The following is a 54,844-nucleotide window of genomic DNA, read 5'->3' as shown; positions in this document are numbered from 1 at the left end:
CGTGGTGTCGTACCCCTGGTCGGCGTTCCACAGCTTGGTGGTGATGAACAGGTCGTCGCGGGCGATGCCGGAGGCGGCGAGGGCCTTGCCGACTCCGGCCTCGTTGCCGTAGATCGCGGCGGTGTCGATGGAGCGGTAGCCGGCCTCCAGAGCGGCCGAGACGGCTGCGGTCGTCTCGGCGTCGGGGACCTGGAAGACACCGAAGCCGAGCTGGGGAATCTCGACGCCGTTGTTGAGCGTGACAGTGGGGACGAAGGCGTTCATGCGTACACGTTCCTTGCGTAGTGACGGGTGGTGCCGACAGGGCTCTTCGCGGTGCGGGGCCAGAGTGTGCCCTGGACTGCCGCGGTGCGTACCCCCGGCGTTCTCGGTCGGTGGCCGGGCACTGTCCGGCGGGCCGGCGGCGATGTGCTCAGGCGAGGGTGCCGAGTGCCGTGGCGGCGAAGCCGTGGTCCTGCTCGGGGGTGCCGCCGCCGGCCCCGATGGCACCGATGAGGCGGCCGTCGCGGTGGACGGGCAGGCCGCCGGCGATGAACAGCAGCGGCCGGTCGAGGGCGGTGGGCAGGGTGTGGAACGGGCCGTCGGGCTTGACCAGGTCGACGAGGTCGGCGGTCGGGGCGTTCAGTTGGAGCGCGGTGTACGCCTTGCGGGTGCTGGTCTCACCGGAGATCAGCACGGCACGGTCGTCACGGCGGAAGGCGAGGAGGTGACCGCCGGCGTCGAGGACGGTGACGCTGACGTCGACTCCGGCGGCCTCCGCGGCACGACGGGCGGCGTTGATCAGGACCTCGGCGTCCTGGATGGTCAGAGGAGCGGTGACGGGGCTGCTCATGGGTGTGGTGCTCTTTTCGTACGTGGTGTCGGGGCCGGTCCGGCCGGGTGCGCCGGGAGTCAGTGGCCGATCGGGGCGCCGGTGCGCTGCGCCCTCGGGTGCGGGGAGCCGGCCACGACGTTGCCGGGCGCCCGGCGCGTGCGGCGGTCCAGGAACGCGGCGAGGAAGGACAGCAGCAGGGCGGTGCCGGACAGCAGGGTGCCGACCCAGTTCGGTGCGGTGTATCCGAGTCCGGCCGCGATCACCACACCGCCGAGCCAGGCGGCCAGCGCGTTGCCGAGGTTGAAGGCGCCGATGTTGGCGGCCGAGGCCAGGGTCGGGGCGGCCGAGGCCTGGTCGAGGACCCACTTCTGCAGCGGCGGCACCGTGGCGAAGCCGAGTGCGCCGATCAGGGTGAGGGTGATCGCCGCCAGTGCCTTGTTGTGGGCGGTCGCGGTGAACAGCAGCAGAGCGGCGGTCAACGCTGCCAGAGCGGTGAACAGCATGGGCATCAGGGCGCGGTCGGCGAACCTGCCGCCCAGCAGGTTGCCGAGGAACATGCCGACGCCGAACAGGACCAGCAACCAGGTGACCGCGGCCTCGGTGTACCCGGCGACCTCGGTCATCATCGGCGTGATGTAGGTGATGGCCGCGAACACACCGCCGTAGCCGAGCACGGTCATCGCCATGGCGAGCCAGACCTGGACGTTCTTGAAGGCGGCGAATTCCCTGCGGACGTTCGCGGTCTCGGCCCTGCCCTGCTCGGGGACGAGCTTGGCGACGCCGAGCAGGCCGACGACGCCGAGCGCGGCGACGAGGGTGAAGGTGATCCGCCAGCCTGCCGCCTGGCCGACGTAGGTGCCGCCAGGGACGCCGACGATGTTGGCGACGGTCAGGCCCATGAACATCAGCGAGATGGCGGACGCCTTCTTCTTGGGGGCCACCAGGTCGGCGGCGACCACGGACCCGATACCGAAGAACGCGCCGTGGGCGAGCGAGGCGATGACCCGGCCGATGAGCATGACACCGAAGCCGGGGGCGAAGGCCGAGAGGGCGTTGCCCACGATGAACAGGCCCATGAGGAACATGAGCATCTTCTTGCGGGACACCTTGGTGCCGAGCACGGTGAGCAGTGGGGCACCGACGACGACGCCGAGCGCGTAGCCGGACACCAGCCAGCCGGCGGTGGGGATGCTGACACCGAAGTCGTCCGCGACCTGGGGCAGCACACCCATGATCACGAATTCGGTGGTGCCGATCCCGAAAGCCCCGATGGCCAGGGCCAGGAGCGCGAGAGGCATGAGAGAGCCCTTCCAAAAAGACTGCGTTAGGCGATTACACTCGATGACAATAATTGCAGACGCGGGCTACATGCAAACGCGCACTACCCGTGATCGATTTTGCCATCGCGTGCAAGTATTAAGTGCGGGACTGGCCCGCCGACGAAGGAGGCCCCTGTGACCGCCACCACCCCAGCGTTCTCCGCCCTGGCTCATGGCTGGTGTGCCCTCTCCTTGCTGCACGGCAGGATCGAGGCACACCTCGAACGCGTCCTGGGGACCGATCACGGCCTGAGCCCCCGCGAGTACTCCCTGCTTGACGTGCTCAGCCGGCAGCATGATGGCGATGGTGGGCACCTGCAGATGAAGCAGGTCGCCCACGCCGTCGTCCTCAGCCAGAGCGCCACCACCCGCCTGGTCACCCGACTCGAGGACCGAGGGCTGCTGTCCCGCTACCTGTGCCCCACCGACCGCCGCGGGATCTACACCGACGTCACCGAGGCAGGCAGGGAACTGCTGGAAGCGGCCCGCCCCGCTCACGACGCCGCTCTGCGGGCGGCACTCGCGCAGGCGGCTCAGGACCCCCGGCTCGAACCGCTGGTCCGGGTGTTGCAGCCGTCGTCCGCCCCGGTCGCCGCCACCGTCTGACAACGGCGCGGGACGCCACCGCGCAGATCGCCCGGGCCCTGGCCACGGCGCTGCGCGAGTCGGCGCCGGTGTACCTCAGCGTCCCGGTCGATGTGGCCGCCGCGCGGGTGGACGGCTCGGCGCTCGCCGACCCGCTCCCCGTTCACTCCCTACCGTCGCCGGCCGTGACGGCGGCGTTCGCCGAGCGGGTCCGGTGGATGCTCGCCCGGGCCGACTCGGTGGGGCTTCTCGCCGGGCACCTCGCCGTCCGGGCGGGCCTGGCGGGCGACATCGCCGATCTCGCCGAGACGACCGGAATCCCGGTGGCCGCGCTGGTGTCCGTCAAGGACATCGTCGACGAAAGCCACCCGCTGTCGGCCAGCGTCTACTGGGGCGCGCACGGCGACAAGTCCGCGCGCATCGCCGTGGAGGACAGCGACCTGCTGGTGCTCGTGGGCGCGATGCTGGCCGACACCACCACCGGCCGGTTCAGCCACCGCATCTATCAGACTCGTACCATCAGCCTCGGCCTGCGGTACGCGGATATCGCCGGGGAGCAGTTCGATGGCATACCGCTGCGGCAGGCGCTGGCCGTCGTACGGGACATGGCCGCCGCCGAGGCCGAGCGGAGGTCCGCGCCGCTGGGCCGGCGCCCCGAACCGCGCTCTGGCAGGGCTCCCGCGCGGGCTTGGGACGCAAGGTCGCCGATCACCCAGGAACTGCTGTGGCACCTGCTGCCGCAGTGGCTGGAGCCGCACCACACTCTGACCGCGGAGACCGGGACGGCCTACTGGGGCGCCGTCGAGAGCCGGCTCCCCGACGACACCGTGTTCATCGGGCAGCCCCTGTGGTGCTCCATCGGCTACACGCTCCCGGCCGCCCTCGGGGCCGCGCTCGCCGACCGCTCCCGTCGCCCGGTGCTGGTCATCGGTGACGGCGCCTTGCAGATGACCGTGCAGGAGCTGGCCACCATCGCCGCCCAGGGACTGGACGCGGTGGTCGTCGTCCTCGACAACGCCGGCTACACGATCGAACACGGCGTACCCGTTCCGCTGCGGTCCGACGGCCGCGTCGACCTTGGGGCCATGGCCCGGGCGGTGACCGCGCGCACCCGTGCGGTACTGCTGGTGAGCCCCACCAACCCCACCGGCACGGTGCTCCACCGGGAGGAACTCGACTGTTTCCTCACCGATGTCCCGAGCGACGTCCTCGTCGTCCTGGACGAGGCCTACCGGGAGTTCGTCCGGGACCCCGGGGCCGCCGACGGACTGGACGCGCAGCGCGCGCACCCCAACGTCTGCGTGCTGCGCACCTTCTCCAAGGCGTACGGGCTGTCCGGTCTGTGCGTCGGCTACGCCGTGGCACACGAGCAGGTCGCCCGGGCGGTCGGCCGCGCGGCCGTACCGGGCCTGCTCAGCGCGGTGGCCCAGGCTGCGGCGCTCGCCTCACTGGCCGCCGCCGACGAACTGCGGGCCCGCATCGACACCATCGTCTCGGAACGCGAGCGCCTGCGCCAAGAGCTGGCGAGGCAAGGCTGGTCACCGTCCCCGTCCGAGGCGAACTTCGTCTGGTTCGCGCTGGGCGAGGACACACCGCGCTTCGCCACGGCATGCGAGGAGGCGGGCCTGGCCGTCCGCGCCTTCCCCGGCGAGGGGGTCCGCGTGACGGTCGGCGAGCGCGAGGCCAGTGACCTGCTCCTCGCGGTGGCCCGCGGCCTCGTCGACGAGAGGACGGGCATGACCGGTCAGCCGCCCTCCATGCCGGGGACGCGGTAGCGCCGGCCCTCCCATGATCGCCATCAGCGTGAGCCTCTTCGGGCAGCCCCGGTCGGACCGCTTCTCGGCCCTCATGACGCACCTAGCCACACGGCCGTCCGGCACCGTCGGGGACGTGACGATCAGGTCGGGGCAGTCCGGCTCGCCGGTTGCCCGTCCGCCGGGCCCTCTGCCGCACGCGACCGGCGTTCGCGGCGGGGTCCGGGCGGCAGGACGGGCAGCCGACGGGCACCCCGGCCAGGGAACGGCGATCGGCCTGGCTGACCGCACCGGCCCCCGTACGCGATACGTGAAGCGCCTGGTGAGCCACCGGTACATGCCTCGTTGGCCCGCCGGGTTACCTTCTGTGCCCGGGGCGCGGCAGGGGTCAGCGCAGGGCAGCCTTGTCGGCCGTACCGTAGCCGAGCGGGGTGAGTATCCGGATCTCCGGGGCGCCGGTGAGCAGTTCGCCGGCCCGGCCGAATGCCTCGGCGAGCCAGGGCGCCGCGTTGTGGCCGTCGAGGTCCTGCTGCGAGGCCCACTTCTCGATGACGACCAGGGTCAGCGGATCGCCCGCGAACTCGTGGACTGCGTAGGTCAGGCAGCCGGGCTCCTGGTGGGTGCGTTCCACCACCGAGGCGATGACCTTCCGGGCCTCGTCCGCCCGGTCGGCCCGCAGACGCAGCGTGCCGATCACGCTCACAGGTTCCACTTGTTGTTCTCCTTGCTGTGCACGCCGGTCCTTCCGGCACGCGGCCAGCAAACCACCCGACCCGCTGTTGCGGAAGGCCCGATCAGGCATGGCCCCATGTCGTACAGGCATGGGGAACATCGTGCTCCGGCAGGCAACTCGATCGGCGGGGTCACCTGGTTCACCTGGTTCACCTGGTGTGGAAAATTCCAGAACTGCACAGGCACGATGGCGGGAGCCTTGTCCGGCACGACAGACGACGACACCGGTGCGCGGGACTTCAAGGAGTTCGTCGAGGCGTACAACCCGCGCCTGCTGCGTGTGGCATGGCTGTTGACCGGTGACGCGCACCTGGCCGACGACCTGCTGCAGACGGCGCTGGCCCAGGTGCGGCCGAAGTGGCCCCGGATCGCGCGGGGCACCCGGAGGCCTATGTCCGCCGCACGCTCGTCACCACCCAGGCCTCGCGGTGTCAGCACCGCTGGCGCGGCGAGGTGCCCCATGGTGAGGTGCCCGACCGGCCCGAGGGCGGCAGCCCCTTCACCGCCGTCGACCCGGAGTAGGCGCTGGCGGGCACCGTACGGCGTCTGCCGCCGCGGCAGCGCGCGGTGCTCGTACTGCGATTCCGAGGACCTGTCCGTCGAGGAGACCGCGGACGTCCTCGGTTGCCGGCCGGGCACGGTCAAAAGTCAGGCCGCCAAGGCCCTGCGCACCCTGAGGGGACTCCTCGACGCCCCCTCCCCCGCCCCGGCTGGCGGTCCCCGGCCACCGGAGCGCGGGCCGCACGCCCTGACCGCGGAGGGAGGACGGTCACGTGCCTGCTGACGACGGGCTGCCCCCCGTGCGCGAACCGGCCGAGGTGCGGGCGCTGCTGGAGCGTGCCGTGCCGCGGGTGCCGGCTCCCGCGAACCGTATGCGCCGGATCCGGCACCGTGTCGGGCGTCGCTGGCACCGGCGGACGGCCGCGGCCGCCGCCGGGACCCTGGGTCGTGCGGTTTTCCGAGGCAGGGACCCTGGCCCTGACGCCGCCGGCCGGCTGGCGGGCGCGGACCGTGCTGAGTACCGACCGCCTGGCCGTGGTCTACGCCGCCACGCAACCCCTTTGCGCAGGCGAGTTGGGGCAGTCCGATGTGGAGGTCGCTCGTACCTCGCAGCGGATCCGCAGGCGGTCGAACTGGTGGCGCAAGGCGAGGCGCGCTCGACGACCCACCTGGATCCATGAGTGGTGCCCTTACGGGCGCTGTTCAGCTGCAGGCTGGAGCACGTTCCGCAACGTTCCGCACTCTCGGAAAAGCTACTGTGTGACGCCCGCGAAAAGCCCTTTAGTATCCCGTACGAGACGCCAGCCTCATTATCCATCCATTCGCCGCCCGTGGCCAAAAGGGTGCGCTGACCAGGCGGGCATCGGAGTGCGGATCTCGATTCGGCGGACCGTGCCGCAAAGCGGCCTCAACGAAGAAGGAGTCGTGGTTGTGTTCAGGAAGACAGCGAGGGTAGTTGCGAGCGGAGCCCTAGCGATGGGAGCAGTGGTTGCGCTCGGAGGAAACGCGAACGCCGGCTCCAACCAGTGTCCTGTCGGTGAATTCTGCATCTGGGAGCACAGCAGTTACCAGGGGCGGTTCGCTTATTCCAGTGAACCTCAGCCGAATGTCGGAGCGTACATGAATGACCGGATGACCTCGTACTGGAACCGCACCAACACCTGGATCAGCACCTACAATCACGAGAATTTCGGTGACTGCATGCTGGTCATTCCTCCGGGAGGTGCGTCCCCTGCGGTGCCCTCCCAGTTCAACGACGACCTGACGTCGTTCAAGCCCGGTCAGTGCTGAGTGCGTCGGCCGGCTTCTCCGCGCGGCCGCGATCCTGAAGGAGAGAACACATGAACCGGTCACGCTTGTCGGCGATCGGCATGGTCTTTGCGGCGACCGTGGCCTTCGGGGCGGTGAGCACGCCGTCCGCGTCGGCTCACTACAGTCAGTGTCCCGCGAACGAACTCTGCATGTGGGAGCACACCGGTTATGAGGGCAGGTTCGCCTACACCAGCGAGCCGAACCGGAACATCGGCGCCGACATGAACGACCGCATCTCGTCCTACTGGAACCGCACGGACCAGTGGTTTTCCTTCTATACGGGTGAGAACTGGGGTGGCAAATACTGCGTCAACGTCGGCCCGGGGTCATCCAGAGCCGCGCTCTACGACCCGATGACCGACTCGATCACCTCGCTGCGGCCGGGAAAGTGCACAACTTCCACGACTCCGCATCTCTTGTGGGAAGCACTGTGATCCGCCGACAGGCTCCTCGGCGAACCGTCTGACGAGAACGGCCCACCGGTTACCGGTGGGCCGTTCCGTTCTCCCGTCACTCGTAGACTTTCATGGGGCGTTGACAGATTCCTGGCTTCAGGGAGGTCACTTCGTCGTTATCCGCGTCCCAGTGCCCGTTGGGCAGGGCGATCCTGGAGGAATCCGGGCCGACAGCGATGCACCATCCGTCGTAGTTTTCGTGTTCGTACAGCGAGAACCACTGGTTCGTGCGGTTCCAGTAGGACGAGATGCGGTCGTTCATGTCGGCGCCGACATTGGGACTCGGCTCGCTCGTGTAGGCAAATCTTCCCTCGTACCCGGTGTGCTCCCATACACAGAGTTCGTTCGCGGGACACTGACTGTAGTGAGCCGACGCCGGTGCCGTGTTCGCTGCTGCGAGTATCGCGGCGGACACGAGCACCGCTCCGACGCTGGGCAGACGTGACCAGTTCATATGGACATTCCCTTTTCTGCGGCAGGGTGCACTCACGCACATACAACGCGGCATTGCAATGGAGCCTCCTGCAGAGGGTAAGGCCGTGTACGTGACGTGTACTGTGAACGGAACTGGACACGATATTAGTTGACGAATTCGCTGTGCGTGTGCGGGCATTTGCCATATTGCGCGGATTCTCTCATCGTGCTGCCGGATGCCGCGCGATGCGCGACGACAGCACGGCGGCCCCTCACTTCGGGCCAGCACTCGTGAGTAGTTCCGTGTCACCACCGGCTTGAGTGTCACCCGGCGCGGCGCGATGCGCGGAAAGGCGGACCTCCTGTCGGTACTGCGTGGGCGAACACCCGAACTGACGACGGAACGCGGTCGCGAAATGCCCGGCATTCTTGTACCCGCAGCGCCGGCCGATCACGGCCACCGGCTCGTTGCTGCGGTCCAGCCACCGGCGCGCCCGGTCCATGCGCAGGTCCGTCAGGAACCGATAGGGCGAACTCCCGGTGGCCGCGGTGAACAGCCGGATAAAGTGGAAACGACTCAGCCCGGCCTGCTGGGCGAGCTCGTCCAGGGTGATCGACTCTGCGAGGTGCTCGTTCATGTAGTCCGTCACCGCGGCCAGCCGCCGCGACCCCATTGCCGCCCCATGGGCCGCAGGCACCACCCTCCGCGGTTCCGACATCACCAAGTGCGCGGCGAGATACTGCGCGGCCGAACTCGCGTAGAGATCGTGCGCTCCCGCGAGCCGGGCGCGCAGCAGAGCGCCCGTCATCGACGCGATGACCGGATCCGGCTTCGGCATGGCTCCCAACTCCTGCACACTACGTCGCCGTCCGTCCAACTCCTCCTCCGCGAAACGAGTGATCAGGCCGACCGGCAAAGCGAGCTGCGCCATTCCCACCGGCCCGGGAGCCAGAGCAGTCCAGCTCAACGTCAGCGTGCGCCCCGGGGGCGTCTTACAGGCCGCTCCCGTCACCGCATTGGTCACCCAGCTCCGCTTCTCACCGCCCGAGCCCCTCAGCCGCACCGCCCCCGCCGTCACGACCGCGATACGGAACGCGTCCGAAGCCGGCTGCCTCCACCGTTCCATGTCCCTGGGCATGGAACGCTGCTCCAATGACAGTGCGCTCCAGGACGGTGCTCCGTTGACGTCTGACACCTTTTACTGCCTCCGGTCGTCGAATTGAATGACCAACGGAAAGTCGCAGACGGACGTGTCCGGCTCATGTCCGGCCGGAAACAGGCCCGGCCTTCCACCACTCAGAGGAGGTGCGGCCGATCGTTCGCCCCGCCGGGCTCCACATCGCAGGCCGAACGCGGCTGCGTGCTCGACGACGAAGTGCTTGCGGTAGCCGCCGTCGACCCCAGACCTTGCGGACGGTGAGCTGGTCGGCGGTGGCTTGGCCGAGGAGGCGGGTATCGGCCACGGAGTCCTGAACGCTGGCTGCGGTGACCAGCACCGCCAGAATAAACCCGAGTGTGTCGGTGACGATGCTGCGTTTCCTGCCCACGATCTCCCTTGCCCGCGTCCGTACTCCGGAGGACGATCGCTATGTCCAGTCCGAACTGTCCGGAACTGTGTGGAGCACTCATTGTCGCGAGCGCACTGGCCGGCCCTGGACGCCAGTCGCAACACCACCGGTGAGCAGACGGCCGCGGCCCTGGGACTGAACGAGGCCGCCGCTCAGGACCTGCTGGCCCGGTTCGGCCGCCTGAGCCGTTTCCACTGAGCACCCGACTCGCCTCGGCCGAGCGTCTCTCGCACGCCACCGGTTCGAGCCCGGCGGTCGGCCGCAAGGCAGGCAGGGCTCCAACTCTCAGGCGGAACGCAGGACCTTCGGTCAATGAGCCCTCCTGTTTCCCAAGGCGGTTTCGTTTGGATCAGTCAGTCGTTGGTCCGGGGGTGCCGTTGACTGATGCGCAGTGAGCGCGGATCGAGCCGTTGCTCCCGGACCGGACGCCGAAGCGGGGTGGCCGCTGGCGGGATCATCGTGAGGTGATGGACGCGATCGCCTTCGAATGTCAGACCGGTACCCCGTGGGTGCACCCGCCGGAAAAGTGCGGCAACTGGGGGGCGTCTACAATCGGCTGCGGATGTGGGCCGTCGACGGCACGTGGGAGCGGGTGTTCGCCGCCTTGGTGTCCCAGGCCGACGCGGGCGAAGATCTCAACTGCGCCGTCTCGGTGGACTCCACGCTCGTGCAGGCTCACCAGCATGCGGCCGGGGCCCGCAAAAAGTGCCCCTATGGTTTTCGTCAAGCGGTGTTGATCTTGGGGGGTTCGTAGAAGGTGCCGTCGCGGAGCATGGCGAAGAGGACGTCGATGCGGCGTCGGGCCAGGCAGACGATCGCGGCGACGTGGTGTTTACCCTCGCGGCGTTTTTTGTCGTAGTAGGCGCGGGAGTCGGGCTGGGACAGTGAGGCGAAGGCGGCGAGGTAGAAGGCTCGCTTGAGCTGTTTGTTGCCTCGTCGGGCTGGGTGTTCGCCGCGGATGGAGGAGCCGGACCAGCGGGTGGCTGGTGCCAGGCCGGCGTAGGCGGCGAGGTGGCCTGCGGTGGCGAAGCCGCTGCCGTCACCGACGTCGATCAGGATGCGGGCTGTGGTCCTGACCCCGATGCCGGGCATCGAGGTCAGGACCTGGGAAAGAGGGTGTGCCTCCAGCAGTTCCTCGATCCTTGCGGCGAGGAGCTGGCGCTGGTCGAGCACGACGGTGAGCGAGGCGGCCAGGCTGGGGACGATCAGCGCCGCAGCGTCGGTGCCGGGCACGACGACGGTCTGCTCGTCGAGCGCGTCGAAGATGTCTGCGACGAGCCGATCCGCCATGCGCGGTGCCTTGGGCCGCAGCATGGATATCAGCCGTCGTCTGCCGGCTTTCCGTAACTGTGCCGGTGAGCCGTAGCGTTCGAGCAGGAACCGGACTGCCGGGTGATCCAGGCGGGGACCCAGGACCCGCTCGAGCGAAGGATGGATCTGGGTCAGCAGTCCGCGCAGACGGTTCTTGGTGCGGGTGACTTCGCCGGCCAGGTCGTCGTCGAAGCCCACGATCATGTTCAGCTCGGCGACGGTCTCGTCGTCCGGCGCCAGGTCCCGCAGCGTGTGCGGCATGGTGCGGGCGGCATCGGCGATGACCGCAGCGTCCCGGGCGTCGGTCTTGGCCTCACCGGGGTAGAGGTCGGCGATCCGCCGCATCGTCAGTCCCGGCAGATAGGCGACACGACAGCCCGCATCCCGCGCGACGGCCAGCGGCAGAGCACCGATCGAGGCCGGCTGGTCCACCACGAACAGCACCGTTCCATGCCTGGTCTGGAGCTTTTCGAACAGCTCACGCAGCCGCGGTTCACTGTTGGGCAGCGGCTTGTCGAACACCTTCTTGCCCGTCGGAGTCAAGGCGGTGCCGTGATGCTCGCCCTTGCCGACGTCCAGACCGAGGTAGGCATCGATCACGTCCTCGTCGCTCACTCACCCTCCCCAGCAGACACCCTTCCCGGCCTCCGCTTGTGGCATCAGCGTGCCGGCATCCACGTTACGAAGGCCTGCTTCACCTCGACGAGCGGCGAGCGGTCATGCCCCTGATCAGCGGTCTGCCAATGCCTCCCGGCCCGGTGACACCACTTTTTCGACCATGATCGACAAGGGGCGCAAGTCATGCCGGACCCGGAGACCGGGAGCCCCATTGCGGGGCCACGAAAAAGGTAACGGGGCCCCGGCAGGCGAGCCGGACGATCACGCCATCGGCCGGTTCCGCGGCGGACTGACCATAAAGATCCACCTCGCTGCCGACGGCCGGTGCTGGCCGCTGGTGTTCGTGCTCACCGCCGGCCAGGCCGGAGATGCACCAGCCTTCACAGGTTATAGCCCGTCTGCGCGTTCCTCGTCGGCGAGGACGGCCCCGCACCAGGCCGGACCTGGTTCTGGCCGATAAGGCCTACTCGTCCCGCGCGATCCGCGACGACCTCCGCAGACGCGGCATCCGCGCGGTGATCCCGGAACGGGCCAGTTATCCGCCCGCCGCCACGTTCTCGTCGTGGAGCGCCCCCGCCCCGACGGCGGTCCGGGCCGCAGTGATGCCTTGCGGGGTCAGTGGATGCTGCTCTCGCGTGAAGCGGGGCCGAGTTTAGGATCGAAGGTAGGGATGGCATCGGGGCGGCGGGTGTGGCCGGGACGGGGCGGGCGGTGTGGGCCGGGGGCGAGTGCTTGGTCATGTGCGGTCTATTCCGAGGTGTTCGTGGGCGGCTGGGTGCCGGGGCGCCTCCCCGGCACCCAGCACTCCCCGCCGCGGGCTGTTCAGGGAAGTGCCCTTTCGGCATGCCCCCATGCCTCGATGGCATGGCAGTGGACCAGACGTCGCCGCGTCAGCCATCTACGGCCAGGGCGGTGACCGGGCTGATGCGGGCCGCGCGGCGGGCGGGGAGGGCGCCGGCGAGGCCGGTGAGGGCGGCCAGGACGAGGACGACGCCGACGAGTTGGAGCACGGGGAACTCGGTCGGTACGTTGGCCCCGGTGGCGTTGACGAGGAGCCAGGAGTAGGGGACGGCGAGCAGCAGGCCCATGGCCGAGCCGATGATGCCGTACAACGTGGCTTCCAGGGTCAGGGCGGTGGTCAGACCGCGGCGGGAGAGACCGACCGCCCTCAACAGTCCTGCCTCGCGGACACGTTCGACGACTGACAGTGCCGTGGTGGAGCCGACGCCGGTCACGGCGATCAGCACGGTGAGGGCGATGAGGGCGAGGACACCGCCCACCGCGATGCCGAGGTCGGCGGTCTCGCTGTCTCGCCCATCGGCGATGACCTCGATGTACACCTCGTCCTGCGGACCCACGACGGACCTCAGCGCCTTGAGGGCGTCCGCGCGGCCCTGCTCGCCAGCAACAGCAGCGTCGGCGACCAGACCAGTGGGTCCGCTGGGCAGACCAAGGCGGTCCAGCTCCGCCGGATCGGTGAGAACGCCGGCGTTGAGCGGAGCCCCTTCGACAACGGCCACCACCTCGACGTCGGTCGTCCGGGCGCCGCGGGTGAGGGTGACGGTGTCACCGACGTCCAGACCCGCGTCCCGCGCTGTGGGTCCGAGCAGCGCCACTCGTCCCGGTCCGAGGGCGTCCAGCGAACCGCGGTGGGCACGGTACTTGCCCCAGGTCGAGAGTTTTCGCAGATTGAGGTCGACAGCCTGGGTCTCCTCGCGCAGGTCGCCGATCCGCACCAGCGCACTGCGCTGGGGAAGTACCCGGGTCAGGGTCTCGGCCCGGCGCACCTCGGCCACCAGCTTCGGCGGAAGCGGATCGAAGGCGGCGGAGTTCAGCCAGAAGTCGCTCGGTGCAGTGGCGGTGATGTTGCGCTCTGCCATGACCTTCATGGAAGCCGCGCCCACCAGCACCACCCCGGTCATGGTCACGCCGAGTGCCACGACGACGCTCACCGCGGCGGCCCGCCGCGTTGCGGCGCCGACGCCTTCGACAGCGAGCCTGCCCAGCGGACCGGCCTTCCGCAGCGGCCGGCCCACCAGGTTCAACAGCGGGCGGACCAGGACCGGGCCGAGCACCACAAGCGCGAAGTACGCCAGCGCGCCTGAGAACACGATCAGTAGCAGCACGAGTTGGGCGTGGTAATCCTCGTGCCCGGGCCGGGGAAGCTGCCGCGCGGCGACTACTGCCAGCACGACCGCCACTGCGGCCAGAGCGCAGCCGAAGACCGCGCGGGCCCGTCCGATGCCCTGGCGTGCGGCACTGGTCGCGGCGGTGCGCAGCGCCTCTAGCGGGGAGACCCGGGCGGCGCTCGCGGCGGGAGAGAGGGCTGCCGCCGCCGCCATGGCCACCGCTCCCAATATCACGGCGGCTGCCGGGGCCGGGGGGACGCCTGGGGCGGAGAACCGGACGCCGAAGAGCGTCAGCGCGCCCGGCAGGAGGTTACCGGCCAGCGCTGCGGCGCCCACACCGACCAAACCGGCGACGGCTCCGGTCAGGGCTCCTTCCACGGCCAGCGCCCGGGCCAGAGGCTCACGGTCGGCGCCGACCGCGCGCAACAGGGCCAGCAAGCGCAGCCGTTGGGCGAAGACGATCCGGAAGGTGGAGGTGGAGATAAGGGTTGCCGCCAGCACCGCGACCGTCAGGAAGACCGAGACGAGGGAGAAGAGGTTGCCGTAGCTGTTGATGATGTCCCTCTTCTCCTGCTCGCGGATCTGTTCGGCTGGGACGACGGCGGCCTGTTCCCCCGGTCCTTCGGCGAAGGCAGCCGACTCCAGGCGTGCGCGAATGTGTGGCGCGTCGGCGCTGTCCGTGAGGCGTACCTCTATCTGGCCGAGGTAGCTGTCCGGTTCACTCAGCCCGGTCACGGTGGTGTCGGGGGCGAAGGCCTGCTCACCGCCTAGGCCTCGCATGGTGGGCGTGTCGACTGTGGCGACGGCGAGCCCAGTGATCCGCAAGGTGACGAGGCGATGGGATCCAGTCCTCACGGTGACGGTGTCGCCGGTGCCGAGTTCGAGCCGTAAGGCGGAGCGCCGTGTGAGGGCGATCTCGTCGGGTGCGGCCGGGTAGCGGCCTTCCAGCAGGCGCACCTGGGAGAGCAGGCCGGCTCCGGGATCGGCGGTGACGCTGAGGTTGGCGGCGGCGGGTCGGCGCAGCTCGAGGAAAGCGGTCGTCCGTGCTTGGGCCTCGGCGACTCCCGGCACCCTGCGGATGCACGGCAGCGCGGAGGTGCGCACGGGCGCGTCGAGGGTGCCGACGACGTAATCGGCCGCTGAAGGCGTGCCGCGGTGAGTGTCGAGGATGGTGCGTTCGATTGTGCGGTGCGCGAGGACGGTGGCGAAGACGACGAACGCGGCGACGGCGACGGCCAGGCCGGTCAGCAGCAGCCGCCCGGGGCGCTGCACGGCGCCTGAGAGCTGGATACGCGTGAGGGTCATCGGCCGGCCGCCAACTGGCGCAGGGCGTCGGTGACGGAGGCGGGCTCGGGCCGGTCGATCTCGCCGGCGAGCCGGCCGTCGGCGAGTAGGATCACGCGGTCGGCGTGGGACGCGGCGCCCGGGTCGTGGGTCACCATGATCACGGTCTGCCCGTATTCGCCCGCTGCCTCGCGCAGCATGGCCAGCACCTGTGCGCCGGAGCGGGAGTCGAGGTTGCCAGTCGGCTCGTCGGCGAAGACGACCTCGGGCCGGGACATGAGGGCGCGGGCGAGGGCGACGCGCTGCTGCTGCCCGCCGGACAGCTCGGCGGGGCGGTGGCCGAGCCGGTCGGCCAGGCCTAGGGATGTGGTGAGGCGGTCCAGCAGCTCCGGATCGGGCCGACAGCCGGCGAGGTCCAACGGGAGAGTGATGTTCTGTTCAGCAGTGAGCTGCGGTAGCAGGTTGAACGACTGGAAGACGAAGCCGATCCGTTCTCGCCGGACCTGGGTGAGGATCCGCTCGGGCTGGGTGGTCAGGTCGGTGTCCGCGAGCAGTGCCTGCCCTGATGTGGCCCGGTCCAGCCCGGCCAGACAGTGCATGAGGGTGGACTTGCCTGAGCCGGAGGGGCCCATGATGGCGGTGAAACGGGCGGGGGCGAAGGCGACGCTCACGCCGTCGAGGGCGCGGACGCGCGTCTCGCCGGTGCCGTAGACCTTGACCAGGTCGACAGCAGTGACGGCGGCGGCCGTCGAGGGTCCGGCCCATTGGGTGGTGGCACGGTGTGTGTGAGCGGGAGGAGGGAAGGACATCGCGGAGCTGCTCCTGGGGGTACGGCCAGGCCGGCATCGGAGGGGTGCCTGGACAGCCTCGCCGCGGGGCAGGGGCCGGTACATCCGCCGTGGGACAGATCTTCGGCGTCACCCGGGACCCATAGCATCTGACTTTCGGCTGATCCGGTGGCACCACTCCGGCGGCTGTCGTGACGCCGACATGGAGGCCCTTGCCAACGTCCGGAACGACGCGGAGGCCGTCCACCTGCCTGCTGCAGGTGCACGTCCGGCTGACGCGGGCCTACTCCCCGTCCATGGCCGATGACAGGGTCGCCGCCGTCGGCACGGCGGGCGGCAGCCTCGGCTCCGGGTTCGGTTTGGTCGCGATGCTCGAGCGGGTTCTCATAACTGGTGGCTGCATCATCGCCGTTCAGGAGAGGATGAGGGCTGGGTCGTCGACGCCGTGCTTCCCCTGGCCGACGACGGGGACGGGCCATGATGCAGTGGACCTGGCTGCCTTCCCGGGAGACCGAGGTCGTCCGGGCGCCTGCACATTAGACCTGGTCGGCTAACGCCACCGATTCCCGTGACGGGGCGGCAAAAGCCGCTCGCCAGGGAGGTCTGCATCGGGATCGTCTGCCAATCACGGCGCCCGGGTCTGCGGGAACACCTGCTTGTGGGAAGCGGTCGTCATCTGCCGATGAGTCCGCCGTCGCGGGACGCATCGGCGATGACTTGACCCCCACCTATGAGAGTGGTTGATTACTTGTATGAATACCGCGAGGACAAGACAACGCTCCACGGCCGAGGAGCGGCGGGCCACCGTGATGAGCACGGCGATCAAGACATTCGCCGTGCGTGGCTACTACGGCACCTCGACCATGGATGTCGCCAAGGCCGCCGGGATTTCGCAGGGCTACCTCTACCGGCTCTTCCCCGACAAGGAGAGCCTGTTCGCCGCACTGATCGACCACTGCTCACACCTGCTGCGGGAAGCCGCCGCCACCGCAGTGGCCAAGGTTCATACCACCGACCCGGAGGCCGTCCTCGCCGCTCTCAGCTCCTCCTATGAGGAGGTCATCGCCGACCGGAACGTGCTGATGATCTTGATGCACGGCAATTGTGCGGCCGGTGAGCCTGTCATCGGCGAGGCCGTCCGCACCTGCTACGCCAAACAGATCGAGTACATCCGGGCCGTCTCCGGAGCCTCCGACGATCAGCTGCGCCGCTACTTCGCCGACGCCCTGCTCGGCAACGTGGTGCTAGCCGTCGGCGCCGACACGGTGGACGCTCCCTGGGCACGCACTCTGCGCGGCTGATCCTCACCACCTCCGTGCCGCTTCGGCGGCCATTTCTCTGACCGGGGAAATAATCGGTCAACCGCTTATATAGTTGGGATCTTCACGCTGTATCTCCAGACCGTGCACCAGTACAGCGCCATGGCCACCGGCGTGGCCTTCCTGCCGTCCGCGCTGACCGGCATGGCGGGCACGAAGGTCAGCGAAAGCTCCTCGGGCGCGTCGGCACCCGCACGACTTTGGTGACCGGGCTGGTGCTGGGCGCCGCTGGCATGGCCGCGCCGGCCTTGGCCCTGTCACCCGCCAGTCACTACCCGCGCTGCTGCCGGGCAGCATCCTGCTCCCGACCCCGCTCTCTCTCCCTGACGCGGACGACGGCCGCTCCCCCGAACCAGGAGCGGCCGTCAGGCCGTTGCTCCGACGGAACGCGATCGCAGCCAGTAAATTTTGGTGAGTCGAGCATCAAGCCGTCAGGCGACCGAGCTGAAGAGCCGGAATGACGCAGGTCCCGCTCACCTACGCGTGAGCAGGACCTGCCGGCAGGAATGAGAACCGCAGAGCGCTGGTCACCGACCGAAGGCGGAGACCATGTCCTCAGCGCCTCCTCCCAGAGCCTTGATGGCGATCAGCGGGTTCCAGAAGTCCACGTAACGACTGATCTTCCCATCGACAGTCTCGACGACGGAGATGTAGGTCTGGTTGTAGGGTCGGCCGGTCGCGCGCGCGGTGCCGACGCTCTTGAACTCGGCGATGACCAGCGACGGGTCGACGGTCTCGTGGAAGCGGAGGTCGGTGAACTCGACCTCGAAGTGCTCGGGGAAGTTCTTCATGTAGGCGAGCAGTTCCTCCTTGCCGGCGACGCGCGTCGGGTAGCCGTCCGGCCCGTAGGGGAACTCGAGCACGCCCTCCTCGGTGAACAAGTCCACCCATTCCGGGATGCGGCCGGCCGACAGTCGGTCCAGGTGACTGCGGAAGGTTTCCTGCGCGGCTGCGCGGACCGAGTCAACGCTTTCGACGGCGGTGGTGTCGGTCATGGGGACCCCAACCTTTCTTGCCCTATAGATAAGCGGTCGTTCACTTACTCGATGTGACGAGCGAACGCAGCTGGACTACGAGACGGGGTGCAGGTGCACCGGCCACATCCGAGTCCCGTCACATGTAAGTAATTAACCACTCGCATATCTCCGTGTCAACCATGAAGTCCACCTCGCTGCCGGCGGACCGGGGGCGGGCATTCGCCTTCAACCGCGAAGGCCGCTGTCCCCAGAGCGGCGCGATGGCTCGACACCACCATGTGGGTCCTCACGGTGTGCCGCGGACATGGGACGGAATGGAAGGCGAAAGGTGAAGACGGAACCTTCCCCGAGGACGCTGGACGCTGTGACGTCGCCGCCGTGGGCGCGAACGAGCTGGCGGACGATGGACAGGCCGAGGCCACTGCCTCCGGTGCGCCGGGTGCGGGACTTGTCTGCACGCCAGAAGCGATCGAAGACCTTCGGAAGGTCATCGGGGGCGATGCCGCTGCCGGTGTCGGTGACTGTGACGATGACGTCCTGGCCGCGCTGGTGGGCGTGGGCGGTCACCGCTCCCCCTTCGGCCGTGTGGCGGACGGCGTTGGAGATCAGATTGCCGACAGCTTGGCGCAGACGGACGGGATCGGCGGTCAGGACCGGGTCCCCGTTGGTGTGGGCGGTGAGAGTGACGCCCGCGGCCTCGGCACCGGCGCGATGAGCGGCGATGGCTTGGCTGAGAATGTCGGCGACGTGGCAATGCTCTCGGTGCAGGCGCAGACGGCCGGCGTCGGCGGCGGCAAGGTCGTGAAGGTCGTCGATGATGTGCTGGAGCAGCAGGGCCTCGTCGAGCAGCGAGGTGATCGCTTGGGCCAGACGATCTTCCAGTGCCTCGGGGGGAGATTGCTCTTCCCAGGCCGAGGGCGAAGTGCACGACCGCCCATGCGGTCCAGGCCGCCTGGCGGTCGTCCATACCACTGTCGAGCAGGGTGCCGATGAACGTGTCGGCGAAGCGCAGGGTGTGCATCGCCACCCAGCCGGAGTTCAATCGGTCCCTGGCCGAACGCCTAACCGGACTGGCCGTCAACTACCCCTGGCCGACCCTTCGGCCCACCCGCTCACCGGCACCCGCGCCCCCGACCTCGCCTTCGCCTCCGCCGGTACGGCAGCCGAGCCCGGTGCCTCCTCCCTGTTCGCGTTGCTGCGCGCCGACCGATACGTCCTGCTCGACCTGACCGGGAGCGCCAACGGACCCCTGCGGGCCCTGGCACGGCCGGGGCTCGCCGTGCACGCCCGGTCGCTCGCCGCACGCCCCGACGGGTGGTCCGAGGTGCGGGCGGTCCTGCTCCGCCCGGACGGCCACCTCGTCTGGGCCGGGACCGCCCCGGACGACGCCGACCTGGCCGCAGCCGCGGACCAGGCGCTCACCGCCCTGCGGCGGGTGACTTCACCCTGACGCTGCTCGTCCTGCCCCTCGCCGCCGACCACCAACATAGACCGCTACGATCACGCCGAGCGCCTGCATCCGCGGCACCGGTCGTGCAGGTCAGCAGACGGTTTCACCGTTCTGAGATCCGGTGGTCGGTGAGCATGATCCTGCGGGCAACCAGGAATGTCACGGGCACGGCCACCGCTGCCGCCGCCAGCGAGGCGATGCGGCTATCAACGTGAGCTTCGCGGACCAGGAGGTAAAGGCCCCCGGTACTCACACAGAGATTGACAAGGACCGACAGAGGAAACCGCAGGAACTTCCGCCAGCTGACCGCCGTCCGGTAGGTGAAGCGAGCGTTGAGGAAGAACGATGACACGGTGGCCAGAGCGAAGGCCGACACATGCGCCGCCGTATAGGGCAGGAAAGTCAGGAGCAGCAGATAGAGCGCGTAGTACACAGCCGTGTTCACCGCACCGACGAGGGCGAAGCGCGGCAGCTGCGCGTTCATCGCCGTCCCTCGGAACCGGCGGAGGAGGTGAGGGCCGGAGCCGGACGGGCCGACAGGTGATCCTCTTTGAGGATGTAGTGCGGCCGTCGCTTCACCTCGTGGTAAATGCGTCCGACGTACTCCCCCACCACGGCGATCATGACCATGTGCACGCCCGCCAGCGCGGTGACGGCCGCCAGTAGCGTCGCGTAGCCGGGCGTGTCGACGCCGCCCACCACCACTGCGGCGATGATCCACACCGCGTACAGGCCGGCGCCCAGCGTCAGGGTCGAACCGAGGTGGAGCGCCGCGCGCAGAGGCCTGGTGTTGAAGGAGAGCACCCCGTCCACGCCGTAGTCGAAAAGACCGGTAAGACTCCACTTGCTGCTGCCGTGCTCCCGCACGGCGTTCTCATAGGCGAGGGTGGTGCTGGGGAAGCCGATCCAGGCAAAGAGACCTTTGGAGAAGCGGTTGGACTCGGACAATGTGAGGACCGCCCTGACCGCCCGGCCGGACAGGAGCCGGAAATCGCCGACACCGTCGACGAGTTCGACGTCCATGAAGCGGTTGACGAGCCGGTAGTACAGGCGTGCTGTAGCGGTGCGCAGTGCTCCGTCACCGGTCCGCGTCCGCTGGGCGATCACCTGGTCGAAGCCCTGCCGGTGCAGGCTCACCATGCGCGACAGCAGCTCCGGCGGGTGCTGGAGGTCGGCGTCCATGAGCACGACGGCGTCCCCGGTGGCTTCGCGCAGTCCGGCCAGCATGGCCGCCTCTTTGCCGAAGTTGCGGCTGAACGAGAGGTACCGCACCCGTGCGTCGGTCTCGGCGAACCACCGCAGCGCAGGCAGTGTGCCGTCGGTACTGCCGTCGTCGACGAAGAGGAGTTCGTAGGTGTGCTCGGCGGTGGCGATGTGGTCAGCCACGCGCCGGTAGAAGTGTTCGATGACGGCCTGCTCGTTGTAGCAGGGCACGACGAGGGAGATCAGCACGGCTTGTCCAAAGAGGTTGTTCGGCCGCGCAGGAAGCGCAGACCAGCGAAGGTGCACAGGGCGAGAAGGGCGATCAGCGAGACACAAGTGCCGGCGCGCAGGCCCGGAGGGCGGAACTCACAACGGAGTTCGGTGGCCCGGCCGTCGAGCGGGACGGCGATCAGACCGAGTCGGTGCTCGGCTGGGCGCGGCGAGTCGTCCCCCGTGGCGCAACGCCAGCCGGGGATGCGGGGGGCCGCGAGTACCGCGACCCCGGTGGACCCGGAAGGCAGCGTCGCGCGGACGGAGTGGCCGTCCACGTGGACCGCTCGTGCGCCTGTGGCCCTGAGGCGCTCGGCGGCGGCGCGCAGCCGGTCGGTGTGCAGGCAGCCGACGGCATCGGTGGGCAGAAATCCGCCGTGTTCCGGATCAAGCCGGATCGTGAAGCGGCCCGACGCGGGCACGGTTCCGAGGAACTGGACGGCTGCCGACTTGGTGACGGGGGCCTGGTCGGCCCGGAACCGGCCGGTGGGCAGCGACTCTCGGCCGTGCGCCTGCCTGGCGGTCCCGGAGTAGCGCGGGGCCCATAGGTGCAGGCCGGTCCCTGCGGGACATGTCCCGCTAATCCGCCAGCCATCACTGCGGCCAGGGACGGCGTGGCGGCCGTCCTCGGGGCGGACGGGAGAGCCCGCGCGGGCGAACGTCAGCCGGGGCAGCGTGTACACCGTTTCCCCCAGCATCAGCTCCTGGTTGCGGAAGGCCGAGTAACCGAACTCGCGCCGGACGGTGGCCGGGTGCACGGTCACCAGGGGCGGGACCGGCCGGCGCACCACGTCGACGGTGTTGGCCGCGTCCGGATACCAGTTCTGGTGCGGGTCGGGTGGGGTGCGCAGGCGCGCGCCCACGGCGAACACGACGTCCACGACCGGGTTGTCCACACTCTGCACCGACCGGCCCCGCGAGGTGTAGCCCCCGCCCAGGGCCGTGAGTGTACGAGCCAGGACGTCGGAGGTGACACTGCTGTAGTACGCGCCTCCCTGTCCGCCGACGACCAGCGGGTCGTTGCCGACGGTCTGCTCCCGGCCGGGGTCGGTGCGGTAGCGGGGCCACGCGTCCACGCGGGCGATCGCCGCGCGCTGGGTCTCCTGCCGTTCGCCCCAGGGCGCGTAGTCGTCCTTGCGGGCGACCCGCAGCCGTTCGGTGTATGCAGTCGTCGCCACGGACTGCCCGATTAGGGCACAGCACAGCAGGACCAGACACCAGGACGCCGTTCGAGATGAGCGTCCTAGGGTCCCCGGCGGGCGCGCCAGGTACCACAGGGCGACGCCGGCGAGCGTCGTGCCAGCCACCGTGGCGGGCAGCGTCCACGCGCTGGCGACGTCGCTTGCGAGCGCGGCGAAGGCCGCAGTGAGCGCGAGGGCTGCCAGGAGCGGCCGTCCCTGCGGCGGTCCGTAAGCGAAGGACGTCCACGCCGCGACCACCAGCAGGCCGCAGACGATGAAGGCCGCCCGGTAAGGGCTCCCGTTGGGCGTGGCGAAGCCGTTCCACATGAGGTTGGTGGGAGCCCACTGCAAGGAGGCGGCCGCCACGAGGACGAGAACGCTCAGCGCTGCGCGCACGCGCCGGGGAACCGCCCGGTTGAACGGCAGGCTCAGCGCAAGCAGCAGGGCGACGGCGTCGACGTACAGCGCCGGGCTGGAGAAGCTGTAGGTGGCGGGCAGCAACCGCGTCAGCAGGTCATCGGCCGCGATCGGTGTGAAGGACCCGGTGCGTCCCGGGTACGCGTATCGCGTGCCGAAGTACACGGTGAACACCACGGGCGCGGCCAGGCCCACGCCCAGAACCCCGGCGAACGCGGCACGCAGCAGCACCGCTCCTCGTGCGCGCCAGGGCAGCGGCGCCGCCCCCAGGCGGGCCAGCAGCAGGAGGCCGGCGGCCAGGGTAGCCATGTAGGCGGTGTAGAAGTTGGCGACCCAGCACAGCGCCACGACGAGGGCACTCAGCACCGTCCGCCGGCCCGCCAGTGCCCACTCGGTCACCAGGAACAGCAGGGGCAGGGCGATCAGGCCGTCCAGCCACATCGTGTTGTAGACGGCGTCCGCGAGCGCCCAGCCGCATAACCCATAGGAGGCTCCCAGCAACCCGGCGGCCCACCATGCGCCGCGCCGTAGCCGCAGCAGGTAGGCGGCCATCAGGGCTGCGGCCACGGCCATCTTCACCAGGGTGATCACGAAGACGGCGACGTCGATCCGGTCGCGAGGGAAAAAAGCCACCAAGGGCGCGAAGGGACTTGAGAGATACGTTCCGTAGTCAGGCAGGAAGCTGGAGCCGAAGCCGGATTGCCAGTTGAGGAGGAGGTCGCCGTCCGCCTGTCCGTGCAGCAGGTCCCACAGGCGGGTGTGGAAGGGCACGTACTGGTTGCCCAGATCGTTCACGTTGCGCGTACGGTCGCCGAATGGAAAGGCTCCCGCGGTGGCGTTGCCCGCGCAGAGGACCAGCAGCGTGATGGCGGCGGCCACCAGGGACGCGCGCCGCGCGTCCCCCGGCGGCCCGGTGGCCGCTTCGGTTTGAGTGTCGTTGTTGCCTCTCTTCACACTCAGGACCGTCCACCGAGCGGATCGCGTCGCGGTGACCTGTGCCACACGCAGAGGTGAGGGCGAACCGAGGCGGATCCGCGTGATGCGTCCGGTCGGCACCGGAGGACCATCCGCGGCGGTCGCCCGGCGTGACGCACATCATGGAGACGGCCCGCTGGGAGCGGACAGGACGGAGCGTGGATCTTTCTCTACGTGCTCGAATACGAGCCGGTGACACTCAGGCGTTCGCACAGCTCTTCCGGGAGCACGCGCAGGCCGTGCACGACCACGCCGCACGGTGGCTCGGCGATCCCACCACCGCCGAGGACGTCGTCTCGCTGACCTTCCTTGAGGCGTGGCGTCTACGGGAGAAGCTGTTGGACGACGACGGCGCCGCGCGGTCCGGCTACGAGGTGGATGTCGGTGACGGTCTGCGCGCCTGGCTGTTCGGCATCGCCACCAACGTGCTGCGCAACACCCGCCGTGCGGCCCGTCGGCACAGAGCCGCGCTCGACCGGCTCCCAAGGCACCGTTCCGACACTGACTCGGTGCCCGACTTCACTGATGCGCTGGTCGGCCGCATGGAGGACGCCGAGCGTCTCGCCGCCGCGCGGGTGGCACTGGGGGAACTGCGCCCGCGGGAGCGCGAGGTGTTCGCCCTGTGCGTCTGGTCCGAGCTGAGCTACGCCGACGCCGCAGCCGCGCTCGGGGTGCCGGTCAGCACGGTGCGGTCCCGGCTTTCCCGGGCCCGGCAGCGGCTGCGACGCCTGGCCGAGAGCGAACTCGCGCATCGTCCCGGCCGGGCAGCCGCTCGTGACCGGAGCAGAAACGAGACGCCTGTCCACCGGCGGACAGGAACCGGGTGACCGGGCCGACACGGCCTCGTCGACACAGGAGTGACATCGATGAATCCCACCGAACGCGAAGAACTGGCGCGGCTGTTGCCGACCCCGGGTGCCCCCGTGCTGCCGAATGACCGCCTGACCCAGTTGGAGTCCCACCTCATGCAAGAGATCACTCGCGACGCGCCCTCACAAACCACCCGCCCGGCCGGGAAGGGCCGGTCCCCGTCCCGGTCGTTCCGGCGTCTCGCCGCGATCACCGTCCCCCTCGGCGCCGCCGCGGTCGTCGCGACCGTGCTCACCGTCGGCAACGGCGACAGCGGCGAACCGTCCACCGATCCCGAGGCGGTCCGGCTGCTGAACCGCATCGCCACGGTTGCCGCAGCCCAGAACGCCCCGCGGGTCCGCGACGACCAGTACATCTATACCGTGACCCAGGGCACTCAGCAGATTATGGACCAGGGCCGGGACACCTTCCGCCGCTCGGACTGGCAGGCCGTCGACGGCAGGCGCGACGGACTGGCTCGCATCACCGTGCTTGCAGGACCTTCCGGCAAGGGCACCAAGGACATGACGCTGCAAGCCGACCCCAACAGCACCACTTACCGGGAGCTGCAGGCTCTTCCGACAGACCCCGATGCTCTGTACGAGCAGCTCTGGAAGGAGACGGAGGGTCAGGGACCAACCCATGAGGAGGCCGCTCTGGAGATGATCGGCTCCATGCTGCCGGGAGCCTCGCTGCTGCCCGAGGTGGACGCGGCCCTCTACCGCGCTGCAGCTCGGATCCCGGGTGTGACCGTGGTACCCAGTGCGAAGGACGCCGCCGGCCGGGCAGGCGTCGGTCTCGCCTTTGGCGACGGTAAGGACCGCGACGTGTGGGTCTTCGGAGAGAAGGACCTGAACTACCTCGGCTCCGACGAGGTCGCTCTGCTCGACGTCGGCGTCGTCGACGAGCCCGGGCACACCCCGGCCGACTGACAACCGCGGGTAAAGCGAGAGCCGCCCAGGGCTTCTCTCGCCGGTACTTCCGCGGACAGGGCAGCCCAGCTTTGCCGCTCGCGACGGCGAGCTGCCCTGTCCACGGAGGCCGCCATCACGGAAGCAGGCCTCAAGGGTGTCGACGACCGGAGCGGTGGCGGCGAGCGTGCGGCTGTCATCGCACGTGCCCAGGGGTTCTGCGCAGCCGGGTCCGGCCCGCTGCGTCACGCGGCGAGGCCATGGGGGGCGTCCACTGTGCGACGGCGGATCTCTGACTTTCGGCTGATCCGGTGCCCTCCGTACGGCCACTATCGTGTCGTCGATGCTGAACGAACAACCACCAGCCGGCTGGTCCGGGGCGGGCAGGGCGGCCGGTCTTGTCGCTCTGGTTCTGCTGGGATTCGCCGACACAACCTTCAGCGACACGACGACACTGGTGACCTCCTCGGCCAAGGCCGGATCGGCGCTGGCCGCCGCCGCGCTGTGGCTGACAGCCGGATCGCACGCGCGGCACCGGCTGTCGTCGCTCGCCTTGGTTGTGGCTGCTGGTTCGCTCGGTGTCACCGCGCTGCTGATCGCTGCAGAGGCCGATGGCCTGTGGGGGTGGGCGGAGGTTCTCGCGCTGGTGCTGCTCGTGATCACCGTGACCCATCGCGGGAAGGGGTGGGCCACGGCCCCGGCGGTGGTGGCCCTTGGCCTGGCGCTCTGTGTCCAGCCGTACCGGACTGCCGCCCAACATTCCGTGCCCTCGCTCTCCGACCACGCCGGGCTGTTCGGCTCGGTGCAGTGCCTGGCTGCTGCCGTTGCGGTGGGCGTCGGTCTGTACCTGCGCTTCCAGGCGGCCTCGCACGAGCGGCTGCTCGCCACGGTGCGCGCCGAGCAGCGCGCGGAGTTCGCCCGGGACCTGCATGACTTCGTCGCCCACCATGTGACAGGCATCGTCGTCCAGGCGCAAGGCGCCCGTTACGTCGCCGAACTCGCCCCCGAGAGGGCGCTTGACGCCCTTGAGCAGATCGAGTCGGCGGGCACCCGGACGCTGAGCGCGATGCGGCGGATGGTCGGTGTACTGCGCGAGGCGAGCGAGGACGTACCTCTGGCGCCGCCGGTTGGTCTCAGTGAGCTGGCTCCCATGGTGGAGGAGTTCACGGCGGCGGGCGGGCCTCGTGTCGAGCTGTCCGTCGATGACGTGGCGGAGGACCTGCCGGTGGAGGTGGCGTCCACTCTCCACCGGGTCGTGATGGAGGCGCTCACCAACGTGCGCAAGCACGCAGACGCCGCGCGTGTGGTGGAGGTCGACATCCGCTGCACACCCGACCGGTTGTCCGTCCGAGTGGCGGACGACGGGGCGGCGCGGCCCGCCCGATGGTCGCGGTCCGGGTTTGGGCTGGCCGGACTTGCCGAACGGGTCGGCACGATCGGCGGCCGGATCGAGGCCGGGCCGGGAACCGACGGGGGGTGGGTCGTGGCGGCTGTCCTGCCCGTGAAAGGCTGTGGCGTGAGCGATGAGGACGGCGCGGTATGACGATCCGGGTGTTGGTCGCAGACGACCAGGCGATGGTACGGGCTGGCTTCGGGATGATCATCGGGGCGCAGCCGGATATGGAACTGGTCGGTGAGGCCGCGGACGGCGTAGAAGCCGTCGAACTGGCCACGCGGCTGCGGCCCGACGTGGCCCTGATGGACATCCGGATGCCCCGCATGGACGGCTTGCGGGCGCTTGAACTGCTCGCCGGGCCGGACGTCGCCGATCCGGTCAGGGTCGTCATGGCCACCACCTTCGACCGGGACGAGTATGTCCACACCGCTCTGCGACGCGGCGCCTGCGGCTTCCTGTTGAAGGACGCGGGCCCCGCGCTGCTGGTGGAGGCGGTCCGGGCGGCCGTCTCCGGCGAAACCCTGATCAGCCCGGCGATCACCGTGCGCCTGCTACGTTCCCTGACCGTTCCGGTACCGGCCCGGGACACCAATGGGCTGTCCCCCAGGGAGTGCGACGTGATGCGGCTGGTCGCCCGGGGGCGCACCAACGCGGAGATCGCACAGGAGTTGGTCATCACCGTCGGCACGGTCAAGAGCCACCTCAGCAGCATCCAGACCAAGTTGTGCGCCCGCAATCGGGTCGAGATCGCCGCTTGGGCTTGGGAGCGGGGGCTGGTGGGCTGAGGAACCCGGTCCGCGTGTTCGGCGGGTGTGCCGGGCCGGGCGGGCCGGGCGGTGCAGGCCCCGGCTTGAGTGGCCGGGGCCTGGGAGCGCGGCGACGGTCAGCGCAGGGAGGCCTTGTCGGTGGTGCCGTAGCCGAGCGGGGTAAGCACCTGTATCCGCGGTGCGTCGGTGAGCAGTTCGCCGACCCGGCTGAGGGCTTCGGCGAGCCAGGGCGCCGTGTTGTGGTCGTCGAGGTCCTGCTGCGAGGCCCACTTCTCAATGACCACCACGGTCAGTGGGTCGTCCGCCACCTCGTGGGCCGCGTAGGTGAGGCAGCCCGGTTGCTGGTGTGTCTGCTTCACCACCGAGGCGATGACGCCGCGGGCCTCGTCGGCCCGGTCAGCCCGCAGGTGCAGGGTGCCGATCACGATGACAGGTTCCACTGTCCGTTCCTTTGCTGTGCACGCCGGGCGTTCCGGCTGACGGCCAGCGAACCACCTGGTTTGGTGGGTGCGGAAGGTCCGATCCGGCATGCCCCCATGCCGTGCGCGCATGGGGGGGGCGGGCGCCTGTGAGGGCGAGCCGGGCCGGGCCGGTCCGCCGGGGAACCGGTCTTGGAGACGGATGGGAAAAACATTTCGTTGCGGGCAACCGGGCCGGTGGGCCAGAGGGTTTACCCGATGTGGGAGATCCGAGAACGGCACAGGCACGATGGCGGGGACATGTCCGGCGCGACAGACGACAGAACCGGTGCGCGGGACGGCCAGGAGTCCAGCGTGCGAGATTTCGAGGAGTTCGTCGAAGCGTGCGGGCCGCGCCTGTTGCGGATGGCATGGCTGCTGACCGGCGACGCGCACCTGGCCGAGGACCTGTTGCAGACGGCGCTGGCCAAGGTGTGGCCGAAGTGGCCCCATATCGCGCGGGAACACCCGGAGGCGTACGTCCGCAAGACGCTGCTCACCACGCACGCCTCGTGGTGGAGGCGCCGCTGGCGGGGCGAGGTGCCGCATGGCGAAGTCCCCGACCGGCCCGCGGGCGGCGACCCGTTCACCGGCGTGGACCTGGAGCAGGCGCTGTCGGTCACTGTGCGGCAGTTGCCACCGCGGCAGCGCGCGGTGCTCGTACTGCGCTACTTCGAGGACCTTTCCATCGAGGAGACGGCGGACGTCCTGGGGTGCCGGCCGGGCACGGTCAAGAGCCAGGCTGCCAAGGCCCTGCGGACCCTGCGAGGGCTGCTCGACGGCTCCTCCCACGTCCCGGCCGACGGTCACCGGCCACAGGAGCGCGGACCGCGCTCCGCGAGCGGAAGGGGAGGGCGGTCCCGTGCCTGATGCCGAAGACGGACTGACCCCCGTGCGCGAACCGGCCGAAGTGCGGGCGCTGCTGGAGCGTGCGGTGCCGCAGCTGACCGCTCCCGCGGACCGTATGGGCCGGATCCGGCACCGTGTCCGGCGACGCCGACGCAGGCGGACGGCCGCGGCCGCCGCCGTGGCCCTGGTGGCGGCAGCGATCGCCGTGTGGCCCGGCACGGGCTGGCCGCCGGGCCGGGAGCCGGCTTCCGTGCCGCCGGCCGCAACTGCATCCGCGGACACGCACGAGTGGGTCGTACGGTTCCCCGATGCCGGGAACCTGGTCTTGACGCTGCCCGACGGCTGGCAGGCGCGCACAGTGGCGAGAACGGACCGCCCGACTATGGTCTACGCCGCTACGCAGTCGCTCTCCCCCGGCGCCGTCGAACCCGGCTGCGCCGAAGGCGTCGCGCACCGCAGGGATGCCTTCGCCTGCGCGCCGCTGACCGCTCTGGAGCGCGGTGGCGCCATCGTCGCCTTCGCACGGGTCGAGGCCCCGGACACCATCCTGCCCCTGACCGCCACGTTGTCGCCGACGGCCGCACTCGGCGAGGCGTGCAAGGGCCTGGGCGGACGGCTCGAGTACCCCGCCCGGTCCGTGGTTCGGTCCGCGGACGGTGCCTACGCCCTCCAGGTGAGCATCTGTCTGGGCGAGCCCTCGACCCGGCCCTACGCCGCCGACAGCGCAGTCCCATCGATGCCGTCCGCTTCCCCCGGCGGCCGCGGCGGGCGGCCGGACGGCCCCGTGCCCGGCTTCACCGTCGCCCCGTCAGCCGGTTCTCCCGACGCCTGGGCCAGCGTGCTGCAACAGGTGCAGTCGCTCATCAGCACGCTCCGCTACGGCTGACGCGCCGACTTCCTCTTTCCCATCTCCTTCTCGCGAGAGGTTTCTCAGTCATGCCCATACGTCCTGGACGCCCGCTCTCCGCGACCGTCACTCTGAGTGCCGTACTCCTAGTGAGCGGCTGCGTTTCATCCGCCGATGGCACGGAAGCGGCAGCGCCGGCCGCTACCACCCAGGCTGGCGTTGTCGGTCGGCCGGCCATGCCCGATGCGCGGCCCCAGCCGGTACGGAGTGAAGCGCCCTTGCCCGGTGTGGGCTCGGCCATGCTCGACGACATCCCCGCCACCTCCCGTCAGGTACTGCTGGTCACCGGCGACGGCGCGGACGAGAACACCGCCACGGCCGTGTTGTACGAGCGCACCGCCGCCGGCTGGGAACCGGCCGCGGGACCCTGGCCCGCGCACAACGCGCTGAAGGGCTGGACCGACGACCACCGTCTGGGCGATCTGCGCTCACCCATCGGCGTCTTCGGGCTCACCGACGCGGGCGGCCTGCTCCCCGACCCGGGCACGCGTCTGCCCTACGACCATTCCTCGGCGTTCAGCATCTCCGGCATCGGGTTCGAAGGGGAGCCGCTGGCGGGCTCGTTCGACTACGTGGTCGCCATCGACTACAACCGCAAGCCGGGGACCACACCGCTGGACTGGACTCGGCCGCTGGGTGAGGACAAGGGCGGTGGCATCTGGGTGCACGTGGACCACGACGGTCCCACTCAGGGCTGCGTCAGCATCGCCGAAGGGCACATGAAGGAACTGCTGCTCGCCCTTGATCCGGCTCTGGACCCCGTCATCGTCATGGGGGACGCGGCCGCACTGGCCCGCTGAGCACCGATCCGGACCGGCCCGGACCGCGGATCGGTCGCGCCGGATCAGTGGTCCGGGGAGGTGGTCAGTGCGTCGACCAGTTGCCGGGCCCGGGTCTCCTCCCCGAGCAGGAGCGCCACCAGCGAACCGGTGCCTGCGTCGTCAGCGGCGGCGCCCGGACCCGCCACCTGGTCGAAGTACCGCTCGGCGGGCCGCGCGTCGGCCGTCAGGCGGATGCGCCCACCGGTCAGGACAGCATGCGTCAAGGCATAGGTCAGGCCCAGGCCTGCCAGCCGCTCGCCGCCCGCGAAGCGAAGGGCGAAGGCGGAGTCCCCCGCCCCGGTCAGGTGCGGGACTGGCATCGACGCCCAGTTGACCCCGCCGCCGCGGACCAGCCATCGCTTCCAGGGGCGCATGTGCCGGTAGGGGCGGCGACCGAGGAGGGCGTCGCGAGTGGCGTGCAACAGGGAGGTCAGGCCGTCCTCTCGTGGGCTGCCGGCGTCGCCGTCGAGACGGGCCCGTAGTGCCTGTGGTGCGACGCCGCAGGCTGCCAGTGTCTCCACCGCACGGTTGTCGTCCTCCAGCAGACCGCGCAGCAGGTGCACAGCGCCGAACTTCGCCGCGCCATCACGCCGGGCGTGTTCCATCGCGGCGGCCAGCGCCTTGGCCGCGGACCCTGTGAAACGGAGCCGCCGGTCACCGTCGTCCCCGAGGACGTCCGGCGCGGCCACACTCGCGCCGGTGTCGTCGTCACCGCTCCAGGCACCGACGCGGCCCTCCCGGTCCCGCAACACCGCGAGGAGCGCGACCTTGGTCGCGCCCTCGTCCGCGAGTGCTTCGCGTGCGGGCCCCTTGACCGTAGTGAGTCCGGCGAGCAGGTGCTCGGTGCCGATGGGGTCTTCGGCTGTTGCCCGGGCGCCGCGGGCAGCCCCCAGGACTCCCACGGTCCTCCACTCCGGTTCCTTGATCGCTTCCATGCGGTCCTTCCCCTTCTTGTCGTGCGGCCTCGCAGGCCAGGGCTCTCGGCCCGGGCGGGCCGTGCCGCTCACTGTGCCGGGCGCTCGTCGGTACCGGGGTGTACGGGCGAGGGCGCGGCCGGTGCACCGGATCCGTGAGGTGGTTCGGGGCGGGGTCCGGGGCCGTACGGTGTTGTGGCCGTCAGCGCCGGGTACGGACCGGGGGCGTACGCGACGGGTGAGGAGTAGTGCGGCAGGGTCGACAGCGTTGTGGGACGGGCGATAACCGCGGGGATGGCGAGGCGCTGCGGCGGTTTGCGGCGTGCGAGCCATAGCACCGCGGCGGCGTACAGCAGGCTCGTCATGGTGTCGACGGCGGCGATCTGCCAGGGCAGGTCGGCTGCTGTCTCGTCGGAGGCCAACCCGTCGACGGTTGTGGCAGCGAGGCCGAAACCCATCAGGTTGTTCATGACGTGCAGGGCCACAGAGGCCTCCAGCCCTCCGGTGCGTATGGTCAGCCAACCCGCGACCAGGGCGAACACCAGCAGGTCGGCGAAGCCCCACGGGGTGCCCCAGCCATGGGCGGCGGCGAACAGCACCGCCTGTGGCAGCACCGCGCACCACGGCGAACGCAGGAACCCGCCCACCGCCTGCATCATCCAGCCGCGGAACACGTACTCCTCGGCTGCCGCCTGCAACGGTACGAACACCGCCAGCACCGCCATCGAGGTGAGGAACGCCGGCAGACCCACCCACTGGTCCGTAGCAGTGGACCCCTCCTCGGCTGTGGGGAGGAGGAACGAGACCACGGCGAGCAGCGCGACGGCCGGTACCGCGACCGCCGAACAGCGCATCAGCCAGCCCCAGCGCAGCCGCCCGGCCACCGACGAGACGCTGCCAGCTGGTCTGCGCTCCGTCCAGCGTACGGCCAGCAGGACCAGGGGAAGCATGAAGGCGATGTACGACAGCTCCAGCGCGGTGGTGGGGAGCAGGCCGAAGTCGATGGAACCGTCCCGCAGTTCCGGCCGGCCGGCGACCGTGCCGACGGCGTAGGAGACGGTGTCGACCACGATGACCAGCAGCAGCCAGCCACCGGCCAGCAGCGGCACGCCCAGCAGCGGCCGCCACCACCGGTGGCGGCCGGTGAGGCGGGCCAGCCGGTGGTACGGGAGGGACGTCGAAGCAGCAGGTGTTGTCATGTCCAACAGCATCCCGCTCACCTGTGCGCGCGGCGTCCGACGTCGGCAGGAAAGGCATCTCTACCTCAGGTTGCAGATGCGGACCGGTACGCCGGCACCAGCTCACCCCCGACGGGCTCAGTACCCCGCGCGGGCCGGGTCGTCGGATGTGCCGCGGGGACGGACGAGGCCCGACTCATAGGCGAGGATGGTCGCCTGTACCCGGTCACGCAGGCGGAGTTTGCCGAGCAGGGCGTTGACGTGGGACTTGACGGTGCCGGTGGTCACCCCGAGCCGGTCACCGATCTCGGCGTTGGTCAACCCGGAGGCGATCAGCACCAGCACTTCCCGCTCCCGGGGGGTCAGACCGGCTAGCTGCCCGGAGATTTCGGGCGGTACGGGCGCCCCGCGCGCGAACTGCCCGATGAGCCGGCGGGTGACGGCCGGGGCGAGGATGCCGTCCCCCGCGGCGACCACCCGGATGGCGGCGAGGACCTCATCGGGCAGGGCGTCCTTGAGTATGAAGCCGGACGAGCCGGCGCGCAGCGCCTCGTACACGTAGACGTCGAGGTCGAAGGTGGTCAGGACGAGGACCTTCGGTCTGCTCTCCAGGGCGGTGATCAGGCGGGTCGCGGTGAGGCCGTCCATGCCGGGCATGCGGATGTCCATCAACACCACGTCAGGGGCAAGTCGTTCGGCGAGGGCGACCGCTGCCCCGCCGTCACCGGCTTCGCCGACCACGGTCAGGTCGGGTTCGGCGTCGACGACGGCGGCAAACCCGGCGCGCACCACCGCCTGGTCGTCGACGACCATCACGCGTACGGCGATGACGTGACCTCCTGGCTGACGGCCCGGTCCGGTGTGTCACCGGCGGGCAGGGACACGCGCAGCGTACCCGCCCGGTCGACCGTCAGTTCGCCCTCCCCCGCCTCCACCTGGACGCGCAGCCGTTCGGCCACCGGTCCGGCGGCTGCCAGAAGTACCCCGGTGACCGTGAGGTGCACCCGCTCCCGGCGCCGGCGCAGCGTAATCCGTACCGGTCCGCGGTCCCCTGCGCCGAGCGCCGCCTCCACCACCCGGTACACCGTCAGAGACACCGCTGCCGGCAGGCCCTCGGCGGCTCGGGGCAGTCCGTGCGACGTCACCTTCCGCCCGGCGGCGCGCCAGGTACGGCACAGCTCGACGAGGTCGGCCGCGACCGGCTGCGGAGCGTGCCGCGCCTCCTCGGTGCCGCCGCGCAGGCTGCCCAGCAGTTTCCGCATCGCCGCAAGCGCCGCCCTGGCCTCGGTCGCGACGTCGTCAAGGTCCCCGGTACCGGACCGAGCCACCATCCGCTCGGTATGTTCCAGTACCTCCCTGTGCAACTCGGTGGCAATGCGTCGGCGTTCGGCGGCGGCCTCGTCGGCGGCCCGCCGTTCGGTATCGGCGAGCGCGCCGCTCTCCCGCGTCACCACCCGCAGCCGGCGTCTGCGCGCCGCCCGGCCCGTCCCCCAGGAGACGAGCAGCAGCGGGCCCGTGGCGCACAACAGCAGCAACGCCGTCCAGCCGACAGCCACCGGATCGTCCGCCGGCGAGAGCACAAGCACCTCATCGACCACGGCCGTCACTGTCATCGCGGCCACCAGGTTCACGGTGGCGGCCAGGACCGCGCCGAGGCCGCGCACGGTGTGCCAGCCATAGGCGGCGACCGCGTACGCCGCCATCGCCTCGCTCACCACGGCGCCTGGCAGCAGGCTCGCCCAGGCTGGCGGGACCAAGCCGGAGGCGCACGCGGCGGGTAGCGCCCAGACGGTCGCGGCCACCGCGCACAGTGCGGCCCAGGGCGCCTGCCGCCGCCACAGCAGGGGCAGCGCGTGCACGGTCAGCAGCGCCGCCAGTGCGAGCAGGCCGGCCGGGTCGCCGGGCAGCGCCCCTTCCACGATGGCGGAGAGCAGTGCGAAGAGCGGCACCATCACGGCGGTGAACATCAGGCAGGCGTCTGTCAGTCGCTGCTCGCGGCGCGGGGGGTGCCGCCGGGCGGTCTGGTCCGGGCGGACGGGTCCGGTGTGGTCCGGCAGGGTCGCGCGCACCCGCCAGCCACCGTCCGCGGCGGGCGCCGCCGTCAGGTCGCCGCCGACGGCCGCTGCCCGTTCGTGCATGCCGGTAACGCCGTGGCCCGAGCCGAGTCCAGTGGTGGCCCGCAACCGGGCCTGGGTGGCGCGTGGCGCATCATTTTCCACCGTCAGGCCGAGGACGTCGCCGTCACGCCGGATGCGGACGCGCACAGGAGCGCCGGGGGCGTGCCGCAGTGCGTTGGTGAGGGCCTCGCGGACGATGGCGAGGACGGTCTCGGCTGCGGGGCCGGCGAGGTCGTCGGGCAGGTCGGCGTCGACGGGACGGCCGAGCCGGCCGAACGCGGCGATGAGGTCCCGCAGCCGTCCGCTCACCGGCCGCGCTTCGGGCGGCTCAGTGTCGCGTAGGACGGTGGCCAGGCGGCGCAGCGCGGTGCGGGTCTCCTCGCCGGTGCGCACGGCGAACGAGGTGGCCTCAGCGACGAGTTCCGGCCGTCCGGCGCCGAGCCGGCGGGCAGCATCGACCGTGACCACCACGGAGGTGAGGTGGTGGGCACTGACGTCGTGCAGTTCTCTGGCGAGCCGATGGCGCTCGGTGTCGGCGGCCCGCCGACTGTCCTGCTCGGCCCGGGCCAGCCGGCCGGCCGCCGCCCACCGGCCCTCCAGCCACTGCCGCCGTGCTTCGCCCAATCCGGCGCACGCCACGCACAGGGCGGCGGTAATCGCCAAGTCGGTCAGCGACACCGGTACGGAGCCGGAGCGCAGGGCGCCCGGCAGCCAGCCGCATGCGACGGCGGCGGCGGTAGCGGCGGCGGTTACCCGGCCGCCGCAGCGCACCGCCACGGAGTAAAGAGCTGCGAACGCGCCGAGGTTGCTGAAGTGTTCCGGGGCGGTCGTGGTGCCGATGACCGTTCCGGCCAGGGTTCCGGCCAGGGCGCGGAGTGGATCGTGGCGGCGCCGTCCCAGTGCGACGAACTGCAGGACGAGGGCAATCGTCAATCCGGCGGGGGGCAGCACGTTGTGCGGCGGGCTGCCCCACACCAGGACAGCCAAAATCACCGCGTTGGGCAGCGCGAGGGTGGTGGGCAGGAGCCAGTTACGCAAAGGTCCCATGTCAGGTGCGAGCGTAAGCGACGTATCGGGCGCGTACGGCACCGGCGTCCGTCCCCGGCGCGCGGCGTACGGGCGGTATCGGTTCACCTGCAGTTCCTCGCGCCGGACCGGGGTCAGGACAGGGAATCCGGTGTGGCGGGACGGGCGTCCGCCCGGTCGCCGCCGTGTGCGCGGTCGGCGTCGTGTCGGCGCAGCCGGTGGTACGCCGGGGCGAGCAGCGTGGCCACGAGCAGGCCGCACGCCGCCTGGAAGATCCAGCGGAGCCAGCCGTCGGGGGCGTCGTGGATACGGTCCAGTGGGAAGTTGAGGGGGTAGGCCATCACGGCGCCGATCAGCAGCAGCCACCAAGGGCCGGACCAGCGGCCCCTGGCGAACGCGGCGACGCCGAGGGCGAGCGCGATGACCACGGCCGTCACGACGGTGAAGAGGACAGACATGGGGACCACTTCCTGCCCTGCCGGGCCGGTGAGGAACGGATGCGAGGGGCGTGGCTGGAGAGCCGGGCCGCGTCGCGGACGAACGCCGCGCCGTGGCCGGCGGCCTGGCTGCTGCCCTGGCCACCACTGGTGGGTATGACATCAGCATTCCGCCCGCAGAGGGCCCGTTCGTCGTCCAGCGGTACGAAGCCGGTCTATGTCCCAGGGTGGAGACGGCACCCGGCGGGGGTGGAAGCGGTGGTCAGCGTGACACGGCGTCGGCCCGTGACGCTGGGCCCGGCACCGGCGCCACGGATCGGGCTGGACTGCTCGGTGGCGGAAGGTCGGGCCGACCGGCGTGTGTGGCGTGCGCGATGAAGCGGTGCATGTCGGTGGTGGCTCGCTCGCGGACCCAGACCAGGTGGAGCGGCAGCCGGGGGCCGTCCGCCAGCGGGATGCTGACGGTTCCCTCGGGCCGGCCAGCGCCGTTGTCCGGATCCGCGGTGAAGGCCACGGCCTGTCCCAACCGGACGACGGCCAGCATCTGCAGGCCGTCGCTCACTTCCACACCCGGGCGTCCAGGCGGCCCGTCGGGCCACAGGGCGGGGTCACTCAACGAGGCGCTCGCACCCAGCCAGCGGATCACCGGCTCGTCGGCGAGCTCGGCCAGGGTGACCGACCGCCGCTCGGCCAGCCGATGCGCCGAGCCGACCAGCACGTGGCCACGTTCGTGGCGCAGGAGCCGGGCGGCGAGGTCGAGGGCCGTCACCGGGCCCCGCCACAGCGCGATGTCTGCCTGCCCGCAGCGCAGGCGGGTCAGTTGATCGTCGATGGTTCCGACGGAGACTTGCGCCCGGTGCGGGGCACGAGCCTCGTTGAAGGCGCGCACCAGGCGGTCTAGGAGCAGCACGTCACATCCAGGGCCGCTGACTGTCACCACGGAAGTGGCGGCGGCTTCCCGGCGTACCTGGACGGTCGCCCTGGCGGCCTGGGCCAGCAGCGCCTTGCCTTCCTCCAGAAGAGTCCGGCCGGCTGGCGTAAGGGTCACGCCTTGCGGGCTGCGGACCAGCAGCGCGCTGCCCACGGTCCGCTCCAGTGCCTTCACGGCACGGGAAAGGGCCGGCTGGGTCATGGCCAGCCGGGCAGCGGCCCGGGTGAAGTTGGCCTCCTCGGCCACGGCGACAAAGTAATGGACCTGCCGCAGCTCCAGTTCAGGTTCAGCCATGCCCGTCATGCTTCCACGTGCGGATATGCCGGTACGGCATCGGGTCATACGGGCTGCAAGCTTCCACTTCCGTGAGGCTCTGGGCAGGCCAAGATCGCCAAAGCGGCTCGAGGGACTATGACAGACACCGGACACCACAAGCAGCCGGCACCCTGTCGGTCGTGACCACCGCCACCGCCGGCATCCACCTGCTGACCGTGGCCGACGAGATCGACCAGTACACCGTGAGCCCTCTGCGGCAAGCCCTGGACATCACTGGCATCATCCAGCCGCGCATCGTCCTCGACCTGCGCCACGCCACCTTCATGGGCTCCAGCGGCATCAACGCAGCCCGGCCCAGACCGCGCGTGCCGCGACGGCGATAACCCGCGTGCACCACGCGGGTGACGGCACGGAGCGCCAGGCGCAGACGGTTCTGAACGCGACCAGGTGCGGCACCCGGAAGCCTCCAACGCGGTCAGGCTGCCGCCACACCCAACTTGAGCAAGCCATGGAGGATCTGGGCGGAGCCGCTCGTCTACCCGCGGGTAAGTGCTTCGACCGTCCACAGGTAGTCCTGCAGAAGGACGTCCGCGGCACGGTCGATCAGGGCAATAGTCTCGGTCCAGCCGCCTTGTGGCATGTCCGGCTTCGCGACGCCGTAGGGCAGATCCAATTGTGTCCAGCGGGCGAGTATGCGCTGCTCAGCTTCCAGGGCAAGTTGTCCGGGGAAGAGATCCTGCCGTACCAGGGTCCAGCCGGCGCGCATGATCGCTCATCCGGCGACTGCCCTCGTTGCAGATCCCGATCTTCCCTGCTCCCAGGGCGTCGTGGGTGAGCAGATACAGATAGCCGGGGCGGCCCGGTTGGAAGCCGTACTTGGCGCAGTGCCGACAGGGTGCGCGTCTGCGCTGCATCACCTTGTCGAGTGCCGGGGCTACCTCCTTGCCGCAGACGTCGTGCTCTGCGGCCCAGGGAGGCTTGACGTTTCCGGGAAAAGGTACGAGCGGACGGAGCCCGGCGTCCTCCATGATCACGAGAGCGGTCGCGGGATCCGTGGCCCGCTTCGCGCAGAAGCGGCACTTGAACTTCGTTCGGCGGGCGTTGGCCAGGGTCGGATCGATGGTCTTCTTGCACGTCTGGCAGCGGCTACGCCAGTTGGAGTTCAGGCCTGGGTAAGCAACCAGCGGCTCGATGCCGTAGGAGGACATCTCGGTCCGCGCGTCCTCGTCCGGCATCCTCAGGGTGCCCGAGCAGTGTTCACATGGGCCGTTGCCCGCGTAGGCCACGCTGGAGTACCAGACGTCGATCTCCCGTCCGCATCTCGTGCAGCGGCACCGCCACGTGGTCTGTGTGTCAAAGAAGGGCTCCAGCGGCTCGGCGCCGGCAGCACGAACGATCTTCTCCGCGTCGTCAGGCCGGACATGCCGCTTCTCCGCCGCCTTCGCGGAGCTCTTGCGCTGCCCACAGTTGAAGCAGACGCCTTGCCCCTTGGTGACCACACTGGTGTAGGAGGACGTGGTCTCCTGCTTGCAGGTGTGGCAGATACCCTTCCACGGTTTGTCCGCCCCCGGGTACGGCACCTGTGGATCCGTGCCGCAGTCCCGCATCTCCTGTGCCCGAGCGATCGGGTCAATCCGCGCCATGACGTACCCCCGCGCCAAAAATCGTGTCGCTGCCCGGATACGGCCAGGCTCCTGAACATACAACGCGTGGCGTCGTCCAAATGCCTTGGATGGCAGGCGCGTTGCTGGGAGGGGGCTTACATTCCCCTGGGTGCGGGCCTTCCGGTCTGCGGGTCGCTGCCCGGTGGGACGGCCCTCTACTCGTCGATGCGCTGGAGATCGACAGCGCGCCGGTCGCCGGCTGCGGCAAGGCCGTCGACGACGCGGCGCCACTGGCTCAGTGCGGAGGTCTCGAGTGTGGCGGTTTCGCGTAGTTCGGTCAGCCAGTAGGTGACGTACCAGCAGTGATTGGCGAAGGCGTCATAGCGGCCTTCGATGATGCGCTCAAGCCATGTCAGGCCGGTCGTGCACTGCCATGTATAGGAGGTGGTGCGGGCGAACTGCGCTATGGCGTCGGCGGCTTTGGGCTCGCCCCGTGCCAGGACGATCCACCGGTCAGCCAGTTCGTCCAGGGCGTGGGGCCTCAGCCAGTCGCGGCGTGCTCGATTGAGGCTGTCGTCCGGGCTGGGGTCGGCGGTGCGCACTTGCGGGGCCGGTAGGAGAGCAGCGATGGCGTAGTCAGGCCAGTGGCCGTTTCCGTGCAGGCCGGCTCCCGCGTCAAGGGCATCGAGCAGGGTTTTGAGGGCCATCGGCCACACGGCCGGGAGCAGGGTGCGCAGCTGGGCGTCGTAGGTGAACAGGATGGTGAGGTCGCGCAGTAGCTGCTGCAGGGCGTTGGCATTGGCGGCGAACGTTGTCAGGTGTGCGGTGAGGTGTTCAGGGCTGCCCTGGGCGGCGAGGGTGATCAGGGCGCGGGCGACGAGTTCACGCTCGGCGTCGTGGTATCCGCAGTAGCCCTGGGTCATCCAGTGGTCGGTAGCGGTGCGGTGCGCGTCCATCAGCACCGGGAGCAGGGCAGCGCTCTGCGAGGCCAGGCAGGCGATGCCGCGGGCGGCGGCGGTGCAGGCGATCGGCATCGCGAGCCGGCTCACGAGCATGTCGGCGGGAGGGACGGTGGGCAGGGTGGCCGTGTAGGGGGGCGGCAGGAGGAGTGGCTGCCGCCTCTGTGTCTCCACGTTCCAGGGACCGAGGCGGCAGTCGCTGATACCTGCCTGGGTGGCGGCCCACAGGGCCTTGTGCCGTCGGCAAGGGAGGCCGTCGTGCGCTTCGTCGCAGGGCGCCTGCCACATCGGGGCGCAGCCGGTAACGAGAGTGGTGCGAACGGCCTCGGACCGAGTGGCCAGGACGGTGAGAGTCTCTTCGATGCGCCCCGGGTCAGTGCCGAGGTGATCGAACAGGGCGAGCAGCAGAGAGGGCACCGCACGGGTGGCTGAACGGAGGGCGGCCATCGGATACACCGGTACCTCTCCGACCACAGCGCTGGCGGGCGGAGTAGCCGGGGCGGCAAGGAGAGCGTCTGCCGCCCAGCGCAGGTCGTCGTCCGGGACGACGAGGAGCCCGCGCGCGTGGCTGGTAACGGCGGCGGCCGCGACGGCGGCCGGAGCGTCGTGGGGATGCAGAGGACCATAGAAGAGCGACAGATCGTCGGCGGCAAACTGCCGTGCACGCGCGAGGTCGGCCAAGAGCGTGTCCGCCGGCCATCCGTTGGGGTGTCCGTCGTAGTCAGTGTAGGTGTGTTCCAGGCGCAGGGCTTCACTGCCGGCGGCGAACTGAGCAGCAGACGAGACCAGCGCCTCAGCGACCGGGGCGGGAGGCCCGTAGCGGCGGACAACCGAGCCGTCGAGGGCTGGCTGGGCGGGATAATTCTCGGGCCGCAACACCGACGCCCAGCCCTGGACCAGGAGGAGCTGATCGTCGAAGTTGTCACGTGGTTCCGGCTCGGCCTGTGCGTTGGCGACCAGGCGGTCGGCGACCTCAGCAAGCGTGTCGAGCCGCTGCTGGTCCCCGGCTGCCATGGCCCGCCGGATGAGTTCGGTGGCGGCCTGGTGCGGGGTCCACCTGCGCCGCTCTGCGCCGACGACGTCGTCCGGTTCTGCTCCCCGCACATGGAACTGTCCCTCGGCGGGAGCCCGCACGAACTCCAGAGCCCATACGTCCGGCGAGGCCAGCCAGCAGTCGAGGAGATCCCCAGCAGCCTCGAGATGGCGGATGAGCAGGCCGACGACCAGCCCGGGCATGGCGAGATTGTGGCAGCCGCGCAGCAGCAGGTGCACGACTCGCTCAGGGGGGATACCCAGGGCGATGAGGTCGTCGGCGTACCGTTCGACGGCCATGAGTGCGCTCATGCACGCGTAGGGGCCGACGGCCGAGCCGCGATACCAGCCCCACACATGCTCGTCCCCCACATAGTGGCGGGGCCCGAGGACCTGTCTGATAATTGATCTTGTGGTGGGTCGTGGTGAGCTGACGGATGCGGCGTGGGAGCGGATAGCGCCCCTGTTGCCGGGTGTTGACGGGCGGGGTCGGCCGTGGCGGGATCACCGGCAGGTGATCAACGGGGTGTTGTGGCGGTTGCGGACGGGTGCTCCGTGGCGTGACCTGCCGGAACGCTTCGGGCCCTGGCAGACGGTCTATGAGCGGTTCGCCCGCTGGGAGGCGGACGGTACCTGGGCCCGGCTGCTGGAGCAGGTCCAGGTCCGCGACGACTCCGTGGGGGCCGTGGAATGGACGGTCTCGGTCGACTCCACGATCAACCGGGCCCACCAGCACGCCGCCGGCGCCCGTAAAAGGGGGCGGCGGCGGGGGACGAACTGGAAGATCCGGAACGCGCGGCGGCTGGTCAGGCGCTCGGCCGGTCCCGCGGCGGACTGACCACCAAGGTCCACCTCGCCTGCGACGGCCGGGGCCTGCCCCTGGCCGTTCTCGTCACACCCGGCAACGTCAACGACTCCACCGCCTTCGACGCGGTCCTGAACGCGGTGAGAGTGCCCCGGGCCGGCGTCGGGCGGCCGCGCCGCAGACCCGACGCAGTCATCGCCGACAAGGCCTATTCGGCACGGGCGATCCGCCAGACGCTGCGGCGCCGGGGCATCCGGGCGGTGATCCCGGAAAGAGCTGATCAGAAGGCCAACCGGATGCGGCGCGGACAGGCCGGCGGCAGACCACCGGCCTTCGACCGCGACCTCTACAAGGCCCGCAACGTCGTCGAACGCTGCTTCAACCGGCTCAAGCAGTTCCGCGCCATCGCGACCCGCTTCGACAAACTCGCCGACCGCTACCGGGCCGGACTCCACCTCGCAGCACTCATCCTCTGGCTCCGCGAACCCAGCCAAGATCATTTGTCAGACAGGTCCGAGGCCGGGCACGTCGACGTCGGCACCGCCCAGCGTGGTGTCGGGTTCGCCCGGGGCAGCTTTATGCCGTTGCAGCGAACGCATGCGGTTCGCCGCGGCATGGTCGAGCATCCTGTTGATCATGTCGATGGTGTCGAGGGGCAGTTTCCGCAGCAGCCAGAAAAAGGGCCCGAAGTGCCAGGCGGCGAACGGGACCCCGAAGCCGACCTGGTGGCGGTGGTCGCGGATGCCGTCGTGGTGAAGTCCCCCCCTTCCAGCCCTTGGTTGCTGGGTGGTTGATGTAGGGTCCGTCTTCAAACAGATCTTGCCCAGAGCAGGAGCGACGCGAGACTGACCGCTGCCTCGTATGAGGCGGCGGTCTTGTCGTATCTGGTCGCGATCCCGCGGAAGCCTTTGAGCCGGTTGAAGCAGCGCTCGATGGTGGTGCGGCGGCGGTAGGCCTCCCGGTCGAACCCGGGCGGCCTGCCGCCGCGGCGGCCGCGGTTCAGCCGATGGCGCTGCTGGTCGGCCTTCTCCGGGATGGTGTGCGCGATACCGCGTTTGCGCAGGTAGGCGCGGAGGCCGCGAGAGCTGTAGGCCTTGTCGGCGATGATCTGGTCGGGTCTGCAGCGAGGTCGGCCAGGGCCGGTGCGCGGGACGTGGATGCGTTCGAGGAGGGGGCGTGCGCAGATGCTGTCGTGGCGTTGGCCGGGGGTCAGCAGGATGGCGAGGGGCCGTCCGCGGCCGTCGCAGGCGAGGTGGATTTTGGTGGTCAGCCCCCCTCGGGATCGGCCGAGGGCGTGATCGTCCGGTTCGTCCGCCGATGGATCCCCGTTACCTTGTCCGTGGCTCCGCTATTGGGGCTCCGGTCTCCGGGCCCGGTATGACTTGGTCCCCTCGTCGACATGATCGAAAAGGTGGTGTCACCGGGCCGGGAGGCATCGGCAGACCGCTGATCAGGGGCATGACCGCTCACATCCGCACCGTGGATGAGCAGGCCTTCGTAACGTGGATGCCGGCACGCTGATGCCGCGTGCGAGACCGGGAAGAGGCTGCTGGGGAGGGACATGAGCCACGACGGTGAGATCGACATCTACCTCGGTCTGGACGTCGGCAAGGGCGAACATCACGGCACTGCGCTGACTCCGGCGGGCAAGAAGGTGTTCGACAAGCCGATGCCAAATAATGAATCGCGGCTGCGTGAACTGTTCGAGAAGCTGCAGGCCAAGCACGGCAACGTGCTGGTCGTGGTGGACCAGCCGGCCTCGATGGGTGCTCTCCCGCTGGCAGTGGCCCGCGATACGGGGTGCCGGGTTGCCTATCTGCCAGGGCTGACGATGCGGCGCATCGCCGACCTCTACCCGGGCGAGTCGAAGACCGATGCCCGTGATGCAGCGATCATCGCCGATGCCGCCCGCACCATGCCCCACACCCTCCGCGACCTGGCCCCGGACGACGAAACCGTCGCCGAGCTGAACATGCTCGTGGGCTTCGACGACGACCTGGCCGGCGAGGTCACCCGCATCAAGAACCGTCTGCGCGGACTGCTGACCCAGATCCATCCCTCACTCGAGCGGGTCCTGGCCCCTCGACTGGACCACCCGGCGGTGCTGGTCCTTCTCGAACGACACGGCTCACCAGCCCAGTTACGGAAAGCCGGCAGGCGACGGCTGGCGACCCTGCTGCGGCCCAAGGCGCCACGCATGGCAGAACGGCTCGTTGCGGACATCTTCGACGCACTCGACGAACAGACTGTCGTTGTTCCGGGCACCGAGGCCTCCGCGCTGATCGTCCCAAGTCTGGCTGCCTCGCTCTCCGCAGTACTTGACCAGCGCAAAGTCCTTGCCGCAAGGATCGAGGAGCTGCTGGAGGCACACCCTCTTTCCCAGGTCCTGACCTCGATGCCCGGCATTGGGGTCAGGACCGCCGCCCGGATCCTTATCGACGTCGGTGACGGCAGCGGCTTCGCCACCGCAGGGCACCTGGCCGCCTACGCCGGCCTGGCACCCGCCACGCGCAGATCCGGCTCCTCCATCCGCGGCGAACAGCCCTCCCGACGAGGCAATAAACAGCTCAAGCGGGCCTTCTACCTCGCCGCCTTCGCCTCACTGTCCCAGCCGGACTCACGTGCCTACTACGACAGGAAACGAAACGAGGGGAAACACCACGTCGCAGCCATCATCTGCCTGGCCCGACGCCGCATCGACGTCCTCTTCGCCATGCTCCGAGACGGAACCTTCTACCAGCCACCGACTCCGGCCACCGCTTGACGAAAACCATAGGGGCACCTTTTCGGCCCGTGGCGGCGGCGTGCTGGTGAGCACGGACGATGGTGGAGTCAATCTGCACCAGCCAGTCGATGTCCCCGACCGCATCCGCTTCGGCCTGGATCTGCTGGAGAGCCCGGGTGAACACGCCGTCCAGGGCGTAACGGCAGAAGCAGGTAGAGACCGTCTTCCACGGACCGTAGCGTTTTGGCAGGTCACGCCAGGAGATCCCGGTCCGGATCTTGTAGACCATCCCGTTGACGACCTGCCGGTCCGACACCCGCGGCCGACCCGTCGCGGCCCTCGGTATCAACGGAGCGAGCAACTCCCACTCCTGATCGGTGAGTTCATGACGGCGTACCACCCCACCATGATCCACCATCCGATGATCTTTGAAGACGGACCCTAGTCTTCTGAGTCAGGAATTCTATTCAGATAGCTGGCGAGACGTTCGAGGATCTGGTCTGCGGTCTTGGTCCAGACGTAGGGTTTGGGGTCGGTGTTTCATGCGGCGATCCAGGTGCGGATGTCCTTCTCCAGCGCTTGGACGCTTTTGTGCACGCCGCGCCGTATCTGCTTGTTGGTCAGCTCGACGAACCACCGCTCGACCAGGTTGAGCCAGGACGAGCCGGTGGGCGTGAAGTGCAGGTGGAAGCGGGGGTGAGCCAGCAGCCAGGTTTTGATCGCCGGAGTCTTGTGGGTGGCGTAGTTGTCCAGCACCAGGTGCACGTCCAGGTCCGCCGGTATCTCCTGGTCGAGTTTGATCAGGAACTTCTTGAACTCCTCGGCCCGGTGCCGGCGGTGCAGAGAGCCGATCACCTTCCCCGTGGCCACCTCCAGTGCGGCGAACAATGTGGTGGTGCCCGCGCGCACGTAGTCGTGGGTGACCCGCTGCGGGACGCCGGGCATCATCGGCAGCACCGGCTGGGACCGGTCCAGGGCCTGGATCTGCGACTTCTCGTCGACACAGAACACCAAGGCCCGCTCGGGCGGGTCCAGATAGAGGCCGACCACGTCGTGGACCTTGTCGACGAAGTATGGGTCCGTCGACAGCTTGAACGTCCCGGTGCGGTGTGGCTGCAGGCCGAAGGCCCGCCAGATCCGCGACACGGTCGACTGCGACAGGCCCATCTCCTTCGCCATCGCCCGCGTCGACCAGTGCGTGGCGTTCTTCGGCGTTGACTCCAGCGTCCGCTTCACCACCGCGGCGACCTGCTCGTCGGTGACCGTCCGCGGGCCGCCCAGGCGCAGCATGTCACCCGGGCCGGCGATCCGGTGCTCGACGAACCGCTTCCGCCACCGGCCCACCGCATGCGGCGTGGAGCCCACCTGCGCGGCCACGTCCTTGTTCGATGCGCCGCTCGCGCAGGCCAGGATGATCCGGCAGCGCAGCGCCCAGGCCTGCGGCGTGGAACGGCGCCGCACCCATCCCTCCAGCGCAGCCCGTTCCGCATCCGACAGGATCAACTCGGCCTTCGGCCGCCCAGTACGCGCCACCCCGCAACCCTACACATCTGAATAGAATTCCAGACTCAGAAGACTAGTCTTCTGAGTCTGGAATTCGTTTCGTTAGTAGAGTCGGTGCATGGCTCGGATGGGACGGCCCAAGGCTGAACTGGTGCTGACTGCTCAAGAGCGCGATCAGCTGGAAGAGTTGGTCCGGCGCAGATCAACGCCGCAGGCGTTGGCTCTGCGCTGCCGGATCGTCCTGGCCTGTGCCACGGGTGCCACCAATCGCGAGGTGGCGCGTCAGGTCGGGGCGGAGGAGCACACGGTTGGCAAGTGGCGGATGCGGTTTGTGCGCGACCGCTTGCCCGGGCTGGGTGACCTGCCGCGGCCGGGCGGACCGCGCACGGTGAGCGATGAACAGGTCGCCGTGGTGGTGAGACGGACACTGGAGTCGACTCCGAAGAATGCCACACACTGGTCGACACGGGCGATGGCGAAAGAGATGGGTCTGTCGCAGTCGACCGTGTCGCGGATCTGGCGGGCCTTCGGCCTTCAGCCGCACCGCACCGAGACGGCTCTGCTGTCCACGGACCCGTACTTCATCGACAAGGTCCACGATGTCGTCGGCCTGTATCTGGACCCGCCTGGCAGGCGCTGGTGTTCTGTGTGGACGAGAAGTCGCAGATCCAGGCCTTGAACCGGACCCAGCCGGTGCTGCCGATGATGCCAGGTGTCCCGCAGCGCCTCACCCACGACTATGTGCGGGCGGGAACCACCACCTTGTTCGCTGCCCTGGAGGTGGCCACGGGAAAGGTGATCGGTTCCCTGCACCGCCGGCACCGCACCGCAGAGTTCAAGAAGTTCCTGGCCAAGCTCGACCGCGAAGTGCCGGCCGGGTTGCACGTGCACTTGGTGCTGGACAACTACGCCACTCACAAGACTGCGGCCGTCAAGAACTGGCTGTTGGCCCATCCCCGCTTCCACCTGCACTTCACCCCCACCGGTTCGTCCTGGCTGAATCTGGTGGAACGCTGGTTCGCGGAGCTGACGAACAAGCAGATACGACGGGGCGTCCACACCTCCGTCCAGGCGCTCGAGGGAGACATCCGTACCTGGATCAAGACCTGGAACGAAAACCCCAGGCCGTATGTCTGGGTGAAGCCCGCCGACGAGATCCTCGAACGCCTTGCCTCATATCTGAAGCGCATCCCTGACTCAGAAGACTAGAACTGCGGCGAGGATGCGTTCCCGGGTGCCGTCCACGGCCCACCTGATCCGGCGTTTGTGGGCAGTCTGGAATGCTTGATGCTCTTCATCACGATTCCCTTCCGCCCGGGGCCGGCGTCTTCATGATGAAGACCGCCTGCCGAACCCAGCCGGGCGGGAACGTAGAGCGCCCGAGGCGTTACCGTCCTGCCCGGCCAGGCGCGGCCAGGGGCCGTCCGGGGCGGTACGGGAGCCAGGGGATGTCTGCGGTCCCGACCGCGCCTGAGCTCGTCACGGACACCCGCGCCGCCAGCAATGCGTACGACGGGTGACACGACCGGGCCATCTCCGTGCTGTGTCAGTGCCACATGCCACACTGCCGGCCATGTCGCTCGCTGATCTCACTTTCGACCTATGGCGGACCTTCGACGAGGTCACCGCCCGGCGGATCGCCCAGAATGCCGCTGACCACGTGGGCGGCCGGGTGTCACTCGTCGAGGCCACGGAACACCTCGGTGCCCCGCTGCACCGCGTCCGGGTCGAGCGGGACGGGCAGGAGTTCGCCCTGATACCCGGAGGCCGGGTGTCCCTGGGCTTTGACGTCGACACCTGGCAGCCGACCGCGCAGCAGGCCGCCGACTACGCCGAAAGCCGGGAGCAGGGCTACGGTTACGGGCCCGATCTGCGGACCCACCTCGAGCGGATCCTCAGCCCTCGCCGCAGCGTTCACCTGGACACCGTCCTGATGGCCGTGGAGGACGAGCCCCTGACCGAACCTCCGGCCGACATGCCGGCTGCCCTCTTTGCCCGTGGTCTGCGGATGCCGAGCCCTGATGAGTGGGAACACGCCTGCGGCGCCGGGTCGGGCACCCTGTTCCGGTGGGGCGACGGCTGTCCCCTCGACCGCATCCCCTATGGCGACGACACCGGCCCGCACAACGAGCTGAACGCCTTCGGCCTGCACATCGCCTACGACACCTACCGCGCTGAGCTGACCAGCGATGTCACCGCGGTCCACGGCGGCGATGGGGGCGAGTCGGTGTGCGGCGGCTACGGCCACCTGCTGGCCTGGCTCCCCCTGGCGACCGCCAACCGTAACCCCGTCATGGCCGAGTTCGTGTACGGACCGGACGGAGAGGACATGTACGAGGACTTCTCCACGCGACCGGTACTCACGCTCTGAAGCGACTGCGTACGAACGGTCCGATCGACGACCGCCTCACAGCTGGTAGGACAGGCTCGCCCCCTCGCCCCGCGGTGAAACGGCGGTGACCTGGGCGGCGGGAAAAGCTCTTCACGAGGCGTTCCACACCGCTCCGCCCGGACACCGCGCCGTAGACCAGAGGACCGATGAGCCGGTGCTTCTCATGCAGGCGGAGAACGGCCTCGCCTTTGCCCGGAGTGCGGGTCAGGTGGGGTTCAGCGGCGTGATACCGGTACCCGCGTACAGCTCGGGTTCCAGCGACAGAACCGTGACAGGCTCGCCTGCCTTGATCGCGTGCCAGGCGATCGCAGCCGCGTGGGCCACCGGCCAGTCCACGTCCTTCCAGTCCATCGCGTCCACGGAGTGCGCGGCGGTGAAGGGGACGTTCTCGGCGAACCACAAGGATGCCGCGTGCCTGCCTGCCCTGGGAACCTGCCGCTCGGCGGCGAGGACGGACAGGGAGGGGATGATGACGCGGCCGGTGCCGCGCGAGGCCTCGATGTAGAGGCCGGTGAAGAAGGGGTCGGCCCGGTACAGGGCGGCCAGAGCAGTGTGGTCCAGGACAGCCGTCAGGTTCACGCGGCGGCGCCGCCCTGATGGGCGCGGATCTTCGCCCAGGCATCCTGACCGGCCTGCTGGACCTGCTCGGTGTACTGGATGCCGAGCTCACGGGCCGCCTCGGCAGCGCGCTGCTCCCGTTCGGTTTCCGTGAGCTCGCGGGAGGCGAACTCTTCCAGCAGCTTGGTGATGGTGGTGCCGCGCTCTTCGGCAAGGACACGCAGCCGGTCGCGCACTTCCTCGCTGGTCTTGATGCTCGTCGGCTTGCTCATGCCGCCTATTCTACCGGCGGTAGAACCCGCGGCCCAGAGGCGCTCGATCCCATGTGGCAGATCCAGGAGACGACCTCGTCCGTCGGCTGCTGGACCTGGTCGTCGGTACGCCGCATCCGTGCCCGGTACCAGGGGTTCTGCCCCGCAGCACGGCTTGGGCGTGGCGGCAGGTGGTGGAGCGGCCGGAGATCGTACCGGCCGGCTGGTGGGCGCCCGTGATGCGGTGGCTGTGGAGGGGAACATCAGCAGGCGGGGCGTGGTACAGGATCAGGACGGCGGGCCGTGCGCACGGTGGAAGGTGTCTGGGACGGGGCGTGGTCGCGCTGTGGCGGAGCTATCGGGGCCGACCGGTGACGGAATAGGACCGCGGGTCTCTGCTCCTCTTGGCGCTGAGGGCGTATGCGGGTACCGGCGTCCAGGCTGTCTGTCCCGGTCGGTAGCCGTACCCGGCGGCAGAAGGACGGCGCCTGCGGAAGCGGTGTCGCCGTCAAGGCCAGCACCGGGGCGGCAGCATGGTGCCAGGACGCCGTCTACCGACTGCCGTCCATGTCCTGAGCCGCCCGGCTGCGCAGACCCCGGCTGCACGCGAGTGCGAGGCCGCAAGGGCAAGGCAACGGCCAAAGCTCTAAAGAGCGCGGGAAGGTGTCTTCGGCTCGAAAACGCTCTGCGGGGCGTTCGGCTGGGAGGTGGATGTCTGGGGCAGTACCTGGGCCAGGTCGCGGTGTATGCGGTCGGCTTCCCCGCGGACCTGGACGGGGATGTCGCCGCGTTCGGCGACGAGGCGGTCGTAGACGGGGGTCTGCTGGAACACGGTGAGGTTTCCCTTCAGTGAGCGGTTCGCCGGGCTGGCGCAGCATACGGACCCGGAGATCACTCCCCCTTGCCCGGGCAGCACATTCAGGCCAGGACGGCAGGGACGGCGTCCCTGGTCCTCCGGTCGCCGTCGAAGAGCACGGCTCCCCGGCGGGCATGGTCGCCGGGAAGCCGGCCGGTGCGGTGCTCGGTGCGGGCTGCCGGTCTGTGCCGGTGGGCGGCGTGCTTCGTCTGGTCTGTCAGGCGCACAGCACAGGCTTCAGACCCGGCTCGTTCCACGTGAAACCGGCCCTGCCGTCATTGTCAGGGATCAAGGAAGCGGGCGTTGTCCGGGAGCTGTTCGCGGAACCGGTCCGGGATCGAGCCCATCAGCCACAGCCAGCGCGCGTTGCGTACGATCCCGTCCTCCAGCAGGACGTACGGGCGGTCGGCGCGGCTGGTGTATCCGGTCTCGGGCGGGCGACCCTGCTCTTCGGTCCATGTCATGTAGTGGCGTCCGTCGACGCGCAGCACGCGCCGGCCGTCGGGGTCCTGGTCGCCGAGGTGCCGGTAGCCGATGCAGGTCAGCCAGAAGTCGCACGAGTGGCACACCCGCCAGCGCGCCATGCGTTCGCCCACGCCGGCGATCTCCGCCGTCGAGCCCTTGCCGGGGCACAGCTTGCAGTTGAAGACCTCGTGCCGCGCGGGCGGGTGCGCGCCTGCCTGCCGAATCACGGCTCGCCTCTCCTCGGTGTCCGGCCGTCAGCGTCCGCGGCGCGGCCGGTCCGGCGTGGGTGCCGTGACCGGCTCGATCGCCCGGATCGGCGTCGTCCATTCGATGCCGCCGCCTGCGGGGAGCAGCCAGGCTACCGGTTTCGGGGCGTCGCCCTCGGGGGCGACGCCCCGCAGTACACCGGTCCGTCCGGACACCGTGCCACTGGCCAGGTGGCCGAGGAGCCGGTGTCTGTCGTGCAGCATGCTCGCCGTGGTCATCCCAGCGCCCCCCGTCCGCAGCGGCGCCCGAGAACAGCGCACGCTCACACCCTGTTTGTGAGGCTCGATGATCTCGCAGTACCGCAGGTCACGGGACCGGTTCGGGGCGATGGACGTCGGCCACCGCGCGATGACCATCTCTATCCGGCCTCGCTTGGCCGGTTGCCGCACCCGCTGCCGGTCTTCCCGGGACAGCGGGTCGGGCTGCCCGTAGGGGTCGGTGACCGTCTCGATGACCGCAATGTTCCATGCGGCAGCCAAGACGCGGCCCTCCTGCCCGGCACGCTGCGCGCCCAGGTACGGGGTGAGCAGACTCCGCCCGGTGTTGACGGGACAGATCGGGGTGCCCGTAGGAAGGGACATCGCGAGGCGTTGGCAGCGGCCTGGAGATGGGTGGCTGGCCTGTGAGGAGCGGAAGTGGGCAGCAGTACTGCATGAAGTCCCAACCGCGTTTCTCGTTGGCCGCGACCACTCTTGATGCGCCGAACCCCCATGAACTGGCGCAGTTCTATCAGGGCCTGCTCTGGTGGCCGGTACGGAAGGAGGAACCGGGCTGGGTTGAGATCGGGCCGCCCGACGGCAGTACCGGACTGTCGTTCCAGACGGAGCCGCTCTTCACACCTCCGCGGTGGCCTTCCACACGGTCCGAGCAACAGATGATGATGCACCTGGACATCGAGGTGAACGATCTGTCATCAGCCGTCGAGCAGGCTCTCGCCCTGGGGGCAACCGTGGCGGACTTCCAGCCTCAAGCCGACGTGCGCGTCCTGTACGACCCGGCGGGCCACCCGTTCTGCCTCTTCGCGCGCACCGGTCCGGGGACCTGACGGGCTGATTCAGGTGGTGGGTCTGCGGTAGCTGATGAGGGCCGCAGCAATGGCGACGAAGACGGGGAAGTGCTCGGTCTTGCGCTCGTAGCGGCGGTGCAGGCGACGGCATCCGGCCAGCCAGGACACGGTGCGTTCAAGCACCCGACGGCGTCGGCCGAGCCTCCCGGATCGTACGTCACGGAAGCAGGACGCGCTGGACGGGGATGCCAGCAGCTCTCGCCTGCTCCTCCAGGGGCAGTACCTCGCCGGTGTCGCGGACGAACGCCAGACACAAATCGGGGCGGCGGGCCACCATCTGCTGGTCGCGGACAAAGACGGCCTGGTCGTAGTGGCGTGCGGTATCAGCCGCCAGCGGGGCAGACAGCAGGCCCGCGCCGTCCGGGAGTTGCAGGTCTGTGACCCATTCGCTCACGAAGCAGTCGACCGGACTTTCGCAGCCGTGTTCCAGGATCAGCGTGTGCTCGGTGCCGAACGCCTCGACGGCGTCGTACCCGGCCCCGGCCGGCCGCTGACGTGGCGGTCCGTGACGCCGGCGGCGGGCTTTGCAGAGCTCGTGGGCAGCGATGTCCCCGATCCGGCCGGGACGGCGGGCCCCGGCCTGCGCCCCGGCGCGTCGGCGCTCGGCGACGGTCCGGACACGGCGCCGGTGCGCTGACCGATCACGGTCGGGACTGAGAACCATTCGGCCGGGGCTGTCTGCAGTCGTGGCCGGGCTCCTGGTCAGGCCGCGTCGAACCGCCTGTGCCGCCGGTTGTTCGTGCGGCGCGTGCCTGCATGCTGCCTGCCGCCGGAGATCAGGTACAGGCGCCGGCGACGGGCGTGGCGGGGTGGCTGGGCGGTGCGGGCGAGCCATTCCTCGATCCGGCTCATGCTGTACAGCAGTACTGCCATGGCGGGCAGGAGCAGGCACGCGATCAGAACCACTTGCCTCCCCCTTCACGGTCGGCGATCCGTCCACGGGTGCCCGGTCCGGGGATGGGGTGCGGGGTCGCCTTCACAAAGGGTTGCGTCCCAAGGGTATGCCGCCAGGATCGTCCAGGAGGGCGATGCGGGCGGTGACGCGTTTGCCGACCGGCTCGCGCTGCACCTCAAAACCCTGGGCGACGGCCATGACGATCTCCAGGCCGTGCTGGCCGACCCGGCCCGCGTCCGCGGCCCGGGCGATGGGCAGCACCGGCTCGGAGTCCCACACCACCACCTCCACCAGGTCGCCGACGATCCGCAGATCCAGCAGCACCGGGCCGGGCGCGTACTTGCGGGCGTTGGTGACCAGCTCGCTGACCACCAACTGGGTTACGTCCAGGGCCCGCTGGGACACGGGCAGGCCGTGCTCGGCCTGCACCCGGGCAAGAAAGTCCACAGCCCGGTGGCGGGCGTGGGCGATGTCCGCCCCGTCGCCGTCCAGTGCCACCGTGGTCTGTATCAGCCGCTCAAACGGCAGGGTCCCGCCCTCGCCCGCAGGCGCTGCATCCATCGCGTTCATCCTCGCCACCCCGTACAGCCCGGCCTGCCGCTTACCTCGTGTCCACAGCACATACCGTGCGCTCTTGCACCGGTTTCGTCACACAAAGCGCATCACCCGTGCCCGCGGGATGACACCCGTGATGAGGCCTTCGGTGTGTAAGTATCACCGGCGTGGCTGAAACACCCAGGCTGAAACCCGAACAAGCCGAGCAGGCGCAGCAGCCTGGCGGGCTGTCCATCGCGGTCACCGCCACGGGCGGCATCCGCGTGGTGACCGTAACCGGGGAGATCGACCACCACACCGGTGATCACCTCCGGCAGGCCCTGGACGTCACCGACACCAAGCTGCCCCGCATCGTGATCGACCTGCGCCAGGTCACCTTCCTGGATTCCAGCGGCATCAACATCCTCATCACCGCCCACCAGCACGTCACCGCAGCCGGCGGCTGGCTCCGCCTCGCCGGACCGACCCCTTCCGTCCTGCGCGTCCTGCAGCTCGTCGGCGTCGACCAGTTCATCGACTGCCGCGACACCCTCCGCCACGCCCTCGCTCCCTGACCCACCCGCGGCCGCAGCCAGGCACACGCACAGGCCCGCCGGGCACCAACGCCCGCAGTCGGCGACAGCCAGCACCTCGAGGGCCACCGCGAGCACCACCGCTCCCGCCCTCGTACAGCCGGCTCCGCCTGTGTCTCGACCGGTGACCTGTTGCAGGAGCGGTCGTTGAGCAGGGCAGCACATACACGCCATCCGCCGTCTTCTCTCCCATCGGCGAATACGCGACAGGCGAGGGGCCAAGGCAGCCATCAGTCCCGGGCCCCTCGCCTCTTGTACAGCGCTCCCCTTCCCGCCCGGCACATGCCCTCCCCGGGACGGCCATGTCCGCTTCCGTACACGCCAACCGCCGGCCCGAACGGGATGTAACCCGTAACCCCGCGAATCCCTGATGCTCCGGCCCACATCCGGCGTGGGAACCTACGGACCGGCCGGTTGCGGCAGAAGATGAAAAAGCACCGGACTCTCTCCCCGGTGCGCAGCCCGGCCGTGCGCCCTGACGGGCACGGCCGGCGCGGGTTCCAGGCAGTCGCAGTCATGATGCCGCACCGCCCGTTCGGCCGTCGGCGCCGGCCTGCCCCGGCTCCGTGCACCACGGGCAGGCGTCCGGCCGCATCGATCCCAAGGGCCGTCCCAGCGAGCCGCCCAGCTCATTCCTGCGTGGCCGTGTCGCCTCCCGGTTCCCCGCCGGCGCCACAACACCCCGGGGTCACGGGGCTGACGTTGTCGGCCCGGACACCGGCGGCATCCTGGATGACGTCGAAGCACACCCGCTTGCCCGCGACCAACACGCCCTCCGCGTCACCGCAAACCGCCGAACGGCAGACGACCTGCGCAGACCAATGCGCAGCCGCCGGTTCCGCAGTGTGCGCGACACCGGTTGCGCAGAGCTGGGCCGCCGACCGCGCGGCCTCCACGGCAGCACCGAGGGGCGGCTCAGGACCTGGGCCTCATCGACGGCAATACCGGTGGTGCCGGTGCAGGCGGTGCGTAGTGCACGGACGCCGATTGCGCATGCTCTGCCCCATGCCAGACGGGTGGTGGGGGGGGGGCGGGTCGTGGCCTCTGGCCCCCACCGGCGCCCACCCCCCACCACCGAAGTGAAGACATCGACCTAGATGTTTGTGGTCTTGCGGGTGGGGGCGGG

General features: G+C 69.7%; 52 protein-coding genes and 10 pseudogenes (1 of these 62 cut by a window edge). 26 read left to right on the top strand and 36 right to left on the bottom strand.

Features of this window, described 5'->3' with window-relative positions:
• The 3 genes from ACIF8T_RS36435 to ACIF8T_RS36425 form a co-directional block, all read right to left on the bottom strand.
• On the bottom strand, positions 1 to 264 hold the beginning of the coding sequence (locus tag ACIF8T_RS36435) for an aldo/keto reductase (RefSeq protein WP_400041265.1). 564 nt of this gene lie to the left of the window's left edge; only the first 264 of its 828 coding nucleotides appear in the window; the start codon lies at positions 262 to 264; its stop codon lies off the left edge, out of view.
• 148 nt (positions 265 to 412) lie between these two features.
• Positions 413 to 832 (bottom strand): heme-binding protein, encoded by a 420-nt coding sequence (locus tag ACIF8T_RS36430; RefSeq protein WP_400041263.1) that lies wholly within the window; start codon positions 830 to 832, stop codon positions 413 to 415.
• A 59-nt stretch (positions 833 to 891) separates the two neighbouring features.
• Entirely contained in the window at positions 892 to 2,112 is a 1,221-nt protein-coding gene (locus tag ACIF8T_RS36425; protein ID WP_400041261.1) for an MFS transporter, read from the bottom strand.
• A 156-nt stretch (positions 2,113 to 2,268) separates the two neighbouring features.
• On the opposite strand from ACIF8T_RS36425, the gene ACIF8T_RS36420 reads away from it, so the two are divergent.
• On the top strand, positions 2,269 to 2,739 hold the full coding sequence (locus ACIF8T_RS36420) for a MarR family winged helix-turn-helix transcriptional regulator (protein ID WP_400041259.1): 471 nt from the start codon (positions 2,269 to 2,271) through the stop codon (positions 2,737 to 2,739).
• A 164-nt stretch (positions 2,740 to 2,903) separates the two neighbouring features.
• A complete protein-coding gene (locus ACIF8T_RS36415; protein ID WP_400041257.1) occupies positions 2,904 to 4,493 on the top strand; it encodes an aminotransferase class I/II-fold pyridoxal phosphate-dependent enzyme in 1,590 nt (529 codons plus the stop codon).
• Between the two features lie 367 nt (positions 4,494 to 4,860).
• On the opposite strand, the gene ACIF8T_RS36410 is transcribed toward ACIF8T_RS36415, so the two are convergent.
• Positions 4,861 to 5,184: a putative quinol monooxygenase gene (locus ACIF8T_RS36410; RefSeq protein ID WP_400041255.1), complete on the bottom strand. Its 324-nt coding sequence runs from the start codon at positions 5,182 to 5,184 to the stop codon at positions 4,861 to 4,863.
• A gap of 207 nt (positions 5,185 to 5,391) precedes the next feature.
• Here ACIF8T_RS36410 and ACIF8T_RS36405 point away from each other — a divergent pair.
• The 3 genes and pseudogenes from ACIF8T_RS36405 to ACIF8T_RS36395 all read left to right on the top strand — a co-directional run bounded on the left by ACIF8T_RS36405 (position 5,392) and on the right by ACIF8T_RS36395 (position 7,450).
• Positions 5,392 to 5,988 (top strand): annotated as a pseudogene (locus tag ACIF8T_RS36405) (SigE family RNA polymerase sigma factor).
• A gap of 692 nt (positions 5,989 to 6,680) precedes the next feature.
• Complete coding sequence (locus ACIF8T_RS36400) at positions 6,681 to 6,995, top strand: peptidase inhibitor family I36 protein (RefSeq protein WP_400041253.1); 315 nt, start codon at positions 6,681 to 6,683, stop codon at positions 6,993 to 6,995.
• A gap of 50 nt (positions 6,996 to 7,045) precedes the next feature.
• Complete coding sequence (locus tag ACIF8T_RS36395) at positions 7,046 to 7,450, top strand: peptidase inhibitor family I36 protein (protein ID WP_400041251.1); 405 nt, start codon at positions 7,046 to 7,048, stop codon at positions 7,448 to 7,450.
• Positions 7,451 to 7,526: 76 nt separating this feature from the next.
• Here the strand turns inward: ACIF8T_RS36395 and ACIF8T_RS36390 are convergent, their stop codons facing one another.
• The 3 genes and pseudogenes from ACIF8T_RS36390 to ACIF8T_RS36380 form a co-directional block, all read right to left on the bottom strand.
• Positions 7,527 to 7,925, bottom strand: a complete 399-nt coding sequence (locus tag ACIF8T_RS36390) for a peptidase inhibitor family I36 protein (protein ID WP_400041249.1) — start codon at positions 7,923 to 7,925, stop codon at positions 7,527 to 7,529.
• A 232-nt stretch (positions 7,926 to 8,157) separates the two neighbouring features.
• The gene (locus tag ACIF8T_RS36385) at positions 8,158 to 9,024 is read right to left on the bottom strand and encodes a helix-turn-helix domain-containing protein (RefSeq protein ID WP_400041247.1); all 867 of its coding nucleotides are present in this window, start codon (positions 9,022 to 9,024) and stop codon (positions 8,158 to 8,160) included.
• 204 nt (positions 9,025 to 9,228) lie between these two features.
• A pseudogene (locus tag ACIF8T_RS36380) lies at positions 9,229 to 9,442 on the bottom strand (transposase); the annotation flags it as partial.
• Positions 9,443 to 9,514: 72 nt separating this feature from the next.
• On the opposite strand from ACIF8T_RS36380, the gene ACIF8T_RS36375 reads away from it, so the two are divergent.
• Positions 9,515 to 9,652, top strand: coding sequence for a hypothetical protein (locus tag ACIF8T_RS36375; RefSeq protein ID WP_400041245.1), 138 nt, complete (start codon positions 9,515 to 9,517; stop codon positions 9,650 to 9,652).
• A 203-nt stretch (positions 9,653 to 9,855) separates the two neighbouring features.
• A pseudogene (locus ACIF8T_RS36370) lies at positions 9,856 to 9,981 on the top strand (IS5/IS1182 family transposase); the annotation flags it as partial.
• A gap of 196 nt (positions 9,982 to 10,177) precedes the next feature.
• Here the strand turns inward: ACIF8T_RS36370 and ACIF8T_RS36365 are convergent.
• Positions 10,178 to 11,380, bottom strand: coding sequence for an IS110 family transposase (locus tag ACIF8T_RS36365; RefSeq protein WP_400041243.1), 1,203 nt, complete (start codon positions 11,378 to 11,380; stop codon positions 10,178 to 10,180).
• Positions 11,381 to 11,651: 271 nt separating this feature from the next.
• Here ACIF8T_RS36365 and ACIF8T_RS36360 point away from each other — a divergent pair.
• Positions 11,652 to 11,913: pseudogene (locus tag ACIF8T_RS36360) on the top strand (transposase); the annotation flags it as partial.
• Between the two features lie 360 nt (positions 11,914 to 12,273).
• On the opposite strand, the gene ACIF8T_RS36355 reads toward ACIF8T_RS36360, so the two are convergent.
• Both ACIF8T_RS36355 and ACIF8T_RS36350 read right to left on the bottom strand, forming a co-directional pair.
• The gene (locus ACIF8T_RS36355; protein WP_400041241.1) at positions 12,274 to 14,817 is read right to left on the bottom strand and encodes an FtsX-like permease family protein; all 2,544 of its coding nucleotides are present in this window, start codon (positions 14,815 to 14,817) and stop codon (positions 12,274 to 12,276) included.
• On the bottom strand, positions 14,814 to 15,605 hold the full coding sequence (locus ACIF8T_RS36350) for an ABC transporter ATP-binding protein (RefSeq protein WP_400041240.1): 792 nt from the start codon (positions 15,603 to 15,605) through the stop codon (positions 14,814 to 14,816). Before ACIF8T_RS36350 ends, ACIF8T_RS36355 begins: the two co-directional genes overlap by 4 nt.
• Before the next feature lie 731 nt (positions 15,606 to 16,336).
• On the opposite strand from ACIF8T_RS36350, the gene ACIF8T_RS36345 reads away from it, so the two are divergent.
• Positions 16,337 to 16,885 (top strand): TetR/AcrR family transcriptional regulator, encoded by a 549-nt coding sequence (locus ACIF8T_RS36345; protein WP_400041238.1) that lies wholly within the window; start codon positions 16,337 to 16,339, stop codon positions 16,883 to 16,885.
• Between the two features lie 102 nt (positions 16,886 to 16,987).
• The gene (locus tag ACIF8T_RS36340; protein WP_400041236.1) at positions 16,988 to 17,110 is read left to right on the top strand and encodes a hypothetical protein; all 123 of its coding nucleotides are present in this window, start codon (positions 16,988 to 16,990) and stop codon (positions 17,108 to 17,110) included.
• A 320-nt stretch (positions 17,111 to 17,430) separates the two neighbouring features.
• Here the strand turns inward: ACIF8T_RS36340 and ACIF8T_RS36335 are convergent, their stop codons facing one another.
• Positions 17,431 to 17,898, bottom strand: a complete 468-nt coding sequence (locus ACIF8T_RS36335) for a nuclear transport factor 2 family protein (protein ID WP_365740714.1) — start codon at positions 17,896 to 17,898, stop codon at positions 17,431 to 17,433.
• A gap of 207 nt (positions 17,899 to 18,105) precedes the next feature.
• Positions 18,106 to 18,768, bottom strand: a pseudogene (locus tag ACIF8T_RS36330) (sensor histidine kinase); the annotation flags it as partial.
• On the opposite strand from ACIF8T_RS36330, the gene ACIF8T_RS36325 reads away from it, so the two are divergent.
• Positions 18,695 to 19,330 (top strand): hypothetical protein, encoded by a 636-nt coding sequence (locus ACIF8T_RS36325; protein ID WP_400041234.1) that lies wholly within the window; start codon positions 18,695 to 18,697, stop codon positions 19,328 to 19,330. The pseudogene ACIF8T_RS36330 and the gene ACIF8T_RS36325 overlap by 74 nt on opposite strands.
• Before the next feature lie 103 nt (positions 19,331 to 19,433).
• On the opposite strand, the gene ACIF8T_RS36320 is transcribed toward ACIF8T_RS36325, so the two are convergent.
• The 3 genes from ACIF8T_RS36320 to ACIF8T_RS36310 are packed head-to-tail and all read right to left on the bottom strand — an operon-like array spanning position 19,434 to position 23,355.
• A complete protein-coding gene (locus tag ACIF8T_RS36320; protein ID WP_400041232.1) occupies positions 19,434 to 19,814 on the bottom strand; it encodes a GtrA family protein in 381 nt (126 codons plus the stop codon).
• Positions 19,811 to 20,782, bottom strand: a complete 972-nt coding sequence (locus ACIF8T_RS36315) for a glycosyltransferase family 2 protein (protein ID WP_400041230.1) — start codon at positions 20,780 to 20,782, stop codon at positions 19,811 to 19,813. Before ACIF8T_RS36315 ends, ACIF8T_RS36320 begins: the two co-directional genes overlap by 4 nt.
• The gene (locus ACIF8T_RS36310; protein WP_400041228.1) at positions 20,776 to 23,355 is read right to left on the bottom strand and encodes a YfhO family protein; all 2,580 of its coding nucleotides are present in this window, start codon (positions 23,353 to 23,355) and stop codon (positions 20,776 to 20,778) included. Before ACIF8T_RS36310 ends, ACIF8T_RS36315 begins: the two co-directional genes overlap by 7 nt.
• A 179-nt stretch (positions 23,356 to 23,534) precedes the next feature.
• On the opposite strand from ACIF8T_RS36310, the gene ACIF8T_RS36305 reads away from it, so the two are divergent.
• The 4 genes from ACIF8T_RS36305 to ACIF8T_RS36290 all read left to right on the top strand — a co-directional run bounded on the left by ACIF8T_RS36305 (position 23,535) and on the right by ACIF8T_RS36290 (position 27,317).
• Positions 23,535 to 24,203, top strand: a complete 669-nt coding sequence (locus ACIF8T_RS36305) for an RNA polymerase sigma factor (protein ID WP_400041227.1) — start codon at positions 23,535 to 23,537, stop codon at positions 24,201 to 24,203.
• A gap of 39 nt (positions 24,204 to 24,242) precedes the next feature.
• Positions 24,243 to 25,157, top strand: coding sequence for a CU044_5270 family protein (locus tag ACIF8T_RS36300; protein WP_400041225.1), 915 nt, complete (start codon positions 24,243 to 24,245; stop codon positions 25,155 to 25,157).
• Positions 25,158 to 25,479: 322 nt separating this feature from the next.
• A complete protein-coding gene (locus tag ACIF8T_RS36295) occupies positions 25,480 to 26,679 on the top strand; it encodes a sensor histidine kinase (protein WP_400041223.1) in 1,200 nt (399 codons plus the stop codon).
• Positions 26,676 to 27,317 (top strand): response regulator, encoded by a 642-nt coding sequence (locus tag ACIF8T_RS36290; protein ID WP_400041221.1) that lies wholly within the window; start codon positions 26,676 to 26,678, stop codon positions 27,315 to 27,317. The genes ACIF8T_RS36295 and ACIF8T_RS36290 overlap by 4 nt, the downstream gene beginning before the upstream one ends.
• Positions 27,318 to 27,415: 98 nt before the next feature.
• On the opposite strand, the gene ACIF8T_RS36285 is transcribed toward ACIF8T_RS36290, so the two are convergent.
• The gene (locus tag ACIF8T_RS36285) at positions 27,416 to 27,739 is read right to left on the bottom strand and encodes a putative quinol monooxygenase (RefSeq protein WP_400041219.1); all 324 of its coding nucleotides are present in this window, start codon (positions 27,737 to 27,739) and stop codon (positions 27,416 to 27,418) included.
• A gap of 279 nt (positions 27,740 to 28,018) precedes the next feature.
• On the opposite strand from ACIF8T_RS36285, the gene ACIF8T_RS36280 reads away from it, so the two are divergent.
• The 3 genes from ACIF8T_RS36280 to ACIF8T_RS36270 are packed head-to-tail and all read left to right on the top strand — an operon-like array spanning position 28,019 to position 30,313.
• Complete coding sequence (locus ACIF8T_RS36280; RefSeq protein ID WP_400041217.1) at positions 28,019 to 28,627, top strand: SigE family RNA polymerase sigma factor; 609 nt, start codon at positions 28,019 to 28,021, stop codon at positions 28,625 to 28,627.
• Complete coding sequence (locus ACIF8T_RS36275) at positions 28,620 to 29,492, top strand: hypothetical protein (protein ID WP_400041215.1); 873 nt, start codon at positions 28,620 to 28,622, stop codon at positions 29,490 to 29,492. The genes ACIF8T_RS36280 and ACIF8T_RS36275 overlap by 8 nt, the downstream gene beginning before the upstream one ends.
• 50 nt (positions 29,493 to 29,542) lie before the next feature.
• Positions 29,543 to 30,313: a hypothetical protein gene (locus ACIF8T_RS36270; protein WP_400041213.1), complete on the top strand. Its 771-nt coding sequence runs from the start codon at positions 29,543 to 29,545 to the stop codon at positions 30,311 to 30,313.
• 44 nt (positions 30,314 to 30,357) lie between these two features.
• Here ACIF8T_RS36270 and ACIF8T_RS36265 read toward each other — a convergent pair whose 3' ends face one another.
• The 6 genes from ACIF8T_RS36265 to ACIF8T_RS36240 form a co-directional block, all read right to left on the bottom strand.
• Positions 30,358 to 31,269: a Clp protease N-terminal domain-containing protein gene (locus ACIF8T_RS36265; protein WP_400041211.1), complete on the bottom strand. Its 912-nt coding sequence runs from the start codon at positions 31,267 to 31,269 to the stop codon at positions 30,358 to 30,360.
• A gap of 68 nt (positions 31,270 to 31,337) precedes the next feature.
• Positions 31,338 to 32,447 (bottom strand): type II CAAX prenyl endopeptidase Rce1 family protein, encoded by a 1,110-nt coding sequence (locus ACIF8T_RS36260; RefSeq protein ID WP_400041209.1) that lies wholly within the window; start codon positions 32,445 to 32,447, stop codon positions 31,338 to 31,340.
• Positions 32,448 to 32,564: 117 nt separating this feature from the next.
• Positions 32,565 to 33,239, bottom strand: coding sequence for a response regulator (locus ACIF8T_RS36255; protein ID WP_400041207.1), 675 nt, complete (start codon positions 33,237 to 33,239; stop codon positions 32,565 to 32,567).
• A complete protein-coding gene (locus tag ACIF8T_RS36250; protein ID WP_400041205.1) occupies positions 33,239 to 35,590 on the bottom strand; it encodes a sensor histidine kinase in 2,352 nt (783 codons plus the stop codon). Before ACIF8T_RS36250 ends, ACIF8T_RS36255 begins: the two co-directional genes overlap by 1 nt.
• Before the next feature lie 113 nt (positions 35,591 to 35,703).
• On the bottom strand, positions 35,704 to 36,027 hold the full coding sequence (locus tag ACIF8T_RS36245) for a hypothetical protein (protein ID WP_400041203.1): 324 nt from the start codon (positions 36,025 to 36,027) through the stop codon (positions 35,704 to 35,706).
• Positions 36,028 to 36,268: 241 nt separating this feature from the next.
• Complete coding sequence (locus ACIF8T_RS36240; RefSeq protein ID WP_400041201.1) at positions 36,269 to 37,240, bottom strand: LysR family transcriptional regulator; 972 nt, start codon at positions 37,238 to 37,240, stop codon at positions 36,269 to 36,271.
• Positions 37,241 to 37,392: 152 nt separating this feature from the next.
• On the opposite strand from ACIF8T_RS36240, the gene ACIF8T_RS36235 reads away from it, so the two are divergent.
• Positions 37,393 to 37,596 carry a hypothetical protein gene (locus ACIF8T_RS36235; RefSeq protein ID WP_400041199.1) on the top strand — a complete coding sequence of 68 codons (204 nt, stop codon included), beginning with the start codon at positions 37,393 to 37,395 and terminating at the stop codon, positions 37,594 to 37,596.
• Between the two features lie 318 nt (positions 37,597 to 37,914).
• Here the strand turns inward: ACIF8T_RS36235 and ACIF8T_RS36230 are convergent, their stop codons facing one another.
• Together ACIF8T_RS36230 and ACIF8T_RS36225 are read right to left on the bottom strand one after the other, a co-directional pair.
• Entirely contained in the window at positions 37,915 to 38,856 is a 942-nt protein-coding gene (locus ACIF8T_RS36230; protein WP_400041197.1) for a hypothetical protein, read from the bottom strand.
• 176 nt (positions 38,857 to 39,032) lie between these two features.
• Complete coding sequence (locus ACIF8T_RS36225) at positions 39,033 to 41,108, bottom strand: hypothetical protein (protein ID WP_400041195.1); 2,076 nt, start codon at positions 41,106 to 41,108, stop codon at positions 39,033 to 39,035.
• A gap of 115 nt (positions 41,109 to 41,223) precedes the next feature.
• On the opposite strand from ACIF8T_RS36225, the pseudogene ACIF8T_RS36220 reads away from it, so the two are divergent.
• Positions 41,224 to 42,122 (top strand): annotated as a pseudogene (locus ACIF8T_RS36220) (IS5 family transposase); the annotation flags it as partial.
• A 299-nt stretch (positions 42,123 to 42,421) separates the two neighbouring features.
• Here the strand turns inward: ACIF8T_RS36220 and ACIF8T_RS36215 are convergent.
• Positions 42,422 to 42,940 (bottom strand): annotated as a pseudogene (locus tag ACIF8T_RS36215) (IS5 family transposase); the annotation flags it as partial.
• A gap of 234 nt (positions 42,941 to 43,174) precedes the next feature.
• Here ACIF8T_RS36215 and ACIF8T_RS36210 point away from each other — a divergent pair.
• The gene (locus ACIF8T_RS36210) at positions 43,175 to 44,377 is read left to right on the top strand and encodes an IS110 family transposase (protein WP_400041193.1); all 1,203 of its coding nucleotides are present in this window, start codon (positions 43,175 to 43,177) and stop codon (positions 44,375 to 44,377) included.
• Here ACIF8T_RS36210 and ACIF8T_RS36205 read toward each other — a convergent pair.
• On the bottom strand, positions 44,286 to 44,756 hold the full coding sequence (locus ACIF8T_RS36205; protein WP_400041191.1) for an IS5 family transposase: 471 nt from the start codon (positions 44,754 to 44,756) through the stop codon (positions 44,286 to 44,288). The two genes, ACIF8T_RS36210 and ACIF8T_RS36205, sit on opposite strands and share 92 nt — an antisense overlap.
• Positions 44,757 to 44,779: 23 nt before the next feature.
• Positions 44,780 to 45,871: pseudogene (locus ACIF8T_RS36200) on the bottom strand (IS630 family transposase).
• A gap of 88 nt (positions 45,872 to 45,959) precedes the next feature.
• On the opposite strand from ACIF8T_RS36200, the pseudogene ACIF8T_RS36195 reads away from it, so the two are divergent.
• Both ACIF8T_RS36195 and ACIF8T_RS36190 read left to right on the top strand, forming a co-directional pair.
• Positions 45,960 to 47,050: pseudogene (locus ACIF8T_RS36195) on the top strand (IS630 family transposase).
• A gap of 364 nt (positions 47,051 to 47,414) precedes the next feature.
• Positions 47,415 to 48,212, top strand: a complete 798-nt coding sequence (locus tag ACIF8T_RS36190; protein WP_400041190.1) for a hypothetical protein — start codon at positions 47,415 to 47,417, stop codon at positions 48,210 to 48,212.
• 225 nt (positions 48,213 to 48,437) lie between these two features.
• Here ACIF8T_RS36190 and ACIF8T_RS36185 read toward each other — a convergent pair whose 3' ends face one another.
• The 5 genes from ACIF8T_RS36185 to ACIF8T_RS36165 all read right to left on the bottom strand — a co-directional run bounded on the left by ACIF8T_RS36185 (position 48,438) and on the right by ACIF8T_RS36165 (position 51,109).
• Complete coding sequence (locus ACIF8T_RS36185) at positions 48,438 to 48,812, bottom strand: PIN domain-containing protein (protein ID WP_400041188.1); 375 nt, start codon at positions 48,810 to 48,812, stop codon at positions 48,438 to 48,440.
• Positions 48,809 to 49,063: a hypothetical protein gene (locus ACIF8T_RS36180; protein ID WP_400041186.1), complete on the bottom strand. Its 255-nt coding sequence runs from the start codon at positions 49,061 to 49,063 to the stop codon at positions 48,809 to 48,811. The genes ACIF8T_RS36185 and ACIF8T_RS36180 overlap by 4 nt, the downstream gene beginning before the upstream one ends.
• A gap of 625 nt (positions 49,064 to 49,688) precedes the next feature.
• A complete protein-coding gene (locus ACIF8T_RS36175) occupies positions 49,689 to 49,874 on the bottom strand; it encodes a hypothetical protein (protein WP_400041184.1) in 186 nt (61 codons plus the stop codon).
• 305 nt (positions 49,875 to 50,179) lie between these two features.
• Positions 50,180 to 50,590 carry a hypothetical protein gene (locus tag ACIF8T_RS36170; RefSeq protein WP_400041182.1) on the bottom strand — a complete coding sequence of 137 codons (411 nt, stop codon included), beginning with the start codon at positions 50,588 to 50,590 and terminating at the stop codon, positions 50,180 to 50,182.
• Between the two features lie 27 nt (positions 50,591 to 50,617).
• Positions 50,618 to 51,109 carry a hypothetical protein gene (locus ACIF8T_RS36165; RefSeq protein ID WP_400041180.1) on the bottom strand — a complete coding sequence of 164 codons (492 nt, stop codon included), beginning with the start codon at positions 51,107 to 51,109 and terminating at the stop codon, positions 50,618 to 50,620.
• 173 nt (positions 51,110 to 51,282) lie between these two features.
• On the opposite strand from ACIF8T_RS36165, the gene ACIF8T_RS36160 reads away from it, so the two are divergent.
• Entirely contained in the window at positions 51,283 to 51,675 is a 393-nt protein-coding gene (locus tag ACIF8T_RS36160) for a VOC family protein (protein ID WP_400041179.1), read from the top strand.
• 9 nt (positions 51,676 to 51,684) lie between these two features.
• On the opposite strand, the pseudogene ACIF8T_RS36155 reads toward ACIF8T_RS36160, so the two are convergent.
• A pseudogene (locus tag ACIF8T_RS36155) lies at positions 51,685 to 51,846 on the bottom strand (IS5/IS1182 family transposase); the annotation flags it as partial.
• A 7-nt stretch (positions 51,847 to 51,853) separates the two neighbouring features.
• On the bottom strand, positions 51,854 to 52,090 hold the full coding sequence (locus tag ACIF8T_RS36150) for a hypothetical protein (RefSeq protein WP_400041277.1): 237 nt from the start codon (positions 52,088 to 52,090) through the stop codon (positions 51,854 to 51,856).
• A gap of 27 nt (positions 52,091 to 52,117) precedes the next feature.
• On the opposite strand from ACIF8T_RS36150, the gene ACIF8T_RS36145 reads away from it, so the two are divergent.
• A complete protein-coding gene (locus ACIF8T_RS36145; RefSeq protein WP_400041177.1) occupies positions 52,118 to 52,333 on the top strand; it encodes a hypothetical protein in 216 nt (71 codons plus the stop codon).
• Positions 52,334 to 52,398: 65 nt separating this feature from the next.
• Here the strand turns inward: ACIF8T_RS36145 and ACIF8T_RS36140 are convergent, their stop codons facing one another.
• Positions 52,399 to 52,602, bottom strand: a complete 204-nt coding sequence (locus tag ACIF8T_RS36140; protein ID WP_400041175.1) for a hypothetical protein — start codon at positions 52,600 to 52,602, stop codon at positions 52,399 to 52,401.
• A 70-nt stretch (positions 52,603 to 52,672) separates the two neighbouring features.
• Positions 52,673 to 53,152, bottom strand: coding sequence for an ATP-binding protein (locus ACIF8T_RS36135; protein ID WP_400041173.1), 480 nt, complete (start codon positions 53,150 to 53,152; stop codon positions 52,673 to 52,675).
• A gap of 161 nt (positions 53,153 to 53,313) precedes the next feature.
• Here ACIF8T_RS36135 and ACIF8T_RS36130 point away from each other — a divergent pair, with 161 nt between their 5' ends.
• Entirely contained in the window at positions 53,314 to 53,700 is a 387-nt protein-coding gene (locus ACIF8T_RS36130) for an STAS domain-containing protein (protein ID WP_400041171.1), read from the top strand.
• The last annotated feature ends 1,144 nt before the right edge of the window (positions 53,701 to 54,844 follow it).

This window comes from Streptomyces sp. NPDC085946, from assembly GCF_044540485.1.
In the GTDB taxonomy this organism is placed as follows: Bacteria; Actinomycetota; Actinomycetes; order Streptomycetales; family Streptomycetaceae; genus Streptomyces.
The sequence above is the reverse complement of the archived record's forward strand: the minus strand, read 5'-3'. Positions and strand labels throughout refer to the sequence as shown.

What these genes read in the sequence shown, in the direction of transcription:
- ACIF8T_RS36430 (WP_400041263.1), bottom strand. Translation starts at nt 832, where the DNA reads ATGAGCAGCCCCGTCACCGCTCCTCTGACCATCCAGGACGCCGAGGTC.
- ACIF8T_RS36300 (WP_400041225.1), top strand. Translation starts at nt 24,243, where the DNA reads ATGAATCCCACCGAACGCGAAGAACTGGCGCGGCTGTTGCCGACCCCG.
- ACIF8T_RS36265 (WP_400041211.1), bottom strand. Translation starts at nt 31,269, where the DNA reads ATGGAAGCGATCAAGGAACCGGAGTGGAGGACCGTGGGAGTCCTGGGG.
- ACIF8T_RS36230 (WP_400041197.1), bottom strand. Translation starts at nt 38,856, where the DNA reads ATGGCGCGGATTGACCCGATCGCTCGGGCACAGGAGATGCGGGACTGC.
- ACIF8T_RS36260 (WP_400041209.1), bottom strand. Translation starts at nt 32,447, where the DNA reads ATGACAACACCTGCTGCTTCGACGTCCCTCCCGTACCACCGGCTGGCC.
- ACIF8T_RS36395 (WP_400041251.1), top strand. Translation starts at nt 7,046, where the DNA reads ATGAACCGGTCACGCTTGTCGGCGATCGGCATGGTCTTTGCGGCGACC.
- ACIF8T_RS36225 (WP_400041195.1), bottom strand. Translation starts at nt 41,108, where the DNA reads ATGGCCGTCGAACGGTACGCCGACGACCTCATCGCCCTGGGTATCCCC.
- ACIF8T_RS36245 (WP_400041203.1), bottom strand. Translation starts at nt 36,027, where the DNA reads ATGTCTGTCCTCTTCACCGTCGTGACGGCCGTGGTCATCGCGCTCGCC.
- ACIF8T_RS36320 (WP_400041232.1), bottom strand. Translation starts at nt 19,814, where the DNA reads ATGAACGCGCAGCTGCCGCGCTTCGCCCTCGTCGGTGCGGTGAACACG.
- ACIF8T_RS36345 (WP_400041238.1), top strand. Translation starts at nt 16,337, where the DNA reads ATGAATACCGCGAGGACAAGACAACGCTCCACGGCCGAGGAGCGGCGG.
- ACIF8T_RS36190 (WP_400041190.1), top strand. Translation starts at nt 47,415, where the DNA reads ATGTCGCTCGCTGATCTCACTTTCGACCTATGGCGGACCTTCGACGAG.
- ACIF8T_RS36295 (WP_400041223.1), top strand. Translation starts at nt 25,480, where the DNA reads ATGCTGAACGAACAACCACCAGCCGGCTGGTCCGGGGCGGGCAGGGCG.
- ACIF8T_RS36385 (WP_400041247.1), bottom strand. Translation starts at nt 9,024, where the DNA reads ATGCCCAGGGACATGGAACGGTGGAGGCAGCCGGCTTCGGACGCGTTC.
- ACIF8T_RS36160 (WP_400041179.1), top strand. Translation starts at nt 51,283, where the DNA reads ATGAAGTCCCAACCGCGTTTCTCGTTGGCCGCGACCACTCTTGATGCG.
- ACIF8T_RS36335 (WP_365740714.1), bottom strand. Translation starts at nt 17,898, where the DNA reads ATGACCGACACCACCGCCGTCGAAAGCGTTGACTCGGTCCGCGCAGCC.
- ACIF8T_RS36135 (WP_400041173.1), bottom strand. Translation starts at nt 53,152, where the DNA reads ATGGATGCAGCGCCTGCGGGCGAGGGCGGGACCCTGCCGTTTGAGCGG.
- ACIF8T_RS36250 (WP_400041205.1), bottom strand. Translation starts at nt 35,590, where the DNA reads ATGGGACCTTTGCGTAACTGGCTCCTGCCCACCACCCTCGCGCTGCCC.
- ACIF8T_RS36180 (WP_400041186.1), bottom strand. Translation starts at nt 49,063, where the DNA reads ATGAGCAAGCCGACGAGCATCAAGACCAGCGAGGAAGTGCGCGACCGG.
- ACIF8T_RS36425 (WP_400041261.1), bottom strand. Translation starts at nt 2,112, where the DNA reads ATGCCTCTCGCGCTCCTGGCCCTGGCCATCGGGGCTTTCGGGATCGGC.
- ACIF8T_RS36390 (WP_400041249.1), bottom strand. Translation starts at nt 7,925, where the DNA reads ATGAACTGGTCACGTCTGCCCAGCGTCGGAGCGGTGCTCGTGTCCGCC.
- ACIF8T_RS36325 (WP_400041234.1), top strand. Translation starts at nt 18,695, where the DNA reads ATGATGTGCTGGAGCAGCAGGGCCTCGTCGAGCAGCGAGGTGATCGCT.
- ACIF8T_RS36205 (WP_400041191.1), bottom strand. Translation starts at nt 44,756, where the DNA reads ATGGTGGATCATGGTGGGGTGGTACGCCGTCATGAACTCACCGATCAG.
- ACIF8T_RS36255 (WP_400041207.1), bottom strand. Translation starts at nt 33,239, where the DNA reads ATGGTCGTCGACGACCAGGCGGTGGTGCGCGCCGGGTTTGCCGCCGTC.
- ACIF8T_RS36270 (WP_400041213.1), top strand. Translation starts at nt 29,543, where the DNA reads ATGCCCATACGTCCTGGACGCCCGCTCTCCGCGACCGTCACTCTGAGT.
- ACIF8T_RS36350 (WP_400041240.1), bottom strand. Translation starts at nt 15,605, where the DNA reads ATGTCCTTCCCTCCTCCCGCTCACACACACCGTGCCACCACCCAATGG.
- ACIF8T_RS36280 (WP_400041217.1), top strand. Translation starts at nt 28,019, where the DNA reads ATGTCCGGCGCGACAGACGACAGAACCGGTGCGCGGGACGGCCAGGAG.
- ACIF8T_RS36290 (WP_400041221.1), top strand. Translation starts at nt 26,676, where the DNA reads ATGACGATCCGGGTGTTGGTCGCAGACGACCAGGCGATGGTACGGGCT.
- ACIF8T_RS36400 (WP_400041253.1), top strand. Translation starts at nt 6,681, where the DNA reads ATGGGAGCAGTGGTTGCGCTCGGAGGAAACGCGAACGCCGGCTCCAAC.
- ACIF8T_RS36240 (WP_400041201.1), bottom strand. Translation starts at nt 37,240, where the DNA reads ATGACGGGCATGGCTGAACCTGAACTGGAGCTGCGGCAGGTCCATTAC.
- ACIF8T_RS36210 (WP_400041193.1), top strand. Translation starts at nt 43,175, where the DNA reads ATGAGCCACGACGGTGAGATCGACATCTACCTCGGTCTGGACGTCGGC.
- ACIF8T_RS36355 (WP_400041241.1), bottom strand. Translation starts at nt 14,817, where the DNA reads ATGACCCTCACGCGTATCCAGCTCTCAGGCGCCGTGCAGCGCCCCGGG.